Below are 56,847 nucleotides of genomic sequence, written 5' to 3'. Positions count from 1 at the left end.
CAGCCTGGGTTTACTGCACAACCTGGCAACCTTGATATCGATCAATTCTTTCCACCGGCTTTGCCCGTAGCCTACACCGCATATTGTGTTTTAAGTTTTATAAACATCTATATGTAGTGTCTGGAGGGCAAATGCACAGCACGCTGATCAGGGTAGGGCATAACCGGTTGCACAAGCGCGACGGCAGCCTGGTGGCCTTTGATGCGGACAAGATCCGCCAGGCATTGATCGCCGCCGGCAAGGCCACTGGCGAGTATGCCGAGGCCGAAGCGGACGGTTTGCTCGACGCCGTGCTCGCCCATCTGGAAGGCTATTCGAAGCTGCACGTCGAGCAGGTCCAGGACCGGGTCGAGCGGGTGCTGATGGATGCTGGCCATTTCCTCTCGCTGCGCGCCTATATCGTCTACCGCGAGCAGCATGGCCGCCTGCGCCGCGACCGCAAGACGCTGGTCGAGGTCGCAACCTCGATGAACGAATACCTCAACCGCGAGGACTGGCGGGTGCAGGCCAACGCCAACCAGGGCTATTCCCTGGGCGGGCTGGTGCTCAATGTCGCCGGCAAGGTCACCGCCAACTACTGGCTCGACGAGGTCTACAGCGAAGCCATTGGCCGCGCCCACCGCGAGGCCGACCTGCATATTCACGACCTGGACATGCTCGCCGGCTACTGCGCCGGCTGGTCGCTGCGCAGCCTGTTGCACGAAGGCCTCAATGGCGTACCGGGGCGGGTCGAGGCCGGGCCGCCCAAGCACCTGGGCAGCGCCCTGGGGCAGATGGTCAACTTCCTCGGCACCCTGCAGAACGAGTGGGCCGGGGCCCAGGCGTTCAGCTCGTTCGACACCTACCTTGCGCCCTATGTGCGCAAGGACCAGTTGAGCTACGAGCAGGTGCGCCAGGCCATCCAGGAGTTCATCTACAACCTCAACGTGCCGTCGCGCTGGGGCACGCAAACGCCCTTTACCAACCTGACCTTCGACTGGGTTTGCCCGCAAGATTTGCGCGAGCAGATCCCGGTGATCGACGGCGAGGAAATGCCCTTTGCCTATGGCGAGCTGCAGGCCGAGATGGACCTGCTCAACCGTGCCTACATCGAGGTCATGCAGGCCGGCGATGCCAAGGGCCGGGTGTTCACCTTCCCGATCCCGACCTACAACATCACCCACGACTTTGCCTGGGACAGCGACAACGCCGAGCGCCTGTTTGAAATGACCGCCCGCTATGGCCTGCCGTACTTCCAGAATTTCCTCAACTCGGACATGCAACCCAACCAGGTGCGCTCGATGTGCTGCCGCCTGCAGCTGGATGTGCGCGAGCTGCTCAAGCGCGGTGGCGGGCTGTTCGGTTCGGCCGAGCAGACCGGCTCGCTGGGCGTGGTGACCATCAATTGCGCACGCCTGGGCCATGTCTACAAAGGTGATGTCAGCGGCCTGTTGCAGCGTCTGGACGCTCTGATGGAACTGGCCATGGAGAGCCTGGAGGTCAAGCGCAAGGTGATCCAGCACCACATGGACGCCGGCCTGTACCCCTACACCAAGCGTTACCTGGGGACCTTGCGCAATCACTTCTCGACCATTGGCGTCAACGGCCTGCACGAGATGCTGCGCAACTTCAGCGACGACCAGATGGGCCTGCACACCGGCCAGGGCCGGCGCTTCGCCTTGAACCTGCTGGACCACGTGCGCGCCACCCTGGTGCGTTTCCAGGAAGAAACCGGCCACTTGTACAATCTTGAAGCCACTCCGGCCGAAGGCACCACCTACCGTTTTGCCAAGGAAGACCGCAAGCGCTTCCCGGACATCCTCCAGGCCGGTTGCAGCCAGGCGCCGTACTACACCAACTCTTCGCAGCTGCCGGTGGGCTACACCGACGACCCGTTCGAAGCCCTGGAACTGCAGGACGAGCTGCAATGCAAATACACCGGCGGCACCGTGCTGCACCTGTACATGGCCGAGCGGATCTCTTCGGCCCAGGCCTGCAAACAATTGGTACGCCGAGCCCTGGAGCGGTTTCGCCTGCCGTACCTGACGATTACCCCGACTTTTTCGATCTGTCCGGTACACGGCTACCTGGATGGCGAACACGAGTTCTGTCCCAAGTGCGACGAGGCGCTGCTGCTGGCCCAGCAGCAGGGCAGCCTGCACTGACCCCTTATTTTCAACAGCAAGGAGCTTCATCATGACTGCACAGCACACCCTGCCCGTGGCGCAACGCCAACGGTGCGAAGTCTGGACCCGGGTCATGGGTTATCACCGCCCGGTGTCGGCGTTCAACCCTGGCAAACAGTCCGAGCACAACGAGCGACAGCATTTCAACGAGCGCGTGGCAACGGCCGGGCACCCATGACCCCAGCGCTGCGGGTCGGGGGCATGGTGCCCCTGACCACCCTCGATTACCCCGGCAGGCTGGCCTGTGTGCTGTTCTGTCAGGGTTGTGCCTGGCGTTGCCGTTATTGCCACAACCCGCAACTGATCCCGCCCCGGGGCAGCGCTGAGCTGCCCTGGGCGCAGGTGTTGGAGTTTTTGCAGCGGCGCCAGGGCCTGCTCGACGCCGTGGTTTTCAGCGGCGGCGAACCGACCCTGCAGGACAGCCTGGCCGAGGCCATGGCCCAGGTCCGGGCCATGGGCTTTGCCGTTGGCCTGCACAGTGCCGGGATCAAGCCCCAGGCCCTGGCCCGGGTGCTGCCCGGCGCCGACTGGGTGGGCTTTGACGTCAAGGCCCTGGCCGAGGACGGCCAAACGGTTACCGGCGTGCGCGGCAGTGGCCAGGCTAACTGGCGCAGCCTCGACTACCTGCTGGCCAGCGGCGTCGACTATGAATGCCGCACCACGGTGCATTGGCACCTGATCGATCCCCCTCGACTCATCACCCTGGCCCGGCGCTTGAATGCGCTTGGGGTCAAACGCTTCGTCGTGCAGTTGGTGCGCACGGCACGCATGCTCGATGAGCAGTTGCCCAGTGCTTCGGCACAAAGCTTGCTGCCCGAGCTGTGGGGCACCCTCCACGCGCTGTTTCCCGCGTTCGAAGTACGCGACTAGTAAGGCTTTGAAATGAACAGATTGACCACAGCACAACGTATCCTCATCGGCTTTGCCATTGCGCCCCTGGCGCTTCTGGGCCTGGCTTTCTATGCACTGCACGACCTGGCCACGCTCAAGCAGCAGGCGGTGGTGATCGTCCAGCAGGACTGGCCGAAGATCGAGCCGATCATGGTCATCGCCACCGGTGTGCGCGACAACGCGCGCAACACCCGTGACCTGCTGATCGACAAGGACAACCTGCAGGTACAGCAGGCCATCGATACTACCAAGCAGCGCATCACCCAGGCGCTGGCAACGCTTGAGCCGTTGTTCTATTTGCCTGAAGGCAAGGCTGCCTACGCTGCGCTCAAGAGCAGCCGCGAAGCCTATGTCGCGGCGTTCACCCAAGTGCAGCAGCTGATTCGCCAGGGCGACGGGCAAGCGGCCATGGCCCAGCTCAAGCAGCACGTAGTGCCTGCCGAGGCCGAGGTCTACAAGAACCTGGAAACCCTGATGGCCCTGCAAGGGCAGATCTTCGCCGACCGCGAACAGGCCGCCCAGGCCCTGTACAACGATGCGCGGTTGAACATGCTCGGGCTGTTCGTACTGTGCCTGCTGGCGGTGATCGCGGCCGCACTGCTGGTGACCCGCAGCGTCACCCGGCCTCTGGGCGGCGAGCCGGATACTGCCGCGCGGGTGCTCAGCCAGATCGCCCAGGGCGACCTGACCATCGAGGTGCCGACCCACGCCAGTGCCGAGGGCAGCGTGATGCTCAATATGCAGCAGATGCAGCAGAGCCTGAACAGCATGGTCAAGCACATTGCCGCCTCGGTGGAGCGGGTGGCCAGCTCCAGTGAAGAGCTCAGCGCGGTCAGCAGCCAGACCAGCAGCAGCCTGCAGTTGCAGGGCCTGGAGATCGAACAGGCGGCAGCGGCGGTCAACGAAATGACCGCCGCGGTGGATGAGGTGGCACGCAATGCGGTGAGCACCAGCGAAGCCTCGAAGGTGTCCGAGCAGACTGCCCAGCGTGGCCGTGAACAGGTGCGCGAGACTGTAGCCTCGATCAGCGCCTTGGCCGAAGGCGTGACAGACACCTCCGAGCGCATCCAGCAACTGGCCGGCCGGGTGCAGGACATCAGCACCGTGCTGGATGTGATTCGCAGCATCGCCGAGCAGACCAACCTGCTGGCGCTCAACGCTGCCATCGAAGCGGCCCGCGCCGGTGACGCCGGGCGCGGCTTTGCGGTGGTTGCCGACGAGGTGCGGGCGCTGGCCCACCGCACCCAGGCCTCGACCCAGGAGATCGAACAGATGATCGGCAATATTCGTCAGGACACAGGCCAGGCCGTGACCGCCATGCTCAGCAGCAGCGAGCGGGTGCACAGCACCCTGGAAGTGGCTCAGCGTGCCGGCGAGGCGCTGGAGGCGATCACCCGGTCGATCTCGCAGATCAACGAACGTAACCTGATGATTGCCAGTGCCACCGAAGAGCAGGCCCTGGTGGCCCGCGAGGTGGACCGCAACCTGGTGGGCATTCGCAACCTCTCTGAACAGGTGCTGCTGGGTGCGCAACACACCGACACCGCCGGCCAGGACCTGGCGCAGATGGCTGGCAGCCTGAGCCAGACCGTGGCGCGCTTCAAGGTTTAGCTCCAACCCCAGAACTGCAACCACCAGCCATAGCCCACCGCGGCTATGGCCAGCAGCAGGCAAGCGCTGGCGCTGCAACGGCGCCAGCCACCCAGGTTATGCCTGGCCAGCAGCTTGCTCGCTAATAGCAGGCTCCAGCCCATGGCCGCGAGCAGCAATGTGGCCCTGGCCGGCTGCACCCACTCCAGCAGCAAGCCTTCATAGCGCAGCAGCTTGACCGTGGTCGCCGACAGGCCGAGAAACAGGCCGGCAGCACCCAGCGGCGTAAGGCTCAGGCTCAAGGGCCAGAACAGCGCCGGATCGCCTGCCAGGCGTGCGGCCAGGCGCAGCAGTAGCCACAACACGCCCCCCAGCAGCAGGGCACTGCCAGTCAGGTACAGGACGATACTCAAACCGTCGAGCCAGCTGAAGCTGTCGTTGAGCTGCGGGTAGTGGGTCAGCAGCCACCAAGGCGCGTTGTCTTGCAGCGGCCAGAGCAGATCGGCCTCGACCAGCCACTGCGCCAGGTGCTGTTTGAGCGCGATGAACCAGGGGCTGACGGTCCATTGGAAGGCGCCCATGGCCAGGCCAATCACCCCGAACAACAGCAGGCGGCTATCCCAGGGCGAAGGCGCGCGCGTGGCCGATTCAAGGATTTCCTGGTTGCTGGAACGGGCGATCAACTGCACCGCGCCGCGTTGCCCGGCGCAGCGGCCACAGGCATGGCAATCACGGGCGCCGCGCATGCGCCGGATATCCAGTAACGGGGCGCAGTTGGGCGGTGGCAGGCGCGGCCCGGCGTTGGCTTGCCAGCGCTGTTCATCGACCTGAAAGTGCACCGGCGCAAGGCGTGCGAGCAGGGCAAAGACACCGCTGACCGGGCACAGGTAGCGGCACCAGATGCGCTTGCCGCGCACGAACAGCAGGCCGACCAGCACCGCCGCCAGGGTCGAGCCACCAAGAATCAGCAGCGCCGCCTGGGCGTAGTCATACACGCTGATCAACTGGCCATAGAGGGTGGTCAGGCAGAACGCCAGGGTCGGCCAGCCGCCCCAGCGCACCCAGCGCGGTACGCCCATGCCCTTGCCGTACTGGCTGGCCCATTCGCTCAACGCGCCTTCGGGGCAAAGCACGCCGCACCAGAGCCTGCCGAACAGCACAATCGACAGCAACACGAACGGCCACCAGATGCCCCAGAACAGGAACTGGGCCAACAGCGTCAGGTTGTCGAGCATTCGCGCCTGGCTATCAGGCAGTGGCAACAGTGCTGGCAACACCAGCAACAGGGCATAGCACAGCACCACCGTCCATTGCAGCAGCCTGATCACCCCGGCGTGGCGGCGCATGCCGTCGCCCAGGCGCTGTAGCCAGCGGTTGTGCAGGCTCAGGCCGGACATGGCGCGCTGCCTGTTCGGCGCTGCAACAACCAGCTGCCAACACTCAACCAGTAGCCCGCCAGCACCAGCAGGGTAAGGGCGCTGGGGCTGGCCCGGTAGCCGGCGAAGGCGGCGAGAAAACCGCCCAGGCCATGACTGTCGCTCAGCCACGGGCTGCTGTCCCACAGTGCGTCACCGACCAGGCTGTAGGCCATCTCGGGGAGTTCCAGGGCCAGCAACTGGCCGCCGATGCGTTCGCTGGCGCTGACCAGCAAGGCGGCGGCGAGCAGCAGCAGAACCGCCTCGCTGAAAGCGAAAAAGCGTGGCCAGGACAGCCAGCGCCGGCTGCTATGCAGCAGGGCGATGGTCAGGCCCGAGAGCACCAGCCCGGCAATGCCGCCCACGGCAAAAAGGCCCAGTTGCGGCCCCTGCAGGCGGGCGCCGGCACCGTAGAGAAAGACCACGGTTTCGCTGCCTTCACGGCTGACCGCAAGCATGGCCAGGAGCATCAGGCCCAAGCCGCCCTGACGTGCCAGTTGCTGCTGGGCCTGGCGTTGCAGCTGGCCTTTGAGCGTGCGTCCATGCCGGTGCATCCAGCTAACCATCTGCACCATCAACAGGCTTGCCAGTAGTGCCAGAGCTGCCTGGAACCATTCATTGCCGGCGCCGCTCATGGCTTGTCCGGCAAACAGGATCAGCAGCGCCAGCACTCCCGAGAGCAACAAGCCCAGGGCTACGCCGGCCCAGAGAAATCTGAGCAGGCGCCGGGCACCTTGTTGCTGGCCGGCCCAGGCCTGAAGAATACCGATCAACAGCAAGGCCTCGACGCTTTCGCGCCAGACGATGAACAGTGCCTGGTTCATGAAACCTCCTGCACAGGTTATTTCGCGAGGATGCCGCCTTCGGGCAACTGTGGATTGAATTCATCGAAGAACGGATAGTGGCCGGGGCGCAGCGGGTGGATGACGACGAAGCTGGTTACCCCTGGTGACAGCACTTTCTCGACCCGCAGCGGCGTGCTTTCGAACTCCGCCGGGCCTTCGCCCAGGTTTTTCAGGACGATCTTGAAGCGCTGCCCGGCCGGCACTTCCAGCAGGGCGGGGGTAAAGTGGCCGTCGCGCAGGATCAGCTCGAAGCTTGGCAGCGGCGCGGCGCTCAAAGGCAGGGCTGCCCAGGCGAGCAACAGGGCCAGGGCCTTCATGTCAGTAACCGCCTTTCTTGCCGATCCCGGCATAGACGAACTCGTAGTGCAGTTCGCAGCGCTCGAACCAGGGCGCGACTCCGGTTTCCTTGTCGGTATGCCGGCCCAGCGAGCCGTGGCCCGCCGGTGGCAACAGGGTGAAGGTCAGTTGGTACTTGCCCGGGCCCTGAAGTTTGACGTTGTCGCCATAATGCGGCCCGTCGTTGGCGACCATGGCATGAAAGTCACCGCTGATGGGCGTGTCGCTCCCTTGCTTGTGCAAGCTGAAGGCGACGTTGAGGTAGGGCACGAAGCTGCCTTCCTGGAAACCCTGACGGTTGTTCTCGGTGGCGCGGACGTCGGCTTCCAGATGGATGTCGGAGTCGGCGGTGGCGCGCATCATGCCCGCCGGGGCCATTTCGATCGGCTGCAGGTACACCGCGCTGACTTCCAGGCCCGGGCACGACTGCGGTTCGCCGATGGGGTATTCCTTGGCATGGGCCAGGGGGCTGATCAGGAGCAACAGCAGAGGGAGCGAGAGGGCGCTACGCATGATGACTTCCAGGACTGGGCAGGGGAGCCCGAGTCTAGGAAGCTTCTGTGCGAACAATAATGATTATTATCAATTTTAGGGCCGATCAATACCGGCCTTGATGTGAGTCAAGGATCGCGACGCAACGGCGCAGTAGCGTTGAAGCTCGCCCATTGCCTGCCTGAGGCATTTCATGGCCAAGCCCTTTCCCAACAACCCCAAGCACCCCGAGCGTATCTGCTGGGGTTGCGACCGCTATTGCGCAGCCAACGCCCTGGCGTGCGGCAACGGCGCCGACCGCACCATGCACCCGGCGGAGATGTTCGGCGACGACTGGAATGAGCAAGGGGAGTACGGGCTGGCATTGCCGCAGGAGCAGCCCGCACCCACCCCGCGCTAAGCGCACGTCAGAACAAATGCTGGCGTTTGTCCAACTGCTGGTCGACCAGCCATTTGCCATGGGCCAGCGCCGCGTGCTGGGCATTCTCAAGATCCGCCAGATAGGCCATCTTCACCGGTAGTAACAGGCGCCGGCTGGTGTGGCCTTCTGGGTCGGTGATCAGGCATCCGGCGTTGAACGGTGTGGGGATGCCCGGGTGGGTTTCGACGCTGGCGGTGATGGTGTGGTTGCGATGCACGCATTGAAGGGTTTTCATCGTCCTGACCTCGCTGCTGTGGTACCCGATCCAGTATGCCCGTACAACGGCCCGGCTAGATCCGGGCCGACGAACGTGAGTTTCAGCGGAACGCCGGCACCACCTCGTTGATGAACAATTCCAGGGACTTCTTCTTCTCGGCATGGGGCAGGCTGTTGTCGCACCAGAAGCTGAACTCGTCGACCCCCAGTTCCTGGTAATAGCGGATGCGCGCGATGATTTCTGCCGGGGTGCCGATCATGGTGTTCTTGCGAATGTTGTCCAGTTCGAACTCCGCGCGCTCCTTGAACTTCTCTTCGGGGCTCGGCGCCAGGAAGCCGTTATCCGGCACCTGTTTGTTGCCGAACCAGGCGTCGAAGGTGCGGTAAAAGCGCGAGATGGCCTGGGCGCCGATTTTCCAGCCTTCGCGGTCTTCGGCGGCATGCACGTGGGTATGGCGCAGCACCATCAGTTGCGGGCGCGGAACCTCGGGGTTGTTGGCCAGGGCGGCTTCGAACTTGTTCGTAAGCTCCAGGACCTCTTCATCGCCTTTCATCAGCGGGGTGACCATGACGTTGCAGCCATTTTTGACCGCAAAGTTGTGCGAGTCCGGGTCGCGGGCGGCGATCCACATCGGCGGCACGGGTTGCTGGATCGGCTTGGGTACACAGGTGGAGGTGGGAAATTTCCAGATATCGCCGTCGTGGGCGTAGTCGCCTTGCCACAGGGCGCGGATCACCGGGACCATCTCTCGCAGCGCCTGGCCGCCTTCGGAGGCCGGCATGCCGCCGGCCATGCGGTCGAATTCGAACTGGTAGGCGCCACGAGCCAGGCCTACTTCCATGCGCCCGTTGCTGATGACATCGAGCAGGGCGCATTCCCCGGCCACCCGCAGCGGGTGCCAGAACGGTGCAATGATGGTCCCGGCGCCCAGGTGGATAGTCGTAGTGCGCGCTGCCAGGTACGCCAGCAGCGGCATCGGGCTGGGCGAGATGGTGTATTCCATGGCGTGGTGTTCGCCGATCCATACGGTGCTGAAACCGCCGTCTTCGGCCATCAGGGTCAGTTCGGTCAGGTCTTCGAACAGCTGGCGGTGGCTGACCTGTTCATCCCAACGTTCCATGTGTACGAACAACGAAAATTTCATGGCGCATTCCTCGGATCTTGTTATAGGTCGCCTGGCGGATCAGGCGGCTTGTTGGAAGCGTGGTGCGGCTCAGGCAAAGGCCGGCAGTTCGGCCATCTTGCCGCGGCAGTAGACCAGCGGGCTGGGGGCCTGCTCGGGGACGATGAGGTTCTTCACTGCGCCGACCATGATCGCGTGGTCGCCACCTTCGTACTCGCGCCACAGTTCGCATTCGATGATCGCCGTGGCGTTGGCCAGCAAGGGATTGCCCAGCGCGCTCAGGGTCCAGTCGATGCCGTGCGCCTTGTCCTTGCCCTTGCGCGCAAAGGCATAGGCCTCGGCTTGTTGGGCGCCGGAAAGCAGGTGGATGGCGAAGCGCTTGTTGCGAATGAGCACCGGGTAGGAGTCGGAACTGTAGTTGGGGCAGAACAGCACCAGCGGTGGGTCCATGGATAAGGAGTTGAAGGCACTGGCGGTCAGGCCGACGACCTGGCCATCGTCGTCCAGGGTGGTGATGACGGTGACGCCGGAGGGGAAGGAGCCCAGGACGTTCTTGTAGACGGTTGCGTCGATCATGGCGTGGTCCTCGGAAGACAGCGGTGGTCCGCGTTTTTTGTTAGGTGTGTCTGATGGTATACCGTAATACCTAATATGCAAGAGGAATTTTTGCCGTGAGCAGCCCTCGGCGATAGGGCGGCGCGCCGATAAATTCAGGGTTTGAGCGGATGCAGGAGGGGGGGGGACGCAGATCCCTTGTGGGAGCCGGCGTTGCCGGCGATGAGGCCGGTACAGCCTGAAGGTGTTTGCCGCAAGGCTTGTTGCGCTCTTGAGAGCCGGCTCCCACATTTGTTGCAACGTGCCATGGCCTGGGGGAGCGGCGTTGTCAGGTTGATGCTGAATCAGAACTCGGTTGGCTGGATGATCTCGACCCAGTAGTCATCCGGGTCCTTGATGAACGCCAGGTGCTTCATGCGGCCATCGCTCAGGCGCTTCTGAAAGGTGACGCCCAGTTGCTCGAAGCGCTCGCAGGCGGCGCGGATGTCCGGCACCGAGATGCAGATATGGCCGAAACCACGTGGGTCGGTGTTGCCGTTGTGGTAGGCAAAGTCGGCGTCGTTCTCGCTGCCGTGGTTGTGGGTCAGCTCGAGGATCCCGGGGATCGATTTCATCCACTCGGTGCGCTTGGCCGCGTCAGCCGGGATCTGAGCCTTGTCGACCAGGGCGAGGAAGTACAGGCTGAACTCGGCTTCCGGGAAGTCGCGCTTCTCGACCAGGCTGAAGCCCAGCACGCGGGTGTAGAAGTCCAGGGACTTGGTAACGTCCTTGACCCGCAGCATGGTGTGGTTGAAAACGAAGTTGTGGGTCGCGGCATCCGGTTGCGCGGTGACACCCGGCAGGGTGTCGAGAGGGTTCTGGCTCATGGGCTCTCCGCAATTGGGCTGGCAACAGTAAAGCCAGCAAAAAAAGTCAGGGCGTCATGATACGGAACTGAAGCGATTGCGCAAACGATTTGCGCCCCGCCTTTGGGGGGCGGGGCGCAAGAAATTAGAAGCCCGCCGAAGCGGGCGTATGGGGCGCTAGTCCGTTAGCAGCCTTCATCCTGATCCAGCCGATGTGAAAAAAGTGTGAAGGCCGTTTTCACTGACGCAACCAGCTGTCGACTGTCTTGGCACCATACTGCTCTTTCCAGGCTTTGAGGCCACGGTGGTTGCCGCCTTTGGTTTCGATCAGCTCGCCGGTGTGCGGGTTTTCATACACTTTGACCACCCGCGCACGGCGCTGTTTTGGCGCGCTGAGTGGGCCTTTGGGCGAGGCTTTGGGGTCGAGAATGGCGATAACATCGCGCAGGCTCTTGTTGTAGTGCTTCATCAGGTCGACAAGTTTTTTCTCGAACTCGATTTCCCGTTTCAGGCCGGCGTCCTTTTTCAGCGCCTCCAATTGCGCCATTTGTTCCTGAAGGGCCTTTTCGGCAGCGCGGAACTCTGCAAGTCTGGACACTGTCATCACTCCTTTAAGTCTGCAGTGGCCCGGCATGCGTAAAATTGAGTAACAAACTGAATAACGCAGCCGCCACCGGGTTGGGCACAACATCGCACTAAAAAGAGTGTAGTGGTGCTCGCGCGGCGGGTAAACATTAAACTTTTATATTACCAGGTGTGGAACTTTCTTAATTAGCCTTACACCCACGCTAAGGAACTATTCGAGGAGGCCCCAGATGCCTTAGACCATGGTCCAATGGCCCATTCCAGAGCGCTTGCGAGATGATTAACGGTCAACGTCGACTGCCATCGACGCTGGGAGCGTTGTCGGTGCAGGGACCTGCGCCGGTTGTTTTTTGCCTTTCTTTCGGATGTTGCTTCTCATGTTTGCCCCATACCCTCTCGCGCCCGGGCGCAGCCTTGTTGGCCTGCTCGCGATGTTTGCTGCCGTCTCGACAGAGGCTGCCGGTTTTCTCGAAGACAGCAGCGCCAAAATCGAAGCCCGCAATGTTTACTTCAATCGCGACTTTCGTGATGGTCATACCAATTCTGCTCAAGGGGCATCAAAGCGCGAAGAATGGGCACAAGGCTTTATTCTCAATGTTCAGTCAGGCTATACCGAAGGCGCTGTAGGTTTTGGTGTGGATGCAGTGGGCATGCTCGGGATCAAACTCGACTCCAGCCCAGCCGACAGCAACAGTGGTTTGCTGCCTTCCAGTGGGCAAGACCCGCGTCGATCTGAAGACCAGTACGCGAAGATGGGCGTGGCCGGTAAAATGCGCTACTCGCAGACTGTGCTCAAGGTCGGCTCAATGATGCCCGACATGCCGTTGCTCAAATACAACGACGGGCGTTTGCTGCCAACGATGTTCCATGGGGCGATGCTGACGTCGCAAGAAATCAGCAACCTGAAGTTCACCGCCGCGCGCTTGGACAAGTACACCGCGCGGGACTCTACCGACCGCCAGGACATTCGCGTTCATTGCAAGAACAAGCGCTATGCCTGCGGTACCACTGCCGACCATTTCGATATAGCCGGGGTCGATTACAGGTTCAATGATCGCCTGAGTGCGCAGTACCAGGTAGCCAAACTTGAAAACATCTACCGCCAGCACTTTCTTGGCCTGGTGGCCAGCCAGCCGTTGAGTATCGGCAGCCTGTCGGCGGATCTGCGCCTGATCAAGAGTGATGACATCGGCCGTGCCCGCGCCGGCGATATCGATCACCGGGCCTTGAGCGGCATGCTCGGCTACAGCCTGGGTGGTCACAAGCTCAGCGCCGGCTGGCAGCGCATGTATGGCGAGAACGCCATGCCGTACCTCGATGGCAGCAACCCGTACCTGGTCAACTATGCCCAGGTCAACGATTTTGCCGCAGCCCAGGAGCGCTCCTGGCAGCTGCGCTATGACTATGACTTCAAGGCCATGGGCGTGCCCGGCCTGAGCTTCTTGACCCGCTACATCAACGGTGACCATATCAAGGTCCCGGGCAGCCTGGCCGAGGGCAAGGAGTGGGAGCGCGACAGCGAGCTCAAGTACCAGGTCCAGAGTGGCACCTTCAAGGATGTCAGCGTACGCCTGCGTAACTCCACCTATCGCAGCAACTATGAGAAGTACGCCCGTGACATGGATGAAACCCGGGTGATCGTCAGCTACAACTTCTCGATCTTCTAAACCGCCGTACGTTGCCATTGTGCTTCGGCCAGCCGACTATAGGGGCTGGCCGAGCCATGGAAGCGACTTGTAATGAAACAACTGCTGTTGATTGGAATCGGGCCGGGCAATCCGCGCCAGATAACCCTTGAAGCTATCGACGGGCTCAACCGTGCCCAGGTGTTCTTCGTGCTCGACAAGGGCGCAATCAAGGATGAGTTGCTGCAACTGCGCAAGAACATTCTTGAACGTTACATCGACTCGCCTGGCTATCGCCTGGTGCAGGTCGAGGATCCGTTGCGTGATGGCGCTGCCAGTGATTACGTGGGCGCCGTTCAGGACTGGCACCAGCAACGCGCGGCGTTATACGCCGAGCTGATCCAAAATGAACTGGCTGACGGCGAATGTGGTGCTTTCCTGCTGTGGGGCGAGCCAACGCTGTACGACAGTACCCTGCGGATTCTTGAGCTGGTGCAGGCGATGGGCGTCGCGCTGCAGCTTGAGGTGATCCCCGGCATCAGCAGCGTCCAGGCCCTGGCCGCTGCGCACCGCATCCCCTTGAACCGTATCGGCGAGCCGCTGACCGTGCTACCCGGGCGCCGCCTGGGCGAACAACCGCGCATCGACAACCTGGTGGTCATGCTCGATGGCCAGTGCGCCTTTGCCGCGCTGGATGACCCGCAGTTGCATATCTACTGGGGCGCCTACCTGGGCACTGCCGATCAGCTCCTGATTACCGGGCCACTGCAGGCGGTCAAGGCGCAGATCCTCGCCACCCGTGAGCAGGCGCGGGCGCGCAAGGGCTGGATCATGGACACTTATCTGCTGCGTCGGCCGCTGTAGCCAGGCGGTTCTTGGCCTCGATCCACTGGGACATGTACTGGGTGCTTTTGTGCTGGTGGTGACGCAGCATGGCACCGGTGAAGTTGAACAGCCGGTGCTGGTCGAGGTCGGCCAGGGCGTACTCGATGCGTTCGACCAGGGCACTGGCGTGCTGGCGCCGGTCGTAGCGTGCGCCGAGCACGCGCCGTGCGTCCTGTTGCGCCTGATTCCAGCGTGCTTCGTCGCTGTACAGGCTGGCGGCGGCCTCGGCCAGACCCTCGGCGGTCTGGGCGATGGCGCCGGGCCAGGGCAGGGCGCCATGCATGGCTTCGGCGCCGATCGGCGTGGTCACGCTGGGCGTGCCGCATTGCATGGCGTCGGTGAGTTTGCCCTTGATCCCGGCGCCAAAACGCAGCGGTGCCAGGCAGATGCGCGCGCTGCTCATGACCTCAAGGGCATCTTCGGCCCAGTTCATGATGTGAAAGCCCTCGGCGGGTTTGTGCAGTGCCGTAGCCTTGGGCGGGGTGTAAGCACCGTAGATATGCAGCTGCGCCTGCGGCAGGCGCCGGCGGATCATCGGCCACAGGCTGTTCTTCATCCACAGCACCGCGTCCCAGTTGGGGGCGTGGCGGAAGTTGCCGATGCTGAGGAAATGCGCGCGCTCAGCGAACGGCTTGAACGGCTCGCTGGGCGCGTCGAGCATCAGTGGGCACCAGTGCAGCAGGTGTTCGGGCACACCGAAGCCGTTAAGCAGCAGGTCGATCTCGACGTCGGAGATCATCAGGCTCAGGTCACTGCGGTAGATGGCCGCAAGTTCGCGCAGCGTCAGCTCGGCACTGGCCATCTGCCGATAGAGGTCGGGGCCGGAGGTGGCGAACAGGGCGCGAAAATCGTTGGGGTCCAGGCCTTCGATCAAACGCCGGCGCAACAGTTGCTGACGGGCATCGCGCAGGCTTTGCAGATCGGAGGTTTCCAGCACGCGCAGGGCATTGGGGCAGTGTTTTTCCACGCGCCAGCCGAATTGCTCCTCCATCATGAAACGGTCGAACAGCACCACATCCGGGGCCAGCTCGCTGACGAAACGGTCGAAACTGCTGTCGTTGAGGGTAATGGCCTGCTCGGCGATGCCCAGGCTGGCCAGGTCCGCTTTGTGCTCCCCGACGCTGGCCGGGCTGCTGAAGGTGATGCGCCAACCCCGCTGCACGAAGCTTTCAAGGATCTGCATCATGTGCGAGCCAGCGGCCGATGAGCGTGGCTCGGGCCAGACGTAGCCAATGACCAGGACATTGAGGGCGGTGGCGGGCATGGGGATCGGGGACCTTGGCAAAAGCGCGTATTAAAGCAGATTCTATGCAGCCCTGGGCATAGCCCAACCCCTCTCTGAATTAATCTGCTCGAAGAATTCCCTGCACCTTGTCGCGCAGCTGGTCGATGCTGAACGGCTTGGGGATCTGGTACATGCCTGGCGGTAGGTCCAGGCTCTCGTTATAGCCGCTGGCAAACAGCACCGGCAGTTCCGGGCGCAGATCCCGGGCCTTTGCTGCCAGGTCCTTGCCGTTCATGTCCGGCAAGCCGACGTCGGTCATCATCAAGGCCAGGGGTTGTTGCGGGTTTTGCAAAATAGTCAGCGCCTTTTGCGCATCGGCAGCCTCCAGCACCTCGTAGTCCAACTCTTGCAGCACCTCGACTATCAGCATGCGCACGATGTCGTCATCTTCGACGACGAGCAGGGGCGGGGATGTCCGGGGCATGGCGGTATTCCTGTACAAGGGTCTGTTCATTATCTGTAAGCCACAGGCCACCCGAAGTTCCCTCGGTGCTGAAAACGCCCTGCGGTAGATCAGCATAGCGGCTGATGAAAAAGCAGGGAACGTTTGCCCAGGGTGCCTCTCAAATGCTGGCTAAATGCCCTGCCATATTTGCCAAAGGCGTTTAGACTCGGAGTAGCAAAGGCTGGCAGAATGGCCTTTGTTGCGGAAATAGAGCGATTGCTCAAAATTGCGCCACACTCTTTCGTTTGCATCCTTTGCTTGGGCGTCTTGAGATGATTCAACCAGCCTCAATCGATCAGCGTAGCTTCCGTAAACTGCTGGCCCGCAACGTCGGTCTGCCTTTGGCGGTCGGACTGCTCAGTGCCGTGGTGTTCATCACCATCATCAATTACCTGCTGTCGGCCATCCAGTGGGTCGAGCACACCGACCGGGTCATCAACAACGCCAACGAGACGATCAAGCTGTCGATCGACATGGAAACTGGCATGCGCGGTTTCCTGCTCACTGGCGACGAACGTTTCCTTGACCCATACGAAGTGGCCAAGTCGCGGGTGGGCGCCGGTATCCAGGGCCTGGAGCAGATGGTGGCCGACAACCCGCAGCAAGTCGAGCGCCTGGCGCGGGCGCAAAGCCTGCAGGATGAGTGGAACGCCTTCGCCAGTGCGATGATCAGCCTGCGCCGTGACAATGGCAATTATCGCGAGGCCATTGGCTCGGGGCGCGGCAAGCGCATAACCGATGAGATCCGCAAGGAATTCGATGCCTTCATCGCCATGGAGCATCAGTTGCGGGTGGCGCGCAACGAATCGGTCAACACCACCACGGTGGTGTCGATCAGCGCCTACCTGGTGTTTGTCATCCTGTTCAGCGGCTTGCTGGCCTACCTGGGGCGCCGGGACTTGCTGGCTTTGTCCGGCAGTTATGCTGCCAGCCTTGACGACCAGCAGCGTGCCAACCGGCGCCTGGAGCGCCAGGCCTGGCTGCGTACCGGGCAGACCGAGCTGGCCGGCCGGGTGCTCGGGCAACTGACCCTGCCGCTGCTGGGCAATAACATCCTGCGGTTTTTTGCCGGCTACCTGGGCAGCGCGGTAGGCGCGATGTATGTCCGTGACGAGCATGGCAACCTGCGCCGGGTGGCGACTTACGGCTTGTCCGGCGAGCAGGCGGCTCAGGAACAGGTCATCGCCAGCCATGAAGGTATTCTTGGCCAGGCGGTCATGCAGGAGCGCCTGTTCCGCCTGGATGAACTGCCCAACGATTACTTCAAGGTCAGCAGCGGCCTGGGCGAAGGCTTGCCACGCAGCGTGCTGGTGATGCCGACCAGCAACGACGGGCAGGTCAACGGTGTGCTGGAGCTGGGCTTCTTGCGCAGCCTGGATGAACGCGACATCGAGTTCCTTGAGCTTGTGGCTGGCAACATGGGCACCTCGATCGAGAGCGCCCGCTACCGCCAACGTCTGCAGGAAGTCCTGGCCGAAACCCAGCAGCTCAACGAAGAGCTGCAGGTGCAACAGGAAGAACTCAAAACCGCCAACGAAGAGCTCGAAGAACAGTCGCGGGTCCTCAAGGAATCCCAGGCCCACCTGGAAACCCAGCAGGCCGAACTTGAGCAGACCAACGAGCAACTGGCCGAGCGCACCGAAGCGCTGGCCGATCAGCGCGATGCCCTGGACCACAAGAACAGTGAGCTGAACCAGGTCCAGGTCGCGCTGCAGGAACGTGCTGAAGAGTTGCAGCGCTCGAGCAAGTACAAGTCCGAGTTCCTCGCCAACATGTCGCACGAGCTGCGCACGCCACTCAACAGCTCGCTGATCCTGGCCAAGCTGCTGGCCGAGAACGCCGAAGAGAACCTTTCCGACGAGCAGGTCAAGTTTGCCGAGTCGATCTACTCGGCGGGCAATGACCTGCTGAACCTGATCAACGATATTCTCGACATTGCCAAGGTCGAAGCCGGCAAGCTTGAAGTCCGCCCGGAAACCACCCATGTGGCACGTCTGGCCGAAGGCCTGCGCACGCTGTTTGAGCCCTTGGCCGGCGAGAAGCAACTGAGCTTCAACATAGTGGTCGAGCCGCAGGCGCCGCCCACCCTGTACACCGATCGCCAGCGCCTGGAGCAGATCCTCAAGAACCTGCTGTCCAACGCGGTGAAGTTCACCGAGCGCGGCGAGGTCAGCCTGAGCGTAGGCTGGCAGGCCGGCAGTGGCATCATTTTTTCGGTGTGTGACAGCGGCATCGGCATTGCCGCCGACCAGCAGCAGAGTATTTTCGAAGCCTTCCACCAGGCCGATGGCACCACCAACCGCCGCTATGGCGGCACAGGTCTGGGCTTGTCGATCTCGCGTGACCTGGCGCAGTTGCTCGGTGGCCAGATCAGCGTCGACAGCAGCCTGGGCAACGGCAGCGTGTTCAGCCTGATCCTGCCGGAGCGCTATGAGCCGATTATCGACCAGGGCCGGGCGGTGATCATTCATCAGCCTGCGCGAGTCGCCGCCACGCCCATCGTGCCGGAAATTGCCCCAGAAGCGTTGCCACGCCAGGCGCCAAGCTTTGCCGACGACCGCGACCAGGCCCCGTTCAGCAATCGCTGCATCCTGGTGATCGAAGACGAGCCGAACTTTGCCCGGATCCTGTTCGACCTTGCCCATGAGCTGGGCTACAGCTGCCTGGTCGCCCAGGCCGCCGACGAGGGCTTTGAACTGGCCGCAAGCTTCATCCCCGACGCGGTGCTGCTGGACATGCGCCTGCCCGATCATTCCGGGCTGACAGTACTGCAGCGCCTCAAGGAGCAGGCCAGCACCCGGCACATCCCGGTGCATGTGATCTCGGTCGAGGACCGGGTCGAGGCGGCGCTGCACATGGGCGCCATTGGCTATGCGGTGAAGCCTGCGACGCGTGAAGAGCTCAAGCAGGTGTTTGCTCGCCTTGAAGCCAAGCTTACGCAGAAACTCAAGCATATCCTGCTGGTCGAGGACGACGACCTGCAACGCGAAAGCATTGCCCGCTTGATCGGTGACGAGGACATCGAGATCACCGCCGTGGGCATGGCCCAGCAGGCCCTGGAGCTGCTGCGCGAGAACATCTACGACTGCATGATCATCGACCTCAAGCTGCCGGACATGCTTGGCAACGAGCTGCTCAAGCGCATGTCCGACGATGACATCCGCGCGTTCCCACCGGTGATCGTCTATACCGGGCGCAACCTGACCCGTGAGGAAGAAGCCGATCTGCTCAAGTACTCGCGTTCGATCATCATCAAAGGCGCGCGCTCGCCTGAGCGCCTGCTCGATGAAGTGACGCTGTTTCTGCACAAAGTCGAATCCAAGCTGTCCCATGAACGCCAGCGCATGCTCAAGACCGCCCGCAGCCGCGACAAGGTCTTTGAAGGCCGCAAGCTGCTGCTGGTGGATGACGATGTACGCAATATCTTTGCCTTGACCAGCGCCCTGGAGCACAAGGGCGCGATTGTCGAGATCGGGCGCAATGGCCGCGAAGCCATCGAGCGCCTGGAGCAGCACGAAGACATCGACCTGGTGCTGATGGACGTGATGATGCCGGAGATGGACGGCTATGAAGCCACCCGGCTGATCCGCAAGGACCCGCGCTGGCGCAAGCTTCCGATCATCGCCGTCACTGCCAAGGCGATGAAGGACGATCAGGAGCGTTGCCTGCAAGCCGGGGCCAATGATTATCTGGCCAAGCCCATCGACCTGGATCGTCTGTTCTCGCTGATCCGTGTCTGGCTGCCGCAACTGGAGCGAATTTGACTATCGAACGCAACACAGACATTGAAATCCGGCTGTTGATCGAAGCGATCTACCTCAAGTACAGCTATGACTTTCGCGACTACTCCGGCGCCTCGATCAAGCGCCGGATCCAGCACGCTTTGCGCCAGTTCGAGCTCAAGACGGTGTCTGCGCTGCAGGAGCGGGTGTTGCATGACCCGGGCATGTTCATGCAGTTGTTGCAGTTCCTGACCATTCCGGTCAGCGAGATGTTCCGCGACCCCGAGCACTTTCTGGCATTGCGCCGGGAAGTGGTGCCGCTGCTGCGCACCTGGCCGTCGATCAAGATCTGGATCGCCGGCTGCAGCACCGGCGAGGAGGTCTATTCAATGGCCATCCTGTTGCGTGAAGAGGGCTTGCTCGAGCGCACCATCATCTATGCCACCGACATCAACCCCAGCTCCCTGGAAAAGGCCAAACAGGGCATCTACAGCATGCACAACATGCACCTGTACGCCGAGAACTACCGCAAGGCCGGCGGGCGCGGCGAGCTCAGCGACTACTACACCTCGGCCTATGGCAATGCCATGGTTGACGGCAGCCTGCGCGACAACGTGACCTTCGCCGACCATAGCCTGGCCACCGACAGTGTGTTTTCCGAAACCCAGCTGATCTCGTGCCGCAATGTGCTGATCTACTTCAACAAGACCTTGCAGGACCGCGCTTTCGGCCTGTTCCACGAGTCCTTGTGCCATCGCGGCTTCCTGGTCCTGGGCAGCAAGGAGACCCTGGATTTCTCCGCCTACTCCGGCACCTTCCAGGCACTGGCAAAGCCTGAACGGATCTACCGCAAATCATGAACGCGGTCCGCGTGATTGTCCTTGGCGCCTCGGCCGGAGGCGTGCATGCCATGCTGACGGTGCTGCATGCCTTGCCGCCGGTGTTCGATATCCCGCTGCTGTGTGTGCTGCATTTGCCCGACAATCGCCACAGTCATCTGGCCGAGGTGCTCAGGCGCAGGCTCAAGCGCCCGGTGCGCGAAGCTTGCGACAAGGAAGACATTGGCGCGGGCATCATCTATGTGGCCGGGCCGGGCTATCACCTGTCGGTGGAGCGTGATTTCAGCCTGTCGTTGAGCCAGGAAGAACCTGTGCATTTTTCCCGGCCTTCGATCGATATTCTCTTCGAGTCGGCGGCCGACGCCTATGGCCCGGGCCTGCTCGGCGTGCTCCTGACCGGTGGCAACGAAGACGGCGCCCGCGGCCTGGCACGGATCAAACAGCAAGGCGGGCAGACCATCGTCCAGGACCCCGGTGAGGCGCAAGTGGCAACCATGCCGCGCGCGGCGCTGGCCTTGCACCAGCCTGACCACATACTCCCTTTGAATGGCATCGGGCAATTGCTCGCCAGCCTGGAAGCCCCTGAATGCTAAGGCACATACAAGCAAAGTTGCTGATTGTCGACGACCTGCCGGAGAACCTGCTGGCGCTCGAGGCGTTGATCAAGGGCGGAGACCGCGAGGTGTACCAGGCCCAGTCTGCCGACCAGGCCCTGGCGCTGTTGCTCGAACACGAGTTCGCCCTGGCCATTCTCGATGTGCAGATGCCCGGTATGAACGGCTTCGAGCTGGCCGAGTTGATGCGTGGCACCGAGAAAACCAAGAATATCCCCATCGTTTTTGTCAGCGCCGCCGGGCGCGAGATGAACTACGCCTTCAAGGGCTATGAAAGCGGCGCGGTGGACTTTTTGCACAAGCCGCTGGATAACCTGGCGGTGAAAAGCAAGGTGACGGTGTTTGTCGACCTGTTCCGCCAGCGCAAGGCCCTCGGCGAGCAACTGGAGGCTCTGGAGCGTAGCCGCGAAGAGCAAGAGCTGCTACTGGCGCAGTTACAGGTCACGCGCGGCGAGCTTGAGCATGCGGTGCGTATGCGTGACGACTTCATGTCGATCGTTTCCCATGAGGTGCGAACACCGCTGAACGGTCTGATCCTCGAAACCCAGCTGCGCAAGCTGCACCTGGCCAAGGACAACGCCGCAGCCTTTACCCTGGACAAGATGCGCGCCATGGTCGAGCGCGACGAGCGGCAGATCAACAGCCTGATCCGCCTGATCGAGGACATGCTCGACGTGTCACGGATTCGCACCGGCAAGCTGTCGATCCGCCCCAGCGCGTTCGACCTGGGCCAACTGGTTGGCAGCCTGGTGGAGAACTTCCAGGCACAGGCCGCTGCCGTCCAGGTGCCTATCGATTTTGACGCAGGTGGGCCCTTGAACGGGGTGTGGGATGAGTTCCGGATCGAACAGGTGGTTGCCAACCTGCTGACCAATGCCTTGCGCTACGGGGCAAAAAGCCCGGTTCAGGTGCGAACCTTCGAGCACGCCGGCATGGCCTGTGTCGAGGTGTGTGACCACGGCATCGGCATCAGCGAGCACAACCAGCAACGGATCTTCCAGCAGTTCGAGCGGGTCGCCTCCAGCCAGGGCAGCGCCGGGCTGGGCCTGGGCCTGTACATTTGCGAACAGATTGTCCTGGCCCATGGCGGCCACATCGGTGTGCACAGCATCGAAGGCGAGGGTGCGACTTTCACCGTGCGCCTGCCGCTGACCGGGGTGCTGCGAGAAAGTGACCGGGAGCAGGCAACCTCTGCCTGAGGTCGGGGTCGTATGCCCAGACAATCAAGTATTTCAGCGAGCAAGGCAATCGCATGAGCGAAGATGCGCAGGACGTAGTACTGGTCGTCGAAGACGAGCCAGCGATCCGCATGATTCTTGCGGACTATCTCAAGGGCGAGGGCTACCACGTGCTGGTGGCAGAGGACGGCAAGCAAGCGTTCGATATTCTGGCCCGCAAGCCGCACCTGGATCTGATCGTTACCGATTATCGTTTGCCCGGCGGTATTTCCGGGGTGCAGATCGCAGAGCCTGCGCTCAAGCTGCGACCGGACCTGAAGGTGATTTTTATCAGCGGCTACCCCGCAGAGATCCGTGAATCAGGCAGCCCTGTTGCCTTCAAGGCGCCGATCCTGGCCAAACCCTTTGACCTGGACACACTGGGTGAGCAGATCCAGGAGCTGTTGCGCTAGCGGCTTGTTGGCACTTCCTACGCCATCCATCACGGCTGACTGATGTTCTTTTAGGTCCGAAAAATGTCCGATAGCGACCCTGTGAAACGTCACCGGGAATGGACACATGAACACTGGCATCACCCTGCGCATTGGGGTGTTCTTCGATGGCACAGGCAACAATTTGGCCAACAGCACCCGCTCTGGCTATGACCGACAAGGCAATGCACCGGACAACAGCTACGGCAACGACAAGACCAACGTGGCGCGTTTGTACGAGTTGTATCAGCACCGAGGCGAGGATGCCCTCAAGGTCTATGTCGAAGGCATAGGCACCACCAGCGCAGGCGACGATTCGGCGCTGGCCAAAGCTACCGGTCGCTACGCAACAGGGGTGATTGCCCGGGCGCAGCAGGCGCACGACAAGGTCTTGAATGAGCTGAGCCTCTGGTGTGATGAAAACCCTCAGGTAAAAGTCGCTGAGTTGCAGTTTGATCTGTTTGGCTTCAGCCGAGGCGCTGCCGCCGCCAGGCACTTTGCCAATGACCTGCACAAGGGGCAGAACAGCGGCCTGGCCAAACGCTGGCCAGCACGGCTCAGCTTGCTGTGCGACGACTTCGACTGGGATGCCAAAGACCACCTGAACATCCAGTTCATCGGCCTCTTCGACTCGGTGGCAGCCATCGTGGCGCTGCTCAAGGGTAACTTCAGCCCCGCCAATGCTGACTACTCCGGAGTCGAAATGAAACTTGAGGCCGGCATCGCCCGTAAGGTCGTGCAATTGGTGGCACGCGATGAGTTGCGCAAGAACTTCCCGCTCACGCGCACCGGCAACGACATCACCGTGCCCGGCGCGCATTCGGATGTGGGCGGCGGTTACCCTGCGCGGGTGCGCGAACAAGTGGTGCTGGCGCGCCCGCGCAGCAGTGTCGAACCACGCAGCCTGGCCAATGAACGCAGCCAGGCCTATCGGCAAATGCAACAAGACGGCCTGGACAATCACTTGGCCTGGCAGGCGTTGCCGGTCCAGAGGCTGACCTGGTCAGAGGACCTGCCCTTTGTGCCAAAACGTGACCTGTATCCGCAAAAACGGGTGGTTGCCTGGTTACGCTGCGAGCGCGAGGTCTTTGCCGGTTTGTCGTTGATCTACTTGCGCATCATGCATGCGCTTGGGCTGCGCAACGGTGCGCGGCTGCGCGCGCTGGACGATCGGCAAAGCCCTGGGGTGCCTGTGGAACTGCGGGGGATTGCCACGAAGCTGAGTGCTTATGCCCTGGGGGAACAGCCCGTTCCCGGCTTGACGGCAGCAGAAGAGGCGTTGTTGCGCTCGCGCTACATTCATTTGTCCAGCCATTGGAATCGTGCCGGTGGGCTGGTTGGCGACGGCGCCGAGGTGATGTTTTTCCATCGCCCCGGTGACAATGGCCAGCGCCGGGTGTTCCCCAACGAGTAGTGGCTGGCCTGTCACACGGCGTCAGGCTGCAAGGCTCGTTCAATCCCGCCCAGCAGCAGGCTTTCCATCAGTACCAGGCCCTGCGCCTCTTGCAGTTGCGAGGCTTGCAGCCAGCCGGGCAGGCTGTTGAGCAGGTTGGCAGTGACATGGGCGCTGGCTTGCAGCGCCTTGCTGCATAGGGTCGTCCCGGGCGCCAGCAGGCGCAGCAAGGCGCTTTCATACTGTTGCCGGAGCTGGCCGATGCGCGCTTGCTGCTCGCCACTCAGGCAGCACAGGTCACGCTCGGCCAGGCGAAACTGCAGCGGCCGCTCGGCATGCAAGGCCCAGTGGGCTTTGATGACCTCGCCCAGGGTTTGTGGTTGGGCGCGGCGTCGCGGTGTGAGGGTGGCCAGCAGTTCTTCGTACAGCTCTTCGATCAGATCGAACAGCAAGTGCTGTTTGCTCGGGAAGTGATGGTACAAGGAGCCGGCGGTCAGCCCCAGGTGCGCGGCCAGTTCGCGCATGCTGACCTGGCCGAAACCTTTCTCGGCAAATAGTTCAAGGGCCTTGTCACGCCGCTCTTCGAAGTTCGCACAGCGCAAAGCGGCGTCCATGGCACTTTTCCCTAGTAAGTGAAGAAACCGCGACCACTCTTGCGCCCAAGGTAGCCGGCGGCAACCATTTCCTTGAGCAGCGGAGCAGGGCGGTACTTACTGTCGTTGTAGCCTTCGTGGAAGGCTTCGATGATCGCCAGCAAGGTATCCAGCCCGATCAGGTCGGCCAGGGCCAACGGGCCGATCGGCTGGTTACAGCCCAGGCGCATGCCGGTGTCGATGTCTTCGGCACTGGCCAGGCCTTCCTGAAGCACAAAAATGGCTTCGTTGATCATCGGTACCAGGATGCGATTGACCACGAAGCCCGGGCGGTTGCCGGCACTGATCGGGGTCTTGCCGACTTTCTCGGCCAGGGCCAGGGCTTTGGCGTGGGTCGCATCGCTGGTTTGCAGGCCACGGATGATCTCGACCAGGGCCATCATCGGCACCGGGTTGAAGAAGTGCACGCCTATGAAGCGCTCAGGCTGGCTGACCGCCGCACCCAGTTGGGTAATCGACAGCGACGAGGTGTTGGTGGCAATCACGCACTGGTCGCTGACGCTGGCGGCAATCTGCTTGAGGATGCGCAGCTTGAGCTCGAGGTTTTCGGTCGCCGCTTCGATGACCAGTTCGGCGTCTTGCAACTGCGCGTAGTCAGTACTGGTGCGGATCCGCGCCATGGCAGCGGTTGCGTCTTCGGCGGCCAGGGTCTGCTTGCTGACCTGGCGCTCAAGGTTCTTGCGCAGGGTGGCCACACCGCGCTCCAGCGCTGCGTCAGAGACATCGATCAGGGTGACCTGGTAACCGGCCACGGCGCACACCTGGGCGATACCGTTGCCCATGGTACCGGCACCAATCACCGCAATGTTTGCAATAGTCACATTCAAATCCTTGGTTCAGACGCGTTCGAAGACGATGGCAATACCCTGGCCGCCACCGATGCACATGGTTGCCAGGGCGTAACGGCCCTGGATGCGCTGCAGTTCGTGGATGGCCTTGGTGGCGATGATCGCCCCGGTGGCACCGACCGGATGGCCGAGGGAGATGCCCGAGCCGTTGGGGTTGACCTTTTCCGGGTCAAAGCCCAGTTCGCTCGCGACGGCGCAGGCCTGGGCGGCAAAGGCTTCGTTGGACTCGATCACGTCGAGGTCGGCGACCGTCAGGCCGGCCTTATCCAGTACCTTTCGGGTCGCAGGTACCGGGCCCAGCCCCATCAGCTCGGGCTCGACCCCTGCATGGGCGTAGGCCACCAGGCGCGCCAGTGGCTTGAGGTTATGGCGTTTGACGAAATCAGCGGTGGCCAGTACCAGGGCGCCGGCGCCATCGTTCAGGCCGCTGGCATTGCCGGCGGTGACCGTGCCGTCTTTCTTGAACGCGGCTTTCATGCCGGCCAGTTGCTCGGCGGTCACGTCGAAGCGCACGTGCTCATCCACCTCGAAACGCACCGGGCCTTTGCGGCTGGGGATCTCGATCGGCACGATCTGGCTGGCAAAGCGCCCTTCGGCAATTGCCCGGGCCGCACGGCGCTGGCTGGTCAGGGCCAGTTCATCCTGCATCTGCCGGGTGATGCCATTGCGCTCGGCAACGTTTTCGGCGGTGATGCCCATATGAAAGCCGGCAAAGGGGTCGTGAAGAATGCCGAGCATGTAGTCGATACCTTGCAGATTGCCCATGCGCGCACCCCAGCGCGCTTGCAGCAGCAGGTAAGGGCCGCGGCTCATGGATTCGGCGCCCGCAGCGAGCACTGCTTCGGCATCGCCCAGCAGCAGGCTTTGCGCCGCCGAGACGATGGCCTGCAGGCCCGAACCGCACAGACGGTTGACGTTGAAGGCCGGGGTCTCCTTGGGAATGCCGGCATTCATTGCCGCCACCCGCGCAAGGTAGGCGTCGCGTGCCTCGGTAGGGATGACGTTGCCCATCACCACATGGCCGATCTGCTCCGGCGCCACGCCTGCGCGCTCGATGGCGGCGCGGGTAACGCTGCTGGCCAGGTCCGCCAGGGGCAGGTCCTTGAGCGCGCCGCCAAAACTGCCGATGGCCGAGCGAACGGCGCTGACTACATAGATGTCCGGGGTATTCATGGTCGACTCCAGTGTGCGAAAGCGTGGCGGGGCAGGGCTGGCCTCTGCCAGAATGCTGCCCACAGCCACCTTCAGGTTGCTTTGGAGTCTAGGCAAAGCCTGCGCGCCGGCCTATGCCATAACTGTCCAGTGACACTGGTATTTTTTGCCATACCCTTGCGGAAACCGCCATGCGGGAAAACGATACAGTCGCCATCTACTTTGTCCACACCATGCTTCACGCCCTGCGTGCCCAGCCCGAACGGGCAGCGGCGCTGCTGAGCAGTGCCGGCATTGACCCTGCGCTGCTGCAGATTCCCGCAGCGCGGGTGCCGGCGTCGGCCTTTGCGCGGTTGTGGCTGATCCTGATCGAGACCCTTGACGATGAATTCTTCAATCTCGACAGCCATGGCATGCCACTGGGCAGCTTTGCCCTGATCTGCCGTGGCCTGATCCAGGAGCCAAACCTGGAAAAGGCCTTGCGCCAGTGCCTGAACAACTTTGCCCTGTTCCTGCGTGACATCCGCGCTACGCTGACGGTCAAGGGCGCGCGTGCCGTGGTCAGCCTGAACAGTGATATTGCTGATCCGCTGACCCGGGTCTATGCAGAAGAAACCTTCCTGGCCCTGGTGATCAGCCTGCTGTGCTGGCTGGCCGGGCGGCGCATCGTCATCGACCGCACGGCGTTGACCGACCTGCGCCCGGCCCAGGAGGACGACCCCTTGCTATGGGGCGCCAACGTGCAACTGGGCTGTGGCCGCACCGAGATCGAATTTGCCGCCGAGTACCTGCGCCTGCCCGTGGTGCAGGACCTGGCCGCGCTGAAGACCTTTTTGCGCAGCGCGCCGCAATGGCTAGTGATTCGCTACCGTAACCAGAATGGCCAGGTCGCCCAGGTCTATCGCTACCTGCGCGCCCGCCAGTACGGTCAATGGCCGACCTTGCTGGCCATGGCCGAGCGGCAGGGCCTGAGCCCCAGCAGCTTTCGCCGGCAACTGGAGCGCGAGGGTCGCTCCTACCAGCAGATCAAGGACCAGGTGCGCCGGGCCATGGCCTTTGAATGCCTGCGCCAGACACACCTGAGTATTGCCGAAGTGGCTGAGCACGCCGGCTTTCAGGAGCCCAGCGCGTTTCACCGGGCGTTCAAGAAATGGACCGGCGAGAGCCCCGGCAGTTATCGCCAGCGCATGCTCAGTCCTGCAACTGCGCCGCCAGCTGCTTGACCCGCACCAGGTTGCCACCGGCGACCTTGGCCACGCCCTTGCCATAGTCCGGATCGGCTTTGTACAGGTAGGAAAGAATGATGTGCTTGCTGGCATCATCGGTGCCGGCCAGTGCCTGACCGAAGCTGTTGATCAGGTCACGGCGGTTCTTGCTGTCGTAGGAGCGAAACAGCTGACCGGCCTGTTTGAAGTTCTGCTGGCGCTCGATTCCTGCCTGCTGGGTGCTGCCGCTCAACGGCAACTGGCTGTAGCGCGCGGAATCGCTCGAAGGGCGTGGCGTCAGCCGGCTTGGCTCGTAGTTGACCGCACCGACGCTGCGCCCGGCGTTCAGGGCGCCATCCTGGTTGCCGTTGTTGACCTTGACCCTGGGCTGGTTGATCGGTAAGCCGGCGGCATTGGCGCCGACCCGATACATCTGGGTATCGGCATAGGAGAACAGGCGGCCCTGCAACAGACGGTCTTCCGACGGCTCGATGCCCGGGACCAGGTTGGACGGCGCCAGGGCCGCCTGTTCGGTTTCCTGGAAGAAGTTGTTGACGTTGCGATTGAGCACCATCTGTCCGACTTTGCGCTCGGGCACATCGGGCCAGATCTTGGTTGGGTCCAGTGGGTCGAAGTCAAAACCGGCCAATTGCTCGGGCTTGAGGGTCTGAATGTACAGATCCCATTTTGGATGGTCGCCACGATTGATCGAGCTGACGAGGTCGCTGGTCATGTGGCTGAAGTCATGGCCCTGTACCTTGGCCACTTCGGTGGGGTTGAGATTCTTCTGGCCTTGCAGGGTCTTCCAGCGGAACTTCACGTAGGTGGTTTCGCCGTCGTTATTAACGAACTTGTAGGCATGCACGCTGTTGCCGTCCATGTGCCGGTAGCTCAGCGGCGTGCCTTCGTTGGAGTAGAGCAGGGTCAGGGTGCGGGTGGCCTCGGGCATGTGCGAGAGCAGGTCGAAGCGCCTGGCGTCGTTGCCAAGGTTGTTGCGCGGGTCGGGTTTGAAGGCGTGGACCATGTCGGGAAACTTGATCGCATCGCGAATGAAAAAGGTCGGGAAGTTGTTGCCAACCAGGTCCCAGTTGCCATCGGCGGTGTAGAAACGGGTGGCGAAACCGCGTGGGTCACGCAGGGTTTCCGGTGAGTGCAGGCCATGGACCACGGAGGAGAAACGCACGAACACCGGGGTTCGCTCACCTGGAGTAAACACCTTGGCCCGGGTCAGTTCGGAGATGTCGCTGGAGGCTACGAATTCACCGTGGACGCCAGTGCCGCGGGCATGTACGACGCGCTCAGGCACGCGCTCGCGGCCAAAACGCTGCAGTTTCTGGATCAGTTGTACATCTTGCAGCAGGGTGGGGCCAGTGCTGCCGGCCGTCTGCGAGTTCTGGTTGTCGCCCACCGCAGCGCCGTTGTCACGGGTCAGCGGTGCCGCGCTGGCAGTGCTGGCGAGCACCATGGCCGAGGCAAGCAAGCCCAGGGTGTAGCCTGAAAAAGTCCTGATGTTCATGGGGACGGTCCTGTCATTACGAAGGTTTGGCCAGTAAGGCCCTCGAATGGTAGGAGCGAGGCGTGAGGCGACCCAGATGGGATTTCAACGCTTGGTGTAGGTGCATTCCCTGATACTGTGGCGAATCAGAAAATCCGGCGCCGTTACCAGCGCCGGACAGTGCATGAGCCGTTAGCTCAATTGCTTGAGCAAACCCTGCAAGTACGCCTGGCCGGACTGGTCCAGGGCAAATACCGGTTTGCGCGGTTCACCGACCGGCAATCCGCTCATGCTCAGGCCAGCCTTGATGGTGGCCGGCAGGCCGCCCTTGAGGATGAACTCGAGCAGCGGCAACTGGCGGTAGAACACGGCCTTGGCCACCTTCAAGTCATTGTCCTGCACGGCCTGGTACAGCTGCTGGTTGAGCGCCGGGATCAGGTTTGGCGCTGCGGTGCACCAGCCGCTGGCACCGGCCACGAAGGCTTCCAGGGCCAACGGATTGCAGCCGTTGTAGAAGGGCACCTTACCCTCCCCAAGCTGCTGCAACTTGTGCATGCGTTGAATATCGCCAGTGCTCTCCTTGACCATGGTCACGTTGCTGACCTCGCGCACGATGCGCAGGATCAGTTCCACCGACATGTCGGTGCCGCTGGTGGCCGGGTTGTTGTAGAGCATGATCGGCAACTCGATGCTGGCGCCAATGGCGCGGTAGTGCTCGAGAATTTCTGCTTCTGTGAGTTTCCAGTAGGCGGCCGGCAGCACCATCACCGCATCGGCGCCATGGGCCTGGGCAAAGCGCGCGCGGCGGATCGCCCCGGCGGTGGTCAGGTCGGAAACGCTGACGATGGTCGGCACTCGCCCGGCAATGTGCTCCAGGCTGAAACGGGCCACTTGCTGCCACTCCAGATCGCTCAGGTAGGCGCCTTCGCCGGTGCTGCCCAGCGGCGCGATGGCATGCACGCCGCCCTCGATCAGGCGGTCGATGGAGTGCCCCAGGGCCTCGAGGTCAAGCTGTTCGCCGTCGGCGCTGAACGGAGTGATGGTGTAGCCGATGATGCCGTGAAAAGTCTTGGACATGAATTTTGCTCCGCAAGGTAAGTGAGAACGGCTGCAATCAGTTCAGGCAGTCGCCATGGACCCGCAGGCACTGGCGCGCATAGTAGTTGAAGGCGGCGCTGTGGCGCTTTGGCCGGGAGATCCAGTCATGGGCTTCACGGCCCAGCTCAGGTGCAATCGGCTTGATCGTGCCGGCGGCCATGGCCAGCAGTTGCAGCTTGGCCGCGCGCTCGATCAACTGGGCAATCACACAGGCTTCTTCGATGCTGGCGCCGGTCGACAGCTGGCCGTGGTGGGAGAGCAGGATCGCGCGCTTGTCACCCAGGGCGGCGCTGATGATTTCGCCTTCTTCGTTACCTACCGGTACCCCTGGCCAGGCTTCGAGAAACGCGCAGTCGTCGTAGAGCGGGCAGAGGTCCATGTGCGAGACCGCCAGTGGCACTTCCAGCATCGACAGGGCGGCGATGTGGGTGGGGTGGGTATGAATGATGCAATTCACATCCGTCCGGGCCCGGTATACCCAGCTGTGGAAGCGGTTGGCCGGGTTGGGCATGCCCTGGCCTTCGAGCACTTCCAGGTCTTCGTTGACCAGCAACAGGTTGCTGGCGCTGATTTCATCGAAACCCAGGCCCAGTTGTTGGGTGTAGAAGGTGCCCGGTTGTGGGCCACGGGCGCTGATCTGCCCGGCGAGGCCGGAATCGTGGCCGTTATCGAACAGAATCCGACAGGTCAGTGCCAGCTTTTCGCGCACAGTCCACGTATTATCGGCAAGCGAGCCTTGCATCTGCTGAAGGGCCTTCTGGATCAGTTGGTCCTTGGGGAGTGCCATTGTCTTGGCCATGGGGCTATCCTCGGTGGCGTGATGGGGCGTCACGGCTTGCCCACCCCGGTTGCTTGGAAGGTGACGGGGTGGTTAAACGCATGACACAGCAAAGGCTATATGACACATTGTGTCATTGGCAAGAAAAAACATGCCCATGGCATTGGGAAAACTGCGTTACATGTCTATCCGATTGAAACTGTTGAGAAAAAAACTGGGTATCACCCTGGAAGCGCTGGCCGAACTGTCGGGCATGACCAAGAGTTACCTGTCCAAGGTCGAACGTGGCCTGAACACCCCGTCAATCGCTGCGGCGCTGAAGCTGGCGCGGGCCTTGAACGTCAATGTCGAGGAGCTGTTCGCCGAAGACCAGCCCGGCCAGGCCCGCTACAGCCTGGTGCGCAACGACCAGCGCCAGCCTATGGCGGGGCCGGGTTACACGGTACTGGCTACACAGATCGGCAGCCGCAGTCTGTTGCCGTTCATCATCAGCCCGGCCCACGAATTCAGCGATGCTTCGTTCAAGGAGCACCTGGGTGAAGAATTTCTGTTCGTGCATGAAGGGCAGGTGGAAGTCGATTTCATGACTGAGCGGGTGGTGCTGGAACGCGGCGATGCCCTGTATTTCAACGCCCAGACCCCGCACCGCCTGCGCTCGCTGGGCGAGGCTCAAGCCCAGCTGCTGGTGGTCGTGCACGATGCCGAGGGCTGAGGTGCGGGCTGCACGGCAGTTCGTGCTGATCAGTCAAGAAAATCGCGAGGCAAGCTCGCTCCCACAGCGGAGTTTGTGTGTGCTTGCCCTGCGATGTACAGAATTTGAAATAGTTTCATGCTGTGAGAAAAGCCTGCTGCAATTGTAGGATCACATCCCCAATTGATTTCAGGTTGATATGACTTCGTTCTCGGAGCCCCCCAGTACCTGGCCGTCCCGGCCATTCTCCCGTCCTTGTGACGCTTCCCGTCTGTTCTTGCACATGAGTGATCGCCCATGGAATGGCTAGCCGACCCCACGGCCTGGCTGGGCCTTGCCACGCTGATTGTGCTGGAACTGGTACTGGGTATCGATAACCTGGTATTTATCGCCATCCTTGCCGACAAACTGCCACCCCATCAGCGCGACCGTGCGCGGGTGATCGGCCTGTCGCTGGCGTTGATCATGCGCCTGGGCCTGCTGGCCAGTATTTCGTGGATGGTGACCCTCACCGCGCCGTTGATCGATATCTTCGGCAAGAGCTTTTCCGGTCGTGACCTGATCATGCTCTTCGGTGGTGTGTTCCTGTTGTTCAAGGCCACCATGGAGTTGCACGAGCGCCTCGAAGGGCATGTCGCCCAGCACAACGGCAGCCTGCGCCACGCCGCGTTTTGGCCGATCGTGGCGCAGATCGTGGTGCTCGATGCGGTGTTCTCCCTGGACGCGGTGATCACCGCGGTGGGCATGGTCGAAGAGTTGTCGATCATGATGATCGCGGTGGTGTTCTCCATCGGGATCATGATCGTTGCCAGCAAGCCGTTGACGCGTTTCGTCAACAATCACCCGACGGTGATCATGCTGTGTCTGGGCTTCTTGATGATGATTGGCTTCAGCCTTACCGCCGAAGGCCTGGGCTTCCATATTCCCAAGGGCTACCTGTACGCGGCCATTGGCTTCTCGATCCTCATCGAGCTGTTCAACCAGTTGGCCCGTGCCCGCCGCAAGCGCAGCCTGCAGCAGCATCGGCCGCTGCGTGAGCGTACTGCCCATGCGGTATTGCGCTTGCTGGGCGGGCGGCGGATCGAGGCGGACGAGGTCGGCGAGGAGATTGCCGATCTGGTCGAAGGCGGCGAGGAGCAGGTGCTGTTCGACCGTCGTGAACGGGTGATGATCAGCGGCGTGCTAAACCTTGCCGAGCGGCCGATCAAGACCTTGATGACCGTGCGCGCCGAGGTCGACGCCATTGACCTGGCGCAGCCAGCCGAAGCGATTCGTACTGCTTTGATGCATTCGTCCTATTCGCGCCTGCCGCTGATTCGCGACGGTCGTATTGAGGAGCCGTTGGGCTTCGTGCACAAGAAAGAACTGCTCAAGGAACTGCTGGCCGGCAACCAGCCCGACCTCGAGAGCCTGGCGCGTACACCGCTGAACTTGCTGGAGAGCTTCAGCATCCTCAATGCCCTGGAGCAGATGCGCGGCCAGTCGACGCACATTGCCTTTGTGGTCAACGAATTCGGTGACTTCACCGGTGTGCTGACCATGACCGACATCCTTGAGTCGATCGCCGGCGAGCTGCCCGATGCCAGTGAAGTGGAGGGGCCGGGCATCGTCGAGGACGAGCAGGGCTTTATCGTCAGCGGCGCCCTGAACCTCAGCCAGATCCAGGCCCGCACCGGCTTTGCCGCCAAAGCGACCGAGGATTACCAGACCCTGGCGGGCCTGGTCATGAGCTTGCTCGATCGCTTGCCTATGGTGGGCGACAGCCTGGTCTGGAACGACTGGAAGATGACCGTGGTGGCAGTGGAAGAGCGCCGGGTACGCCAGGTACGCCTTACACCGAACGCCGCCGGTGCCGCAGCAGGTGCCTGACGCCTTCGAGGATCAGCACCAGCACTGCCAGCCAGATCGGCAGGTAGGTCAGCCACTGGTCGGGGCCGATGGTCTCGCCCAGTAGCAAGGCCACGGCCACCAGCAGCACCGGCTCGACGTAGCTGAGCAGGCCGAACAGGCTGAAGGCCAGCAGGCGGCTGGCCAGCACGTAGCAGATCAGCGCCAGGGCGCTGATCACCCCAAGCAGTGGAATCAGGCCGTACAGCCCCGGGTGTGCGGCCAGGTCCTGGGCCGACAGTGGCCCCTGGATGACGAAATACAGTGCAGCCGGCAGCAACAGGCACATATCGGCCCACAGGCCGCCCAGATGGTCGGTGCCGCAGCGGCGCCGCAACACGAAGTACAGCGGGTAGCCTGCGGCCACCAGCAGGGTTTCCCAGGCAAAACTGCCATGCTGGTACAGCTCATGGCCGACACCGGTCAGGGCACAGGCCACCGCCACCTTTTGCAAGCGCGACAGGCGCTCGCCATAGACCAGGCGGCCGGTCAGCACCATGGTCAACGGCAGCAGGAAGTAGCCCAGCGACACCTCGAGGCTGCGCCCGTGCAGCGGCGCCCAGAGGAACAGCCAGAGCTGCACGCCCATCAGTGACGAAGTCCCAAGCAGGCCGAGCAACAACAGCGGCTGTTGCCGTATCCGTACCAGCAGCCCGGTAACCAGCGGCCAGTCACGGGTCAGCAACATGAACAGGGTCACGCAGGGCAGGGTCAGGAGCATGCGCCAGCCGAACACCTCCTCGCCATCGAGGGGCGTGAGCAGTGAGGTGTAGTAGTACATCACGGCGAACAGGAACGACGCCGTGACCGATGTAATGATGCCTTTTGACACAAATGCCTCGGTTGCAATAGATGACAGTGCGGTTGCCTAGCCGGCAACCTCCACGCGCTGTGCCCGGGGTTCTACCTGGGCTGCCAGGGCTTCGACAAAACTATCGATCGGCATGGGTCGGCCGAACAGGTAGCCCTGCTGGAAGTCGACGCCGTGGCGTGCCAGGTAGTCACGTTGGGTCGGGTTCTCCACACCTTCGGCGACGATGCCCAGCTCAAGCTTGGCCGACAACTCGATGATGCTGTCGAGAATGTGCAGCGACAGGGCATCGACGCCAATCAGGGCGACGAAGCTCTGGTCGATTTTCAGGTAGTCGACCTTGAACTGACGCAGGTAGCTGAGGCTGGATTGGCCGGTGCCGAAGTCGTCGATGGCAATCATCACCCCCAGCGCATGCAGCTTGGCAAACAATGCCTGGGTAATCTCGGTGGGGACGATCAGTTTGCGCTCGGTCAGCTCCAGGGTCAGCAGCACCCGCCCAGGTGGGAAGGCGGCCAGAAACGTCCGGCAATCGTCGTACAAGGCCATGTCCTGACAATGGTCGGCGGTGATGTTGATGCCGACATGAAAGCCCTCGTCCATCAAGGCGGCATGGGGCGCCAGCAGCTCGGCGGTGCGGCGCATGAGCATGCGGGTCATGGGCACGATCTGGCCACTGTGTTCGGCGTAGGGGATGAACAGGTCGGGGCGCACCAGGCCATCACGCGGGTGCTGCCAGCGTATCAGTACTTCGGCGCCAGCCCAGCGATAGTCGCCTTTGCGCACCACCGGCTGAAAATAGGGCAGGAATTCATTGGCTTCCATGGCCCGTTGCAGTTCGGCGCGTGGCGAACTGGCCCGGCGCAGCAGCCAGCGGCACACGGCGCCGGCAATCACCCCGAGAAATACCAGCAGGCCGAATAGAGCGGGGTATTCGTCACGCATTACCTGGCCGACTTTGTCCGCGCCGTAGCCACTGTGGATGGCAAAAGGGTAGCGCTGCGAGGTTAGCTGCACAGCCGCCACTGCCGCGGCCGGAGCGAGGCCTTCGCGCACGATGCCATCCTTGTCCATCCAGAAGCGGCCGACCTGCAGCGACAACTGGGTGTGCGGACCGATCAGGTGCAGGGCCGTGAGCAGATGGTCGCCGTCGACGGTGCTGATGGCGCCGCGATCGCCATCGCTCACCCGGTACACCAACAGAGGGTGGCCAGGGGTGACCGAGTTGCCGTTCATCAGCCAGAGTTTGCCATCGACGTAGTCACTGGTGTTGACGGGTTCGCTATAGGGGCCGAACAGCGAGCTGCAATACAGCTCGTCGCGGTACACCAGGTTGGTCGAGCGCACGAACGAGCGCCGGGTTACCTGGTCACGCAGGGCGAGCTTTTTCTCGTCGCAGGGTGAGCCAGCCAGTGGCAGCAAGGCCTGAGCCGCAGCGGAGATGTTGTCGAGGATCCGCTCAACCTGCGCCACCACTTGCCCGGCCGTGTCCTGGCTGCGCGCCTGGAGCTCGCGTTCGGCCTGCAGGTGCATGATCAGCAGGCCGCAGAGTATCGGCATGGTGCCCACAGCCCAGGGCAGCAGGGCTCGCAAGGTCCAGCGTCCGGGGCGTTTTACCGTGAGGGGCATGGTGGATGACCTGTGCACGCAAGGAGAGTGACTACGCTTGTCTGCCTAGGATAGCCGTTCGTCTAACACCGGGCGTCAACTTAAGTGCGGACAAAACGGCTTACGCACTGTAGAATCGCGTTACGCATACAATAATAAGGTTCTCCACCTTCGGGGAATCAACCCGCCGAGAATGGGTCCATATGAAGTGTCATGGGTTCAAGCTGATCTATGGTGACTACCTCGCCCGCAGTGTGAGGGGCATCTCTTGCGCGCCACCACGCCTGCTCGACATCGATAGCAATTAACGACCGTTATTTACCCGCTTTGATGATGAGGAAACGAGCATGGCTGATATCTTTGAAAACCCGATGGGCCTGATGGGCTTTGAGTTCATCGAGTTCGCATCGCCGACCCCGGGCGCCCTGGAACCGATCTTCCAGATCATGGGTTTCACCAAGGTGGCGACCCACCGTTCCAAGGACGTGCACCTGTACCGCCAGGGCGGTATCAACCTGATCCTGAACAACGAGCCGAACAGCGTCGCTTCGTACTTTGCCGCCGAGCATGGTCCGTCGGTGTGCGGCATGGCCTTCCGTGTGCGTAACGCCCACGAAGCCTATGCCCGGGCCCTGGAGCTGGGCGCGCAACCGGTTGAAATCGAAACCGGGCCGATGGAGCTGCGCCTGCCGGCGATCAAGGGCATTGGTGGCGCGCCACTGTACCTGATCGACCGCTTCGAAGAGGGCAGCTCGATCTATGACATCGACTTCAAGTTCATTGAAGGCGTCGACCGTCACCCGGCCGGTGCCGGCCTGAAAATCATCGACCACCTGACCCACAACGTGTACCGCGGGCGCATGGCCTACTGGGCCGGCTTCTACGAGAAACTGTTCAACTTCCGCGAGATCCGCTACTTCGACATCAAGGGCGAATACACCGGCCTTACGTCCAAGGCCATGACTGCGCCGGATGGCATGATCCGTATCCCGCTGAACGAAGAGTCGTCCAAGGGCGCCGGGCAGATCGAAGAGTTCCTCATGCAGTTCAACGGTGAAGGCATCCAGCACGTGGCCTTCCTCAGCGACAACCTGCTTGAGAGCTGGGATGCCCTGAAGAAGCTCGGCATGCGCTTCATGACCGCACCGCCAGACACCTACTACGAGATGCTCGAAGGCCGTCTGCCGGGTCATGGCGAGCCGGTTGGCGAGCTGCAAGCCCGTGGCATCCTGCTGGACGGTTCTTCCGAGTCCGGTGACAAGCGCCTGCTGTTGCAGATTTTCTCGGAAACCCTGATGGGGCCGGTGTTCTTCGAGTTCATCCAGCGTAAGGGTGACGATGGCTTCGGTGAGGGCAACTTCAAGGCGTTGTTCGAATCGATCGAACGTGACCAGGTCCGTCGTGGTGTATTGAGCACCGACTGATCTGATCGGTAACTGAAAAAGGCCATTGAGCGATTGCTCAATGGCCTTTTTTTGGCTTCACAGAGTGCCGAGGACGATCGCCATCCATACATAAGTAGCCCGTTGCAGTGCCACGAGCATGGTCAAGTGATGTTTTCCTCAACATCGAGACGTGACCATGGCCGATCCCCACTACCCACTACACGTTCCTTTCCTGCGTCAGCGCTTGCCCAACTGGGTGCGGCATGCGCACCCCGAGCAACTGGCGTCATTGCACCTGGGCCTGCTGCCGGCGCAGGAGCCGGCCTGGCTGCAACGGGCCACTCCGGCACAGCGGCAAAAACTGAACACTCTGGCAAGTGCAGCCGAGCGCAGCCGCCATGAGGCGGCGGTGGCGTTGCGCGGGCTCAAGGATATTCATGGCTTTTGCCGGCCCTTGCTGGAGGACGCCATCAAGCGCAGCCATGGCCTGACGGTTGACAGCCTGAAGCATGAGTTCATCCACCTGCGCGATGATGCCAGCCTGCGGGTTGACGCGCTGTCAGAGGTGCTGATTGCCCGGCAGCCACTACTGCAGGCAGCGCTGCAGAACTTCGAAATGGAACAGATGCACAAGCTGCGCTTCAACCGCTACAGCCAGCTGACGCCGCTGGATGCATTGCAGCCATTCCCTGCGACGGTGGACCCGCAGCGCCGCGCCAGCGACTCGATCCACTACAGCAGCACCCTGGCGCTGACGCCTGCGCAGTTTGCCAGTTTGTGTCGCTCCCTGGATTTGGGGGCGGGTTATCAGGACCACCTCACGGCGGTGTTCGAAGGGCCGTCCAGCGGGCCATTGATTCGTCGCACCTACGCCCGTGCGCACAAAGCCGAGCTGCAACTGCAGCTCAACCTGGCGCAGCTCAGGGGCGATATCGACGCCGACCTGCATGAGCGCCTCGAACGGCTACTGCAGCAGCCGACGGTTGAAGCAGGACCTTCGCTGAGCATCAGTCGCCTGGCACTGGCCGGCTTTGCTTTGGCCGACGTGCTGCTGTTTTGCGAATCGGTCGCAGGGGGCGCCATCGAGCGCTGCGTTGCCTACATCCCTGGGGACCGCCAGACGCAACTCAAGCAGTACCCTTCGCGCCGTGCTTTCGCCCAGGCATTCAAGGCACGCCTGGCGGACCCCAAGGATCAGTCGTTTATCCGCTCGTTCGTCGCCCGTAGCCAACAGGCCAGGTTTAGTCATGCGATCAGCCTGGCAGCGGCGCTGCTGGGCAGTGATGCGCTGGTCGAGCATCCGGTCACGGGCGACGTGTTCGACGCAAGTTTCAAGCTGATGCTCGCCACCACCCGGACCGAAGCCCGGGCCATTGCGGTGCCGACGGCCGAGGTCGACTATCAGGCCTGGCTCACTTCGCTTGAGCAGTACGCGGCGTTCGGCCTGAATGTCCTCAATGCTGCAGCCTTCTTCGTCCCGGCCTTGGGGCCGATCATGCTGACGATCATGGCCAGCCAGTTGATGACGGATGCCTTTGAAGGTGTCCAGGCTTGGGAAGCCGGCGATAAGGACGAGGCGCTGGCACACTTGAAATCCATTGCGCTCAATCTGGTCGTAACGGCTGGGTTGGGCGCTGCAACTATCGGCGTTTCGCGCTTGATCAGTGCGTCGCCGGTGGTGGATCGGCTGGTGGAAGTCGAACGCGCGGATGGTCAGCGGCGTTTATGGCAGCAGGACCTTGAGCCCTATCGCAGTGTCGACGATCTGCCAGCGGGCCTGGTAGCCGATACCTCTGGTGTGTATCGCCACGCTGGGCGCAGTTATGTGAAGGAGAGCGGGCACTACTACGCCCTGGTGGATGAGCAGGCGAGGCTTTGGCGCTTGCAGCACTCCACCCAGGACGAAGCCTACCAGCCGCCCTTGCAACATAATGGTCAGGGCGCCTGGCACTCGCCTCATGAGCAACCGCTGCGTTGGTCGCGCCGTCAGTTGATGCGCAGGCTCGGGCATAGCGTCGAGGCCCTGAGCGACGATGAGCTGCAGCAAGCCTGCGAGCTGACCGGCACCGATGGCGACGCCTTGCGACGCATGCATGTCGACGGCGAGCCAGTGGATCCGTTGTTGGCCGACAGCTGCGAGCGCACGCTCATTCGCAAGCAGATTGGCCAGGTCATTGAGGCAATTCGCAGCGGTACCCGCTCCACGCTGGATATGGACGTGGTTGCCGCGCTGCTGCCAGACATCCCCGGATGGCCCGAGGGGCAGCCCCTGGAGCTGTTTCAGGGGCCCGAGCCCTGGGGCTCCTCGGTAATCTACGGCGAACGCCCGGGGTTTGCCGCCACGTCAATAAAACTGACCCGCGCCGAATTGCGCAGCGGGGAATGGGCCAGGATTGTCATTGAACAACTGGACCGTCGGGCACTGACTCGTCTGTTTTCCGAACAGTTAGCGCCAAGCGGCCGGATCGAGGCACTGCGCAATCAGGTCGCCGAGCATGTTTCACGGCGTCGAGCGGCGGTATTCACCAGCCGGTACCGGGACGCAGGGGCACCATCACCCTTGCTCGACGAATTGCGTCGTCGATTCAAAACCATCGATGCCCCGCTGGCGCGCCGGCTGATCGAGCAGCTTCCGGAGGCCGCCATGGATCAGTGGAGCGAGCGCCAGCGTTTCCCTCAACGGCTCGAACGCCAGGCGCGGCGAGTAGAGGCCGAACGCCCATTGGTACGGCGCCTGGAAGGCATCGTCTGGCCAGAGCTTGCCGATCTGCAGAGCGAGAGCCTGGTCTTTGATGTGCTGCCGGAGCTTGCCGGCTGGTCGTCCGAGGTCTGCCTGCAGTTGCGTGTCGGCTCGTTGCGCGGAGTGGAGGTGATGCGTGTCGGCAATGGCCAAGGCACGGTGCAACGGGTGATCGTCCGTGAGGGCGAGGGCTATCGTGCTTACGCCAACGACCAGTCCCTGCATTCGTTGTTCGCCGAGCGGACACGCAACGATATTTTTCGCGCCATCCTGCATGCGCTGCCCGATGTCCAGCGCCGTGCCCTGGGCTTGAGCACAGGCGATGCCGAAGCGTTCAAGGTCAGGCTGTTGCACCGCATTTCAGGGCTGCGCCGGCGCTGGGTCCCTTCAACCGACAAACCACCGCGTGGTCGCTTGCGCGGTGGTGGTGATGGTACCTTCGAGCCAGGCTATGCCACCCAGAACAGTGAAGACGTGCTGATTCAAAGGCTGCGCGAGATGTTTCCAGAACTCAACGACGAGCAAGTGCTGGAAACGCTAGAGGAGTGGGGGGAGCTGGGGCGTCAACCAGCCGACATGCTGGCAGCGTTTCAGCAGGCGCTGGAGGTCCGTCAGCAGGCACTGCAGCAGTGGGCGGGGGGCATTGAAGGGCGTCAGCAGCTCTCGAGTGAAGTCCTCGCGCAATGGCGCCGCACGCGCTTGAGCAGGTTTGTGCCGGACAACCAGGATAGGGAACTGAACCTGTTGGGGCTGGGCCTGACTGGTGCTGACCTGAGCAGTTTTCCCGATCTGCAATGGGATCTGGGCCGGGTTACTGTGCTGAGCTTGGGCAATAACAGGCTCGAGAGTCTGCCAGCCAGTTTCACCAAGCACTTTCCGGGGGTGAAATACCTGTACCTGGACTGGAATCTGTTGGAAGCAATACCCACTGTGCCGAATGAGCAGCAGTTACGGGTGCTGGACATGTCCGGAAACGAGCTGCAGCAAAGCCCGGACATCTCGCGACTGTTCAATCTTCGCAGGTTGATGCTGGATAATTGCGGGTTGACCGCCATTCCCGAAAACCTGGCCAACCTGCAGCGAGCCACCCTGATCGACTTGCGCTGGAACAGCATTGCACATGTCGATGAAAATGCATTCGAGCTACCCGACCGAATCAAACGGGCGCTGGACCTGCGGGAGAACCCACTGGATGAAGACAGCAAATCGCGGATCGACAACCATTATGGTGAACATCAGATCGACCTGTTGATCAGCGATCATTATTATCAGTTCCTGTTGAGCGACGCGAACCAAGCGCAGCGTGAGCTGTGGCAGCGCTTGCGACATATCCCCGAGTGCCTGCAAACCCTGCGCAATGTGCTGGAGCTTGAACTTACCAGCGTCTACGCCCACGCGCAGGCAACGACGCTCAGGCGTGCCTGGGATATTCTCGAGATGCTTGAGCGCGACCCGTCGTTGCGGGCACCGGCTGCAGAGCAAAGCTACCTGCTGTCCATCGAAGGGCAGGCGCAGTTGAGCAGGGCCAACCAGGTCGCGCTGGGGCTGCCCCGAGCCTGCGAGCTGTTGCGCCTGGCCGTGCGGCGCAGCCGCCTGGAACATATCGGCGTGCGCTTCGATGCGACATTCCCCGATCAGCTCATGGCGGTCGAGGGTGGCGAGGGCGATGAGTACGAGGCACTCTGGGAGCATCTACTGCATGCCGTGACCCGAGATGGGACCCTTGACATTCCCCAGGCACCGCGCGATGGCGAGTTTCTCGAACCGCTGACTGGCCAACAGCTTCCAGCGGGCTTCGTCGAAGCGCTCAAGGCTGAGCTGGTTGGTCTTTCAGCCACAACGACACAAGGCCTGGAGAGTGTGCTGGGGTCGGTGGTGGACGAGAGCCTCGAAGGACGTCACTTTCGTCATGACTTCTGGGTCGAATATGCCCTCGGCCGCGCCGACAGCCCCCGTCAAGTATGGAACGAAGGGCGCCGCCAGTTGCAGGAACAGGCGCAGAGCGGGCAGATCAACGGCGAGGTCTGGTACCTGCGCTTGCGTGAATTGCAGGTTCAGTACCAAGCCAGTCTGCAACGCTGGCTGCGGCAGATGACCTATGTGGTCGCCAGCGGGCAACAATTCGAGTGGTAACAGCAATGCCCCGCGTCTGACCAGGCGCGGGGCCTATCTCATGACAGGAAGCCGCCATCCACATTCAACGCCACACCGGTGGTGTAGGTGGAGGCGTCACTGGCCAGGTACAGCACCGCACCGGCCATCTCTTTTGGATCGGCCACGCGCTTGAGCGGGATCTGCTGCAAGGCGGTGTTGAGGATCGCCTCGTTCTTGACCAGCGCCGAAGCGAACTTGGTGTCTGTCAGCCCCGGCAGCAGGGCATTGCAGCGGATACCAAACTGCGCGCACTCCTTGGCAAACACCTTGGTCATGTTGATCACCGCCGCCTTGGTCACCGAATAGATGCCCTGGAACAGGCCAGGCGACACGCCGTTGATCGACGCCACATTGATGATGCTGCCGCCACCGTTGTCACGCATCAGCTTGCCGGCTTCTACCGACATGAAGAAGTAACCGCGAATATTGACGTCGACGGTCTTCTGGAAGGCGCCAAGGTCGGTATCCAGCACATTGCAGAACTGCGGGTTGGTGGCAGCGTTGTTGACCAGGATGTCCAGGCGCCCGAACTGTTCGCGAATGCCGGCGAAGACCTGGCTGATCTGCTCCATTTCGCCGATATGGCAGGCCACCGCAGTGGCCTTGCCGCCTTGGGCGATGATCGCCTCGGCAACCTGCTGGCAGCCGTCGAGCTTGCGGCTGGAGACGATCACATGGGCGCCTTGCTGGGCCAGCAGGTGGGCGATGGCCTCGCCAATGCCGCGGCTGGCGCCAGAGACGAAGGCGACTTTGCCGTCGAGGTCGAACAGTTGGGTCTTGGACATGGTCTTTTCCTTGTTGTAACCGTCAGAGGCTGGACTTGGCGATGATTTGCAGGCTCATGTGCTCCAGCAGTGTGTTCATATGGATGAACTGGGCGAAGCGCTTGTCCTGGGTCTGGCCGTGGAAGAACCGGTAGTAGATCTGCTGGACGATGCCGGCCAGGCGGAACAGGCCGTAGGTGTAATAGAAGTCGTAGTTGTCGATCTGGATCCCGGCGCGTTCGGCGTAGTAGTCGACGAACTGCTGGCGGCTGAGCATGCCCGGGGCGTTGCTTGGCTGGCGGCGCATCAGTTGCACCGGTGCAGGGTCTGTAGCCTCGATCCAGTAGGCCAGGGTATTGCCCAGGTCCATCAGCGGATCGCCAAGGGTGGTCATTTCCCAATCCAGGACGCCGATGATACGCATGGGGTTGTCGGCATCGAGGATGACGTTGTCGAAGCGGTAGTCGTTGTGCACGATCGCAGGCTTGGGGTGATCGGCCGGCATCTTCTCGCGCAGCCAGGCGATGACCTTTTCCCAGCGTGGCGCGTCGGGAGTCAGGGCTTTTTCGTAACGGCTGGCCCAGCCTTCGATCTGGCGCTGCACGTAACCTTCAGGCTTGCCCAGGTCGCCCAGGCCGCAGGCGTTGTAGTCGACCTGGTGCAGCTCGACCAGGCGCTCGATGAAACTCTTGCACAGCGCCTCGCTGCGCGCGGCATCCAGGCCCAGTTCCGGCGGCAGGTCCGAGCGCAGGATGATGCCCTTGACCCGGTCCATCACGTAGAACTCGCCACCGATCAACGACTCATCGGTGCAATGCACGTAGGCCTTGGGGCAATAGGGGAAACCGCTATTGAGCTGGTTGAGGATGCGAAACTCACGGCCCATGTCGTGGGCCGACTTGGCCTTGTGGCCGAATGGCGGGCGGCGCAGGACAAAATCACGTTCCGGGTATTGCACCAGGTAGGTCAGGTTCGAGGCGCCACCGGGGAACTGGCTGATGTTCGGCGTGCCAGAAAGGCCGGGGATATGCGCTTTCAGGTAAGGGGCGATCACCGCGGCGTCAAGTTCTTCGCCGGGGCGGACCTGGGTGGACTGGTCGGTGAGCGTCATGCGTTTACCTTATGATAAAAGCCATAGATTATTGGCTAATCTAATTCTCGCGACCGACGCGAACAAGCCTTGCTGCAGCCTTATAGGCCAGCGTGTTGCAGGTCGATCAACGTCCCTGATGCCTGTATTTTCACCCAGGCAAAAAAAAACCGAAGCCGGCGAAGGCTTCGGTTTGGTTCGGCATCAGCGCGAGGCTCAGGCCGGGAACAGCTCGCTCAGCTTCATCGACAGCATCATGTCGCCTTCAACGCGCAGCTTGCCACCCATGAACGCCTGCATGCCGTCGGTTTCACCGCTGACGATGCCTTTGAGGGTTTCGCTGTCCAGCACCAGGGTGCAGTTGGCGTCAGCATTTTCGCCTTCCTGGATGTCGCAGGTGCCATCCTTGACGATCAGCGCGTAGTGCTTGTCTTCGTCAGTGATGTTGAAACCGAAAACCAGGTCCAGGCCGGCGGCAGCGGCTGGGTTGAACTTGGCTTGCATCGCTTTTACGGCATCAGCTACAGAAGTCATTGAGTGTTCCTTATTAAGTGATTGGCGTGACCTTGAGGGTCACAACGGGCCGGGGTTCATCGGTAGGTGATGAACTCCGGCACCTTCAACAGCTGCACATGGGCCTGGCTGTTGAAGGAAGCCAGGGCCACCTCGCGGCCACGAAACTTCAGTTGGCTGAGCGAGGTGTTGATGATCTGCCAGTTCAGCTCGAAAGCCTGGCGGGCAGTGATACGGGTAACCAGGTGGAGCAGGGCGGCGATGGTACCGCCGGAGGTAAAGATCGCAATATTGTCGCCGTTGCCGGCCTGTTGCAGCACCCGCTGCAAGGCGCCGTCGACGCGCTGGACAAATGCCTGCCAGCTTTCGCTGCCTTCGCAGGCATGCTCGCCGCCATGCCAGCGCTCGATCAGCAGGGCGAACAGGCGTTGGAACTCGCTGCGGTTGCAGGCGCCGTTGCGCAGTACCTGCAAGGCGTTGGGCTCATCCGGCAATAGGCCGGGGAGCAGGCTGCGGATGACGCCATCGGCGTCAAACTCATTGAAAGCGTTATCGGTTTCCAGTGCAGGCACTTCGCAGCCGGCGTTGTGCATGGCTGCCAGGGCCAGGCGCGCGGTGTCCTGCTGACGGCGCAGGTCGCCGGCCAGGCAGCGGTCCAGTTGCAGGCCCAGTTGCGCCAGGTGCTCGCCCAAGGCCTGGCTCTGGCGGATGCCGACGGGGGAGAGGACGTCGTAGTCGTCTGCACCAAATGAAGCCTGGCCATGTCGAATCAGGTAGATACTGCCCACGTCGTCCGCCTGCACTAAGGATGAGCCGAGGTTAGGTTGCCGTCGACAGGCTGTCAACGAAAAAACATACAAGCGTTTGAAAAGGGCGTTTGAACTGCATTGCTGGAGATTTCCTACGCTGGCAGGGGCAAGGCCGCCTCGGTATGCTTGACTATCGGTTCGCGCCGTATCGGCGCCGGCATGTTAAGGAGTTACTGTGGAGTTTCTTGCAGAGTACGCAAGCTTTCTCGCCAAGACCGCGACCCTGGTGATCGCGATTCTGATTGTCCTCTCGGCGATCGCCGGTTTGCGCGGCAAGGGCCGGCGCAAGGGCAGCGGGCAGTTGCAGGTCAACAAGCTCAACGAGTTCTACAAGGATTTGCGCGAGCGCCTTGAAGGCAGCCTGCTGGACAAGGCGCAGCTCAAGGTCCTGCGCAAGCAGCAGGCCAAGGCGCAAAAGCAGCAGAAGAAAAAGCCCGAAGAAAAACGTCGGGTGTTCGTGCTCGACTTCGATGGCGACATCAAGGCGTCGGCCACTGAGAGCCTGCGCCATGAAATCACCGCCGTGCTGAGCCTGGCCACGGCCCAGGACGAAGTGGTGCTGCGCCTTGAGAGCGGCGGCGGCATGGTCCACAGCTACGGCCTGGCCGCCTCGCAACTGGCGCGTATTCGCCAGGCCGGGGTGCCGCTGACCGTGTGCATCGACAAGGTCGCCGCCAGTGGCGGTTACATGATGGCCTGCATCGGCGACAAGATTGTCAGCGCGCCGTTTGCCATCCTCGGCTCGATTGGCGTGGTGGCACAACTGCCCAACGTCAACCGACTGCTGAAAAAGCACGACGTTGATTTCGAGGTGTTCACCGCCGGCGAATACAAGCGCACTGTGACCGTGTTCGGCGAGAACACCGAGAAGGGCCGGGAGAAGTTCCAGGAAGACCTGGACATCACCCACCAGTTGTTCAAGGACTTTGTCTCGCGCTATCGCCCACAGCTGCACATCGATGAGGTGGCCACTGGTGAAGTCTGGCTCGGCGTTGCCGCGCTGAACAAGCAACTGGTCGATCAACTGATGACCAGCGACGAGTACCTGAGCCAGTGCGCCGCACAAGCCAATCTTTACCACTTGCATTTTGCCGAACGCAAAAGCTTGCAGGAACGTGTAGGTCTGGCGGCCAGCGGTACGATCGAAAAGACCTTGCTGGGGCTCTGGAGCAAGCTGGGACAGTGGCGGGTGTGACCACCAGGCCCTTGATATTTATGTAGTGCCCAAGGTGATCTGCCGGGTGATGGACTCAAGGTTCCATTCCACCACCCGAGCACACCATGACTGACACCCTGCCATCTGCACGTATCCAGCAGGCCTTTGACCTGAAGCGGCAACTGCCGGACTGGATCAGCCATAGCAGCCCCGAGGCCATCGAAGCGCTGCATCGCTATCAACTGCCACCTGCTGCATCCCCGAGCGCAACAGATCCATTGCTGGTCAAGACGCTGCAGGACAGTCGCCTGCACAGCCAGGCGTCAATGCGGGTCGCGGCCAGGCTGCTCAAGCCGCTCAAGGGCATCACCGAGTTTGCCGAGCCGCTGCTGGTCGCCGAGATCGAAAAGCGCTTCAAGCAGCGTATCAGCGTCACCGAGAACGAGCTGGTACACCTGCGCGACGACGCCGGCTTGCGCGAGGATCGGCTCGATGCCGTGCTAATCTCGCGACAAACGCTGTTGCAGGCGGCGCTGCAGAACTTCACTGAACTCGAGGCCACGCTCTTTCGGTTCGATCACTACAGCAAGCTGGCGCCTCGTGGCGCCTTGCAGCCGTTTCCCGAATCAGCCGAACCTGGCAGGTTTGCCAGTCAGTCCATCCGCTGGTCGAGCACTTTATCGATTACGCCTCATGCGTTTGCCCTGATGTGCCGGGAGCTGGATATCGGCAAGCAATATGCTGCCCACCTCGCCGCGGTCTATCAGGCGTCCACCTCCCAGGTGTCGTTGCAGCAGGCTTGGGTCGCGGCTGCTCGTGACTACATGGCGGTCAAGGTGCATGAGGCGCGTATCGCAAGGCACTTGAGTGAACCGGCCTACCGAATGCTAGGTGCCCTGATCGAGCAGTCGCACAGCGCAAGTCCGACTCAGCCGGTGCAGGTGGATAAGGTTCCTGGGCTGATAAAAAGTGGTTTCGACGGGGCGCGCTGTTACTGGCTGGATGTGTTCGGTACGACCTTGGGTGGCGGCTTCATGGTGATCAGCCCGGAGCCTGTCAATGCCTCTGTCGAGGTGCCCCTGGTGGTTTACATGCCCGGGGCGGATACACCTGTGCAGCAGTTTGACTCCTACGCCGAATTTAACGTGCACTTGCAAGAGCGCCTGCAGGACAAGGACTTCAGGCGCTACTTCAGCCAGTTTTTCAGCCGCCGTACGCAAGCGCAGGTCTTCGCAAAGTTGCTCAGTGCCGAGCAATGGCGCGCGCAGCCACCACAGCTGGTTGAGGTGCGGCGGGAGGTATTCAACCTGTTGTTCGAGGCCTCCGTCGACAGAGCCAAAGACGATGCTCGGGTGTTGGCCGTACCCACCGAGGCGGTTGACCGTGAAGCGTGGCTGGCGGACCTTGAGCATTATCGGGACTTGGGCTTGAGCATGCTCAATGTGGCGGCGTTTTTCGTGCCGGGCTTGGGCGAAGTGCTGATGGTGAGCCAGGGTGCTCAACTGGTGGGCGACATCTTTCACGGCATCCATGCCTGGGAAGATGGCGACCGCCGTGAGGCGCTGGAACACCTCAAGTCGGTGGGGGTTAACCTGGCTATCGCCGCTGGCCTTGGGGTGGTCGGTACGCGAGTGGCAACGGCCCTCAATCCGCCGGCACTGGTTGAGAGCCTGGTACCGATTGAGCTGGCGCAAGGGCCGCGGCGGCTGTGGCAGCCTGATCTTGCCAGCTATCGACAGGACATCGAGTTACCGTCTGAGCTTGCGCCAAATGCCGAGGGACAGTACCGCGTTGACAACAAACAGTACATTCGCGTGGGTGAAGGTGTGTTCGAACAGTATCGCCCGCAACCCAGCCAGCCCTGGCGCCTGAAAGATCCACACGAACGAGGCTACGAGCCGCCGCTTGCGCATAACGGCCAGGGCGCCTGGCGCTTGCTCGACGAGCAGCCCTTGAACTGGAGCCGCCGCCAGTTGCTGCGGCGCCTGGGGCACCGCACTTCGGGGTTGAGCGATGAGCAGCTTGAACAAGCCTTGCAGATCAGCGGTGTTGAGGAGAGCCGTTTGCGTCAGTTGCATGTTGACAACCAACCACTGCCGACACTGCTGGCAGACTCGCTTGAGCGGATGAAGCTCGAGGCTCAGGTGCGCCAACTGGTTCTCGCCACTGAAAATGGCAGCCCGATTACGCGCCGCATGGCGTTTGCCCCCTCCGTGGCCCCGTCACTGGCCGGTTGGCCGGCCGGGCGTAGCCTGGAGGTGTACGAAGGGCCGGCACTTTCCGGTGAAAAAGTGGCCCGCTACCCAGGGCGCGGCCCGGATACCCGCAACCCGATAAAAGTGCAGATAGCCGACCTGACCTCTGGCAATCTGGTAGAGGTGCTGCTCAAGCAGCTGACGCCTGCGGAAATCGATGTGCTGCTGGGGGGCGCCGTCGAGCCAGGTGCGCGTGTCGCGATGCTGCGCACCTTGCTGGCCAAGGAGGTCGAGCGCAGCAGTCGTTCAATCTTTGATTCGCTTTACAGCAGCATGGCTCAAACCAAGGCTAATGCCGAACTGCTTCTGGCCCGAGCCTATGAAGGGCTGTACCTGCCAAGGCTGGCCTCCACCGAAAGTGATCGATTGTTGCTGGCCTGCCTGCAGCGGCTCGACGGGTGGTCGGCGCGCGTGAGCCTGGTGCTACGAGGCGATACCCTGTCTGGCCCGGTGCTGGGGCAAGTGGGTTTAGCTGGCGTGAAGATCCGGCGTGTGCTAGTCAAGGAGGCCGGTGGCTACCGTGCCTATGAGGGCAACAGCGCGCTGCATTCGCTATCTGCCACAAGGGCTGAAAACAGCCTGTACAACGCCGTTCTACATGCCTTGCCGGATGCGCAACGCGAGGCGCTCGGGCTAGGCATTCATGAGCATGTTGCCCTGCGTGAGCGAGTGCTCACCTTGGCCAGTGCCAACCGTGAGCACGCGGCGAACTGGCTGTACGGGCCGCAGGCGCACAGGGCGCAAGCGCCGCAGGGTCGTTTGCTCGGCGGCGGTAATCTGCAAGGGCGCGTTGCCGCCTATTTGCCGGCGCCGTTGAGGGAGTCTTATGCCTACCGACAACACCGCAGCCTGTTCCCGGCAATGAGCGAGCAGGCGCGCCAGGCTGAGTTTAGCGCCTGGGACGCCGCTGGCATCGTCCCGATCGAAAGGATCAACGCCCTGCAAGCCGAGTACAGCAAGCTCGATGCCGACCTATCAGGCTGGGCGGCCAGTGAATCGCTGCGCGCTAAGGTGGCTGAGCGTGTTCGCCTGGCTTGGCAACGGGTGGTAGTGCTTGAGGACGAGGTGGGCATCGCGCCTATGCTCGATCTTTCAGGCTTTGGCTTGTACGACAGCAACTTTAGTGATTTTCCGCTGCTCGAGGCGTCCTTCGACCATGTACGAGGCATCGACCTGGAAGGCAACAACCTGACTGAGCTGCCCAGCCGGTTGATCAGCCGCTTCAAGAAGTTGCGCATGCTGTCCGCCTCAGCAAACGATCTGACGGTGATGCCGCTGCTGGTTGAGCCATCTGAGCTAACCTTTATCGACTTGAGCAACAACCGGATTGAACTGACGGCAGCGGGGCAAAACTGGCTGAACAGCTGTACCCGCCTCAAGGTCATGGGGCTTAGCGGAAATCCATTGGGTGAGACCCTCGACCTATCACGTTTGCCAGCCCTGCAGACCCTGGGGCTCTCTGGTTGTGAGCTGGTCAGTTTGCCCGCGGGATTGCTCCGGCTCACCGATCTGCAGGGCGCCGCGTTGAGCAATAACCGCATCGCGCAACTGCCTGAAAGCCTGCTGGACATGCCCGCGGATCTGGGGCGTGCGCTGGATCTGCGCGAGAATCCGCTGGATGAGCAAGCCCAGGCCCTGGTGGAAAGTTACTACGACAGCACTGGTGTGGATCTGCAAGCAGCCGCTGGCGATAACCCGCTGGCGTTTACCGATGAGCAAGCCTTGCTGCGCTGGAGACAATTGCGTACCTCAGGCTCGCGCGCCTTTTTCAGTGAGCTTGCCAGCTTGAGCGAAACGGATGGATTTCTTGTAGCCGCCGCTACGCTGCGGCGACGGGTCGATGAAGTGTTGCTGTGGTTGCAGCAGGCGAACACCCCGCGTGCTGAAATTTTCGCCGAGCGCAACCCGCAGTTTTCTGCCATCGAGCGCAGGATGCGTGTTGCAACCCTAAAGGCGCAGCGCCCGCTCGCCGAACACAATCGTGAGTTGCTGCAATTGGTTACCGGTTGGTCACGCCAGGTGTTTGCCGAAGACTATATCGAGCAGGTGGTGCTACACGACTATACGCGGTCAGCGGACTATCCTCTGACCTTCGAGGTGCTACTGCAGAGCGGGCTTTCATCGGCCAGTACCGACGAATCATTGCTGATGGTGGAGGCGCCGCGTTACCCGGATGAACCGATTGATATCAGGCTGGCGGACCCGGCGGCCTACGACTTGATGGGGGCGCGTGTCGAGGCGTTTGTCGAAGCGTTGCGTGCAGAGGATGCCGGTTCACCGCAAGGGTTGAGCGCCATCATTGGCAACGATCACTGGATTCGCCATCTCAGGACCCTGGATCCACGTTTTGCCAAATGGGACAGTGAGCTCGAGGTGCTGGATGAGCAGGTGCTCGATGAGGAAATCAATGAAGGGCAGTACAAGGAGAGGGCAGAGGCAATCCAGCAGCAGTTCATGGCATTGAAAGAAAGCCTGACGCAGCAGATATTCCAGCAGTCCCGGCAACCTTGAGCAATCGCGGTGCAAACCCGCTCCCACCAATGCCTGTGGGAGCGGGCTTGCCCCGCGATGGGTTTAGCGCCGACGGAACAGCGGTTGCGGTTCGTCGGTGGCGGCCTGGTAGGTCACTGAAAAATCTTTCAGGCTTTCCAGCGCTTCGACCGGATCCTTGTCGGCGCGCAGTGCGAAGGCGTCGAAACCGCAGCGTTTCATGTAAAACAGCTGGTCACGCAGCACGTCGCCAATGGCGCGCAGCTCGCCGGTGAACTTGTAGCGGTCACGCAGCAGGCGCGCATTGGAATAGTTGCGCCCGTCGGTGAAGGCCGGGAAGTTCAGGGCGATCACCTGGAAGTGAGCAACATCGTCACCGATTTCTTCGGCTTCTTCGTCAGCATCCAGCCAGACACCCAGGCCGCCGTCGCGGGCCTTGAGCATATGGCCGTGTTCGCGCCACAGTTGCAGCGGCACGATGTAGTCGTCGCAATTGGTCACTTCGTCGATGCTGAAGTCCTTGGGCAGCAGGTGCCAGGTCTCGTCGACGATCTGGTTGTTCTTAATGATTCGCTGCATAGACGCGTTCCTTGAATGGGTCGATGCCAATACGCTGGTAGGTGTCGATGAAGCGCTCGTCTTCGGTACGTTTTTCAACGTAGACGTCGATCAGCTTGGAGATCACATCCGGCATGGCGTCCTGGGCAAAGGACGGGCCGAGGATCTTGCCCAGGCTAGCATCGCGGCTGGCGCTGCCACCCAGGGACACCTGGTAGAACTCTTCGCCTTTCTTGTCCACCCCGAGGATGCCGATATGGCCGACATGGTGGTGGCCACAGGCGTTCATGCAACCGGAGATGTTCAGGTCCAGCTCACCGATGTCGAACAGGTAGTCCAAATCGTCGAAACGGCGCTGGATGGACTCGGCAATCGGGATCGACTTGGCGTTGGCCAGGGAGCAGAAGTCACCGCCCGGGCAGCAGATGATGTCGGTCAGCAGGCCGATGTTCGGCGTGGCCAGGCCGTTCTCGCGTAGCTCCAGCCACAGGGCATGCAACTGGCCCTGCTCGACGTCGGCGAGAATGATGTTCTGCTCGTGGGAGGTGCGCAGCTGGCCGAAGCTGTAACGCTCGGCAAGGTCGGCGACGATATCCAGCTGCTTGTCGGTCAGGTCGCCTGGCGCCACGCCGGTAGGCTTGAGCGACAGGGTCACGGCCACATAGCCGGGCTTTTTGTGCGCCAGCACGTTGCGCGTGCGCCAGCGGGCAAAGCCTGGGTGCTGTTGTTCCAGTTCGCTGAAGTCGAGGTTGCCCAGGCCCTTGTAGTCCGGGTCGACGAAGTGCTTGGCCACCCGGTGTACTTCGGCTTCGGTCAGGGTGCTGCTGCCGCCGCGCAGGTAGACCATTTCGGCCTCGACCTTCTCGGCAAACACTTCAGGGGTGAGCGCCTTGACCAGGATCTTGATCCGCGCCTTGTACTTGTTGTCGCGACGGCCATAGCGGTTGTACACCCGCAGGATCGCGTCTAGGTAGCTGAGCAGGTCCTGCCAGGGCAGGAACTCGTTGATGAAGGCGCCGACCACCGGGGTGCGGCCCAGGCCACCGCCGACCAGCACACGAAAGCCCAACTCGCCGGCTGGGTTGTACACCGGCTCAAGGCCGATATCGTGCACTTCGATGGCCGCGCGGTCGCTGCTCGAGCCATTGATGGCGATCTTGAACTTGCGCGGCAGGTAGGCGAATTCCGGGTGGAAGGTGGTCCACTGGCGGACGATCTCGCACCATGGGCGCGGGTCGATCACTTCATCGGCCGCAACCCCTGCGAACTGGTCGGTGGTGACGTTGCGCAGGCAGTTGCCGCTGGTCTGGATCGCGTGCATCTGCACCGTGGCGAGCTCTGCGAGGATCTCGGGGATGTCTTCCAGGGCCGGCCAATTGTACTGCACGTTCTGCCGGGTACTGATGTGGGCGTAGCCCTTGTCGTAGTCGCGCGCGATCTTCGCCAGCATCCGTGTCTGGCGCGAGGTCAGCTGGCCATAGGGCACGGCGACCCGCAACATCGGGGCAAAACGTTGAATATAGAGGCCATTTTGCAGGCGCAGGGGGCGGAACTCTTCTTCGCTCAGTTCACCGGCCAGGTAGCGGCGGGTCTGATCACGGAACTGCTTGACGCGGTCCTCGATGATCCGCTGATCGTACTCGTCGTATACGTACATAGGGGTCCTGTTCTCAAGCTGCTTGCAGCTAATCGCGCGCACGGCCGCGCACTCCGATGCGGAGCCGAGGAAAGATAGCAGTTTGCGTTTATGCGCAAAAGTGATGTTTTTGCATATGAAAAGAACCATTTGGACTAAGTGAGATTGACTGGCATTTGGCCTGATGTGCCCTGGGACGGGGTATGATTGGCGGTTTGATCGGCAGGAGAACCGCGGCATGCTCAAGGCCTTGTGCCAAAGCCTTTGCTTGAGTCTGCCACTGGTGGCAAGCGCCCAGGCTGCGTCAGTGGTATTTCTCAACCCGGGCTATTCCGACGAGACCTTCTGGGTCGATTACTCGCGGTTCATGCAGGCTGCAGCCCAAGGCCTGGGCATGCAATTGACCGTCAAGTACAGCGAGCGGCGCAGTGACCTGGCCCTGACCCAGGCGCGGCAAATCCTCAGCGGCCCTGAGCGTCCGGACTATCTGGTGCTGGTCAATGAACAGTATGTGGCGCCGCAGATCATCCACCTGTCGCAAGGCAGCGGGGTCAAGTTGTTTCTGGTCAACAACGGCCTGACCGCGAGCCAGGCAGAGTTGATCCAGGGCCATCCGCAAAAGTACCCGCCGTTGCTCGGCACCCTGACCAGCAACGATGAGCAGGCCGGTTACCAGATGCTCAAGCAGTTGCTCCTGCAGGTGCCGGCTTCGGCCAGCGGCCAGCCGGTGGAGTTGCTGGCTTTTTCCGGGATCAATACCACGCCCGCGGCGCGCTTGCGTGAGCAGGGCATGCGCCGGGCCCTGGCCGAGCATCCGCAGGTACGCTTGCGTCAGGTGGTGTATGGCGGCTGGCGCCGGGACCGGGCCTATGAACAGGCCCGGCAGTTGTTGCAGCGCTATCCTCACATCCGCCTGGTCTGGTCCGCCAACGACGAAATGGCCTTCGGCGCCATGCAGGCATTTGCCGAAGCTGGCTATGTGCCCGGCCAGGATGTGCTGTTCAGCGCCGTCAACAGTTCGCCAGAAGCGTTGCAGGCCCGGGTTGCCGGGCGCTTGAGCGTGTTGATGGGCGGGCATTTCAGTCTGGGTGGCTGGGCCATGGTGTTGCTGCACGATGATGCAATCAAACTGCCGTTCAGCGCCGACGGCCGTCGCGAATTCCAGGCGCCGGTGTTGCAACTGATCGATCCTGCCAAGGCGCAGCGCTGGCTCAGGTTGCAGGCAACGCCGGGCTACGGACTGGATTTTCACCGTTTCAGCGCCGAGGGCAAGCGCGGCGGCTACCAGTACCCGTTTTTGCAGGCGCCGGTGGACTACTGAGTTAACTATTTACTGCCTGTTAGGGTGCCAAGGCTGGTGTTCTAGGTTTTTTCCACCAGCAGGTAAAACCCATGAAAATAGCATTGAGTCCGGCCGACCACGTCGATGCGCTGATCAGCCGACAACTGCCATCTTGGCTACTGCGGGCGAGCCCCGACCGCCTGACGCTGTTGCACAACAGCCTGAGTCGGCAACAACGCGCCCGTCACGCTCTGGCCCCGCTGCTGGCAGCCATTACACCCCTGGACACCTTCGCCGCACCTTTGTTGGCCCAGGCATTGTTCACGGCCACCGGGCGCCGGCTGGACGTGCACCGGGCAACCATCACCGTGGTCTGGCGCATTCGCGTCAACACCGGCTTGCAATTCGTCCAGGACACTACTCACAGCTTCACTCAGAGCTTGCTGGCGGCGGCGTTGCACAATTTTGACGACGACGAAGTCGAGGCCGGCAGCTTTACCGGGCAGAGCCATCTGTACGATGAAACGGGTGCGCGCCTGGACCTTGCCCCTCATGAATTTGCCCAGCTCTGCCGCACCCTTGATCTTGGCCGGCAATATCAGGCGCTGATCGCCGCGCAATTGACCTCTGTGCAGGGCAGCACACGGGCTCAGGGCTTGTTCGAGGACTCGCTGCGTTCGGAGATGGCCGTGGCCGTGCGCCAGGCGCGGCTCAAGGATGAAATCGACGAAGACAGCTACCTGCAACTGTTGCCAGTCATATCGCCGACGCCGGTGTTGCCCAGTGACCGCAGGTCGGTTGCATTTCAACAGCTGCGCTTGCTGGGCAAATCGATCACTGACTGCGCGGTGGCCGAGGTGCGCAGCGACCGCACGCCGGCTGCGACTGTGGAGGGGGTGATCGCCTACTTGCCCGCAGATCCCCACGGGGCTGTGCGGCGTTTCACCGATTGGTCGGCATTCTATACGGAGCTGGGTCGGCGCTTTCGTCAACCCGGTTATCCGGCTTACTTCCAGCGCTTTATCGCTGAGCGTGACCGGGTTGAGTTCAGCGCCAAACTCAAGCGCCAGTTGGCCGCCGACCGAAGTAGCACTGCGTTGGTACTGGACGGGCGCACAAGTGCACTGAGCGAGGCGCTGATCACCCACTTGGGTAAAGCGCGCATTGCAAAGATCGTCGATGATGCTAGCGTCCTGGCCATCAGCACTGCCCAGGCCGATCGCACGGCGCGCGCGACACGCTTGAAGGGCTATGAACAGATCGGCGTCAATCTGCTCAACCTGGCCGCTTTTTTCTCCCCGGGGTTGAGCCTGGTCATGCTTGGGCTGGCGGCGTTGGAGCTGGCCAATGATGTGTATGAAGGCTATGAAGATTGGCAACTGGGCGATCGTGAAGGGGCCCTGGAGCATCTGTTCAGTGTGGCCGAGACGGTGGCGCTTACCGGCACCGTCGCCGTCGGTGGTGTACTGGTCGGCAAATTGCTCAAGCGTTCAGGCTTTGTCGACGGCCTGCAACCGATCCGGCGTGCCGATGATCAGGCGCGGCTGTGCGATCCAGGCCTTGAGGCCTACGCACTTGATGATCCTGGTGGGGTGGAAGGGGAGCTCGTTGAGCATCAGGGGCAGCATTGGCTGCGGCTGGCGGATCGACGCTATCGGGTGGAGCAGGGCGACGGTGGTGCCTGGCAGATTTGCCATCCGCGCGAGGCGGGGCGCTACAAACCGCAACTGACGCACAATGGCGAAGGCGGTTGGCGGCACTTGCTAGAGCAACCACGCCGTTGGCAGGGGCAGGGCTTGCTGCTGCGCCGCTTTGGTCGCGAATGGCGCAAGGTGCCGGATGCGCTGGCGCAA

Annotated in this window: 48 protein-coding genes (1 of these 48 cut by a window edge); 22 read left to right on the top strand and 26 right to left on the bottom strand. The window is 61.8% G+C overall.

The window, feature by feature from the left end:
- Positions 1-131: 131 nt before the first annotated feature.
- Genes M5G17_RS22590 through M5G17_RS22575 form a run of 4 tightly spaced genes read left to right on the top strand, consistent with a single transcriptional unit; the run spans position 132 to position 4,667 of the window.
- Entirely contained in the window at positions 132-2,144 is a 2,013-nt protein-coding gene (locus M5G17_RS22590; RefSeq protein WP_273895109.1) for a ribonucleoside triphosphate reductase, read from the top strand.
- A 31-nt stretch (positions 2,145-2,175) separates the two neighbouring features.
- Positions 2,176-2,343, top strand: a complete 168-nt coding sequence (gene nrdD / locus M5G17_RS22585) for an anaerobic ribonucleoside-triphosphate reductase (protein WP_130264377.1) — start codon at positions 2,176-2,178, stop codon at positions 2,341-2,343.
- Positions 2,340-3,035, top strand: coding sequence for an anaerobic ribonucleoside-triphosphate reductase activating protein (locus M5G17_RS22580; protein ID WP_273895108.1), 696 nt, complete (start codon positions 2,340-2,342; stop codon positions 3,033-3,035). The genes nrdD and M5G17_RS22580 overlap by 4 nt, the downstream gene beginning before the upstream one ends.
- A 12-nt stretch (positions 3,036-3,047) precedes the next feature.
- Positions 3,048-4,667 carry a methyl-accepting chemotaxis protein gene (locus tag M5G17_RS22575; protein ID WP_273895107.1) on the top strand — a complete coding sequence of 540 codons (1,620 nt, stop codon included), beginning with the start codon at positions 3,048-3,050 and terminating at the stop codon, positions 4,665-4,667.
- Here M5G17_RS22575 and M5G17_RS22570 read toward each other — a convergent pair.
- The 4 genes from M5G17_RS22570 to M5G17_RS22555 are packed head-to-tail and all read right to left on the bottom strand — an operon-like array spanning position 4,664 to position 7,755.
- Positions 4,664-6,043, bottom strand: coding sequence for a 4Fe-4S binding protein (locus tag M5G17_RS22570; protein WP_273895106.1), 1,380 nt, complete (start codon positions 6,041-6,043; stop codon positions 4,664-4,666). The genes M5G17_RS22575 and M5G17_RS22570 overlap by 4 nt on opposite strands.
- Positions 6,031-6,885 (bottom strand): FTR1 family iron permease, encoded by an 855-nt coding sequence (locus tag M5G17_RS22565; RefSeq protein WP_273895105.1) that lies wholly within the window; start codon positions 6,883-6,885, stop codon positions 6,031-6,033. The genes M5G17_RS22570 and M5G17_RS22565 overlap by 13 nt, the downstream gene beginning before the upstream one ends.
- A 17-nt stretch (positions 6,886-6,902) precedes the next feature.
- Positions 6,903-7,223, bottom strand: coding sequence for a cupredoxin domain-containing protein (locus M5G17_RS22560; protein ID WP_130264382.1), 321 nt, complete (start codon positions 7,221-7,223; stop codon positions 6,903-6,905).
- Between the two features lies 1 nt (position 7,224).
- Positions 7,225-7,755 carry an iron transporter gene (locus tag M5G17_RS22555; protein ID WP_273895104.1) on the bottom strand — a complete coding sequence of 177 codons (531 nt, stop codon included), beginning with the start codon at positions 7,753-7,755 and terminating at the stop codon, positions 7,225-7,227.
- 172 nt (positions 7,756-7,927) lie between these two features.
- Between M5G17_RS22555 and M5G17_RS22550 the strand changes: the two genes are divergently transcribed.
- Complete coding sequence (locus M5G17_RS22550) at positions 7,928-8,134, top strand: DUF3079 domain-containing protein (protein WP_273895103.1); 207 nt, start codon at positions 7,928-7,930, stop codon at positions 8,132-8,134.
- 7 nt (positions 8,135-8,141) lie between these two features.
- Here M5G17_RS22550 and M5G17_RS22545 read toward each other — a convergent pair whose 3' ends face one another.
- The 6 genes from M5G17_RS22545 to M5G17_RS22520 form a co-directional block, all read right to left on the bottom strand.
- Positions 8,142-8,390: a hypothetical protein gene (locus M5G17_RS22545; RefSeq protein ID WP_273895102.1), complete on the bottom strand. Its 249-nt coding sequence runs from the start codon at positions 8,388-8,390 to the stop codon at positions 8,142-8,144.
- An 82-nt stretch (positions 8,391-8,472) separates the two neighbouring features.
- A complete protein-coding gene (locus M5G17_RS22540) occupies positions 8,473-9,516 on the bottom strand; it encodes an LLM class flavin-dependent oxidoreductase (RefSeq protein ID WP_273895101.1) in 1,044 nt (347 codons plus the stop codon).
- Positions 9,517-9,585: 69 nt separating this feature from the next.
- Positions 9,586-10,071 (bottom strand): flavin reductase family protein, encoded by a 486-nt coding sequence (locus M5G17_RS22535; RefSeq protein WP_273895100.1) that lies wholly within the window; start codon positions 10,069-10,071, stop codon positions 9,586-9,588.
- 323 nt (positions 10,072-10,394) lie between these two features.
- Positions 10,395-10,916 (bottom strand): lactoylglutathione lyase, encoded by a 522-nt coding sequence (gene gloA, locus M5G17_RS22530; RefSeq protein ID WP_273895099.1) that lies wholly within the window; start codon positions 10,914-10,916, stop codon positions 10,395-10,397.
- A 217-nt stretch (positions 10,917-11,133) separates the two neighbouring features.
- Positions 11,134-11,493: a histone-like nucleoid-structuring protein, MvaT/MvaU family gene (locus M5G17_RS22525; RefSeq protein ID WP_273895098.1), complete on the bottom strand. Its 360-nt coding sequence runs from the start codon at positions 11,491-11,493 to the stop codon at positions 11,134-11,136.
- A 274-nt stretch (positions 11,494-11,767) separates the two neighbouring features.
- Positions 11,768-12,016: a hypothetical protein gene (locus M5G17_RS22520; protein WP_273895130.1), complete on the bottom strand. Its 249-nt coding sequence runs from the start codon at positions 12,014-12,016 to the stop codon at positions 11,768-11,770.
- Here M5G17_RS22520 and M5G17_RS22515 point away from each other — a divergent pair.
- Both M5G17_RS22515 and cobF read left to right on the top strand, forming a co-directional pair.
- Positions 11,912-13,147, top strand: coding sequence for an OprD family porin (locus M5G17_RS22515; protein WP_273895097.1), 1,236 nt, complete (start codon positions 11,912-11,914; stop codon positions 13,145-13,147). The two genes, M5G17_RS22520 and M5G17_RS22515, sit on opposite strands and share 105 nt — an antisense overlap.
- A gap of 72 nt (positions 13,148-13,219) precedes the next feature.
- Positions 13,220-13,969 (top strand): precorrin-6A synthase (deacetylating), encoded by a 750-nt coding sequence (gene cobF / locus M5G17_RS22510; RefSeq protein ID WP_273895096.1) that lies wholly within the window; start codon positions 13,220-13,222, stop codon positions 13,967-13,969.
- On the opposite strand, the gene M5G17_RS22505 is transcribed toward cobF, so the two are convergent.
- Both M5G17_RS22505 and M5G17_RS22500 read right to left on the bottom strand, forming a co-directional pair.
- Positions 13,935-15,254 (bottom strand): glycosyltransferase, encoded by a 1,320-nt coding sequence (locus M5G17_RS22505; protein WP_273895095.1) that lies wholly within the window; start codon positions 15,252-15,254, stop codon positions 13,935-13,937. The two genes, cobF and M5G17_RS22505, sit on opposite strands and share 35 nt — an antisense overlap.
- Before the next feature lie 79 nt (positions 15,255-15,333).
- Positions 15,334-15,699, bottom strand: a complete 366-nt coding sequence (locus M5G17_RS22500) for a response regulator (protein WP_273895094.1) — start codon at positions 15,697-15,699, stop codon at positions 15,334-15,336.
- 293 nt (positions 15,700-15,992) lie between these two features.
- Between M5G17_RS22500 and M5G17_RS22495 the strand changes: the two genes are divergently transcribed.
- From M5G17_RS22495 to M5G17_RS22470, 6 genes are all read left to right on the top strand, one after another.
- A complete protein-coding gene (locus M5G17_RS22495; RefSeq protein WP_273895093.1) occupies positions 15,993-19,484 on the top strand; it encodes a response regulator in 3,492 nt (1,163 codons plus the stop codon).
- Positions 19,481-20,302, top strand: coding sequence for a CheR family methyltransferase (locus M5G17_RS22490; protein WP_273895092.1), 822 nt, complete (start codon positions 19,481-19,483; stop codon positions 20,300-20,302). Before M5G17_RS22495 ends, M5G17_RS22490 begins: the two co-directional genes overlap by 4 nt.
- On the top strand, positions 20,299-20,874 hold the full coding sequence (locus M5G17_RS22485) for a chemotaxis protein CheB (RefSeq protein WP_273895091.1): 576 nt from the start codon (positions 20,299-20,301) through the stop codon (positions 20,872-20,874). The genes M5G17_RS22490 and M5G17_RS22485 overlap by 4 nt, the downstream gene beginning before the upstream one ends.
- Positions 20,868-22,094, top strand: a complete 1,227-nt coding sequence (locus M5G17_RS22480) for a hybrid sensor histidine kinase/response regulator (RefSeq protein ID WP_273895090.1) — start codon at positions 20,868-20,870, stop codon at positions 22,092-22,094. The genes M5G17_RS22485 and M5G17_RS22480 overlap by 7 nt, the downstream gene beginning before the upstream one ends.
- A gap of 53 nt (positions 22,095-22,147) precedes the next feature.
- Entirely contained in the window at positions 22,148-22,525 is a 378-nt protein-coding gene (locus tag M5G17_RS22475) for a response regulator (RefSeq protein WP_273895089.1), read from the top strand.
- 106 nt (positions 22,526-22,631) lie between these two features.
- The gene (locus tag M5G17_RS22470; RefSeq protein WP_273895088.1) at positions 22,632-23,957 is read left to right on the top strand and encodes a T6SS phospholipase effector Tle1-like catalytic domain-containing protein; all 1,326 of its coding nucleotides are present in this window, start codon (positions 22,632-22,634) and stop codon (positions 23,955-23,957) included.
- An 11-nt stretch (positions 23,958-23,968) separates the two neighbouring features.
- Here the strand turns inward: M5G17_RS22470 and M5G17_RS22465 are convergent, their stop codons facing one another.
- The 3 genes from M5G17_RS22465 to M5G17_RS22455 are packed head-to-tail and all read right to left on the bottom strand — an operon-like array spanning position 23,969 to position 26,610.
- Complete coding sequence (locus M5G17_RS22465; RefSeq protein WP_273895087.1) at positions 23,969-24,550, bottom strand: TetR/AcrR family transcriptional regulator; 582 nt, start codon at positions 24,548-24,550, stop codon at positions 23,969-23,971.
- An 11-nt stretch (positions 24,551-24,561) separates the two neighbouring features.
- Entirely contained in the window at positions 24,562-25,410 is an 849-nt protein-coding gene (locus M5G17_RS22460; protein WP_273895086.1) for a 3-hydroxybutyryl-CoA dehydrogenase, read from the bottom strand.
- Positions 25,411-25,425: 15 nt separating this feature from the next.
- A complete protein-coding gene (locus tag M5G17_RS22455; protein ID WP_273895085.1) occupies positions 25,426-26,610 on the bottom strand; it encodes an acetyl-CoA C-acyltransferase family protein in 1,185 nt (394 codons plus the stop codon).
- Between the two features lie 170 nt (positions 26,611-26,780).
- On the opposite strand from M5G17_RS22455, the gene M5G17_RS22450 reads away from it, so the two are divergent.
- Positions 26,781-27,812: an AraC family transcriptional regulator gene (locus M5G17_RS22450; RefSeq protein ID WP_273895084.1), complete on the top strand. Its 1,032-nt coding sequence runs from the start codon at positions 26,781-26,783 to the stop codon at positions 27,810-27,812.
- Here M5G17_RS22450 and M5G17_RS22445 read toward each other — a convergent pair.
- The 3 genes from M5G17_RS22445 to M5G17_RS22435 form a co-directional block, all read right to left on the bottom strand.
- The gene (locus M5G17_RS22445; protein ID WP_420793331.1) at positions 27,781-29,259 is read right to left on the bottom strand and encodes a catalase; all 1,479 of its coding nucleotides are present in this window, start codon (positions 29,257-29,259) and stop codon (positions 27,781-27,783) included. The genes M5G17_RS22450 and M5G17_RS22445 overlap by 32 nt on opposite strands.
- Positions 29,260-29,481: 222 nt before the next feature.
- A complete protein-coding gene (locus M5G17_RS22440) occupies positions 29,482-30,366 on the bottom strand; it encodes a dihydrodipicolinate synthase family protein (protein WP_273895082.1) in 885 nt (294 codons plus the stop codon).
- 37 nt (positions 30,367-30,403) lie between these two features.
- Positions 30,404-31,186 (bottom strand): aldolase, encoded by a 783-nt coding sequence (locus M5G17_RS22435; RefSeq protein WP_273895081.1) that lies wholly within the window; start codon positions 31,184-31,186, stop codon positions 30,404-30,406.
- A 160-nt stretch (positions 31,187-31,346) separates the two neighbouring features.
- Between M5G17_RS22435 and M5G17_RS22430 the strand changes: the two genes are divergently transcribed.
- A complete protein-coding gene (locus M5G17_RS22430) occupies positions 31,347-31,877 on the top strand; it encodes a helix-turn-helix domain-containing protein (protein WP_273895080.1) in 531 nt (176 codons plus the stop codon).
- 276 nt (positions 31,878-32,153) lie between these two features.
- Complete coding sequence (locus M5G17_RS22425; protein WP_273895079.1) at positions 32,154-33,725, top strand: TerC family protein; 1,572 nt, start codon at positions 32,154-32,156, stop codon at positions 33,723-33,725.
- On the opposite strand, the gene rarD is transcribed toward M5G17_RS22425, so the two are convergent.
- Positions 33,688-34,575 carry an EamA family transporter RarD gene (gene rarD, locus M5G17_RS22420; protein WP_273895078.1) on the bottom strand — a complete coding sequence of 296 codons (888 nt, stop codon included), beginning with the start codon at positions 34,573-34,575 and terminating at the stop codon, positions 33,688-33,690. The genes M5G17_RS22425 and rarD overlap by 38 nt on opposite strands.
- Positions 34,576-34,611: 36 nt before the next feature.
- Positions 34,612-36,183, bottom strand: coding sequence for an EAL domain-containing protein (locus M5G17_RS22415; RefSeq protein ID WP_273895077.1), 1,572 nt, complete (start codon positions 36,181-36,183; stop codon positions 34,612-34,614).
- A 326-nt stretch (positions 36,184-36,509) separates the two neighbouring features.
- On the opposite strand from M5G17_RS22415, the gene hppD reads away from it, so the two are divergent.
- A complete protein-coding gene (hppD, locus tag M5G17_RS22410; RefSeq protein WP_273895076.1) occupies positions 36,510-37,586 on the top strand; it encodes a 4-hydroxyphenylpyruvate dioxygenase in 1,077 nt (358 codons plus the stop codon).
- A 157-nt stretch (positions 37,587-37,743) separates the two neighbouring features.
- Positions 37,744-42,420, top strand: coding sequence for a leucine-rich repeat domain-containing protein (locus M5G17_RS22405; protein WP_273895075.1), 4,677 nt, complete (start codon positions 37,744-37,746; stop codon positions 42,418-42,420).
- Positions 42,421-42,458: 38 nt separating this feature from the next.
- Here M5G17_RS22405 and M5G17_RS22400 read toward each other — a convergent pair whose 3' ends face one another.
- The 4 genes from M5G17_RS22400 to M5G17_RS22385 form a co-directional block, all read right to left on the bottom strand.
- Positions 42,459-43,226, bottom strand: coding sequence for an SDR family oxidoreductase (locus tag M5G17_RS22400; RefSeq protein WP_273895074.1), 768 nt, complete (start codon positions 43,224-43,226; stop codon positions 42,459-42,461).
- Between the two features lie 22 nt (positions 43,227-43,248).
- Positions 43,249-44,316, bottom strand: coding sequence for a phosphotransferase family protein (locus M5G17_RS22395; protein WP_273895073.1), 1,068 nt, complete (start codon positions 44,314-44,316; stop codon positions 43,249-43,251).
- Between the two features lie 195 nt (positions 44,317-44,511).
- Positions 44,512-44,829 carry an SCP2 sterol-binding domain-containing protein gene (locus M5G17_RS22390; RefSeq protein WP_010223709.1) on the bottom strand — a complete coding sequence of 106 codons (318 nt, stop codon included), beginning with the start codon at positions 44,827-44,829 and terminating at the stop codon, positions 44,512-44,514.
- 56 nt (positions 44,830-44,885) lie between these two features.
- On the bottom strand, positions 44,886-45,596 hold the full coding sequence (locus tag M5G17_RS22385) for a histidine phosphatase family protein (RefSeq protein ID WP_273895072.1): 711 nt from the start codon (positions 45,594-45,596) through the stop codon (positions 44,886-44,888).
- A gap of 196 nt (positions 45,597-45,792) precedes the next feature.
- Here M5G17_RS22385 and sohB point away from each other — a divergent pair, with 196 nt between their 5' ends.
- Together sohB and M5G17_RS22375 are read left to right on the top strand one after the other, a co-directional pair.
- Positions 45,793-46,812 carry a protease SohB gene (sohB, locus tag M5G17_RS22380; RefSeq protein WP_273895071.1) on the top strand — a complete coding sequence of 340 codons (1,020 nt, stop codon included), beginning with the start codon at positions 45,793-45,795 and terminating at the stop codon, positions 46,810-46,812.
- 86 nt (positions 46,813-46,898) lie between these two features.
- Positions 46,899-51,539: a leucine-rich repeat domain-containing protein gene (locus M5G17_RS22375; RefSeq protein WP_273895070.1), complete on the top strand. Its 4,641-nt coding sequence runs from the start codon at positions 46,899-46,901 to the stop codon at positions 51,537-51,539.
- Positions 51,540-51,602: 63 nt separating this feature from the next.
- Here M5G17_RS22375 and M5G17_RS22370 read toward each other — a convergent pair whose 3' ends face one another.
- Positions 51,603-52,097, bottom strand: a complete 495-nt coding sequence (locus M5G17_RS22370; RefSeq protein ID WP_273895069.1) for a DUF934 domain-containing protein — start codon at positions 52,095-52,097, stop codon at positions 51,603-51,605.
- Positions 52,081-53,733, bottom strand: coding sequence for a nitrite/sulfite reductase (locus M5G17_RS22365; RefSeq protein ID WP_273895068.1), 1,653 nt, complete (start codon positions 53,731-53,733; stop codon positions 52,081-52,083). The genes M5G17_RS22370 and M5G17_RS22365 overlap by 17 nt, the downstream gene beginning before the upstream one ends.
- A 217-nt stretch (positions 53,734-53,950) precedes the next feature.
- Between M5G17_RS22365 and M5G17_RS22360 the strand changes: the two genes are divergently transcribed.
- A complete protein-coding gene (locus M5G17_RS22360) occupies positions 53,951-55,033 on the top strand; it encodes an ABC transporter substrate-binding protein (protein WP_273895067.1) in 1,083 nt (360 codons plus the stop codon).
- Between the two features lie 71 nt (positions 55,034-55,104).
- Positions 55,105-56,847, top strand: partial view of a dermonecrotic toxin domain-containing protein gene (locus tag M5G17_RS22355; protein ID WP_273895066.1) — the beginning only. It continues 2,328 nt past the right edge of the window; 1,743 of the gene's 4,071 nt are visible here — the first part of the coding sequence; it begins with the start codon at positions 55,105-55,107; its stop codon lies off the right edge, out of view.

The sequence above is a fragment of the Pseudomonas rubra genome, from assembly GCF_028656935.1.
GTDB classification, from domain to species: Bacteria; Pseudomonadota; Gammaproteobacteria; order Pseudomonadales; family Pseudomonadaceae; genus Aquipseudomonas; species Aquipseudomonas rubra.
Note: the sequence above shows the minus strand (reverse complement) of the source record. Positions and strands in the feature narration are given on the sequence as shown.

What these genes read in the sequence shown, in the direction of transcription:
- M5G17_RS22590 (WP_273895109.1), top strand. Translation starts at nt 132, where the DNA reads ATGCACAGCACGCTGATCAGGGTAGGGCATAACCGGTTGCACAAGCGC.
- nrdD (WP_130264377.1), top strand. Translation starts at nt 2,176, where the DNA reads ATGACTGCACAGCACACCCTGCCCGTGGCGCAACGCCAACGGTGCGAA.
- M5G17_RS22580 (WP_273895108.1), top strand. Translation starts at nt 2,340, where the DNA reads ATGACCCCAGCGCTGCGGGTCGGGGGCATGGTGCCCCTGACCACCCTC.
- M5G17_RS22575 (WP_273895107.1), top strand. Translation starts at nt 3,048, where the DNA reads ATGAACAGATTGACCACAGCACAACGTATCCTCATCGGCTTTGCCATT.
- M5G17_RS22570 (WP_273895106.1), bottom strand. Translation starts at nt 6,043, where the DNA reads ATGTCCGGCCTGAGCCTGCACAACCGCTGGCTACAGCGCCTGGGCGAC.
- M5G17_RS22565 (WP_273895105.1), bottom strand. Translation starts at nt 6,885, where the DNA reads ATGAACCAGGCACTGTTCATCGTCTGGCGCGAAAGCGTCGAGGCCTTG.
- M5G17_RS22560 (WP_130264382.1), bottom strand. Translation starts at nt 7,223, where the DNA reads ATGAAGGCCCTGGCCCTGTTGCTCGCCTGGGCAGCCCTGCCTTTGAGC.
- M5G17_RS22555 (WP_273895104.1), bottom strand. Translation starts at nt 7,755, where the DNA reads ATGCGTAGCGCCCTCTCGCTCCCTCTGCTGTTGCTCCTGATCAGCCCC.
- M5G17_RS22550 (WP_273895103.1), top strand. Translation starts at nt 7,928, where the DNA reads ATGGCCAAGCCCTTTCCCAACAACCCCAAGCACCCCGAGCGTATCTGC.
- M5G17_RS22545 (WP_273895102.1), bottom strand. Translation starts at nt 8,390, where the DNA reads ATGAAAACCCTTCAATGCGTGCATCGCAACCACACCATCACCGCCAGC.
- M5G17_RS22540 (WP_273895101.1), bottom strand. Translation starts at nt 9,516, where the DNA reads ATGAAATTTTCGTTGTTCGTACACATGGAACGTTGGGATGAACAGGTC.
- M5G17_RS22535 (WP_273895100.1), bottom strand. Translation starts at nt 10,071, where the DNA reads ATGATCGACGCAACCGTCTACAAGAACGTCCTGGGCTCCTTCCCCTCC.
- gloA (WP_273895099.1), bottom strand. Translation starts at nt 10,916, where the DNA reads ATGAGCCAGAACCCTCTCGACACCCTGCCGGGTGTCACCGCGCAACCG.
- M5G17_RS22515 (WP_273895097.1), top strand. Translation starts at nt 11,912, where the DNA reads ATGTTTGCTGCCGTCTCGACAGAGGCTGCCGGTTTTCTCGAAGACAGC.
- M5G17_RS22520 (WP_273895130.1), bottom strand. Translation starts at nt 12,016, where the DNA reads ATGACCATCACGAAAGTCGCGATTGAAGTAAACATTGCGGGCTTCGAT.
- cobF (WP_273895096.1), top strand. Translation starts at nt 13,220, where the DNA reads ATGAAACAACTGCTGTTGATTGGAATCGGGCCGGGCAATCCGCGCCAG.
- M5G17_RS22505 (WP_273895095.1), bottom strand. Translation starts at nt 15,254, where the DNA reads ATGCCCGCCACCGCCCTCAATGTCCTGGTCATTGGCTACGTCTGGCCC.
- M5G17_RS22500 (WP_273895094.1), bottom strand. Translation starts at nt 15,699, where the DNA reads ATGCCCCGGACATCCCCGCCCCTGCTCGTCGTCGAAGATGACGACATC.
- M5G17_RS22495 (WP_273895093.1), top strand. Translation starts at nt 15,993, where the DNA reads ATGATTCAACCAGCCTCAATCGATCAGCGTAGCTTCCGTAAACTGCTG.
- M5G17_RS22485 (WP_273895091.1), top strand. Translation starts at nt 20,299, where the DNA reads ATGAACGCGGTCCGCGTGATTGTCCTTGGCGCCTCGGCCGGAGGCGTG.
- M5G17_RS22480 (WP_273895090.1), top strand. Translation starts at nt 20,868, where the DNA reads ATGCTAAGGCACATACAAGCAAAGTTGCTGATTGTCGACGACCTGCCG.
- M5G17_RS22475 (WP_273895089.1), top strand. Translation starts at nt 22,148, where the DNA reads ATGAGCGAAGATGCGCAGGACGTAGTACTGGTCGTCGAAGACGAGCCA.
- M5G17_RS22470 (WP_273895088.1), top strand. Translation starts at nt 22,632, where the DNA reads ATGAACACTGGCATCACCCTGCGCATTGGGGTGTTCTTCGATGGCACA.
- M5G17_RS22465 (WP_273895087.1), bottom strand. Translation starts at nt 24,550, where the DNA reads ATGGACGCCGCTTTGCGCTGTGCGAACTTCGAAGAGCGGCGTGACAAG.
- M5G17_RS22455 (WP_273895085.1), bottom strand. Translation starts at nt 26,610, where the DNA reads ATGAATACCCCGGACATCTATGTAGTCAGCGCCGTTCGCTCGGCCATC.
- M5G17_RS22450 (WP_273895084.1), top strand. Translation starts at nt 26,781, where the DNA reads ATGCGGGAAAACGATACAGTCGCCATCTACTTTGTCCACACCATGCTT.
- M5G17_RS22445 (WP_420793331.1), bottom strand. Translation starts at nt 29,259, where the DNA reads ATGGTGCTCGCCAGCACTGCCAGCGCGGCACCGCTGACCCGTGACAAC.
- M5G17_RS22440 (WP_273895082.1), bottom strand. Translation starts at nt 30,366, where the DNA reads ATGTCCAAGACTTTTCACGGCATCATCGGCTACACCATCACTCCGTTC.
- M5G17_RS22435 (WP_273895081.1), bottom strand. Translation starts at nt 31,186, where the DNA reads ATGGCCAAGACAATGGCACTCCCCAAGGACCAACTGATCCAGAAGGCC.
- M5G17_RS22430 (WP_273895080.1), top strand. Translation starts at nt 31,347, where the DNA reads ATGTCTATCCGATTGAAACTGTTGAGAAAAAAACTGGGTATCACCCTG.
- M5G17_RS22425 (WP_273895079.1), top strand. Translation starts at nt 32,154, where the DNA reads ATGGAATGGCTAGCCGACCCCACGGCCTGGCTGGGCCTTGCCACGCTG.
- M5G17_RS22415 (WP_273895077.1), bottom strand. Translation starts at nt 36,183, where the DNA reads ATGCCCCTCACGGTAAAACGCCCCGGACGCTGGACCTTGCGAGCCCTG.
- hppD (WP_273895076.1), top strand. Translation starts at nt 36,510, where the DNA reads ATGGCTGATATCTTTGAAAACCCGATGGGCCTGATGGGCTTTGAGTTC.
- M5G17_RS22405 (WP_273895075.1), top strand. Translation starts at nt 37,744, where the DNA reads ATGGCCGATCCCCACTACCCACTACACGTTCCTTTCCTGCGTCAGCGC.
- M5G17_RS22400 (WP_273895074.1), bottom strand. Translation starts at nt 43,226, where the DNA reads ATGTCCAAGACCCAACTGTTCGACCTCGACGGCAAAGTCGCCTTCGTC.
- M5G17_RS22395 (WP_273895073.1), bottom strand. Translation starts at nt 44,316, where the DNA reads ATGACGCTCACCGACCAGTCCACCCAGGTCCGCCCCGGCGAAGAACTT.
- M5G17_RS22390 (WP_010223709.1), bottom strand. Translation starts at nt 44,829, where the DNA reads ATGACTTCTGTAGCTGATGCCGTAAAAGCGATGCAAGCCAAGTTCAAC.
- M5G17_RS22375 (WP_273895070.1), top strand. Translation starts at nt 46,899, where the DNA reads ATGACTGACACCCTGCCATCTGCACGTATCCAGCAGGCCTTTGACCTG.
- M5G17_RS22370 (WP_273895069.1), bottom strand. Translation starts at nt 52,097, where the DNA reads ATGCAGCGAATCATTAAGAACAACCAGATCGTCGACGAGACCTGGCAC.
- M5G17_RS22365 (WP_273895068.1), bottom strand. Translation starts at nt 53,733, where the DNA reads ATGTACGTATACGACGAGTACGATCAGCGGATCATCGAGGACCGCGTC.
- M5G17_RS22360 (WP_273895067.1), top strand. Translation starts at nt 53,951, where the DNA reads ATGCTCAAGGCCTTGTGCCAAAGCCTTTGCTTGAGTCTGCCACTGGTG.